The sequence below is a fragment of the Micromonospora sp. NPDC005367 genome (genome assembly GCF_040606825.1).
Lineage (GTDB): Bacteria > Actinomycetota > Actinomycetes > Mycobacteriales > Micromonosporaceae > Micromonospora.
Map to the genome: position 1 here is coordinate 57672 of NZ_JBEXFP010000017.1, position 53798 is coordinate 111469.

At 70.1% G+C, this 53798-nt stretch carries 62 protein-coding genes and 1 pseudogene; 36 read left to right on the forward strand and 27 right to left on the reverse strand.

The window, feature by feature from the left end; translation table 11 throughout:
- The first annotated feature begins 50 nt into the window (after window positions 1-50).
- The 12 genes from ABZS42_RS14605 to ABZS42_RS14660 all read left to right on the forward strand — a co-directional run bounded on the left by ABZS42_RS14605 (window position 51) and on the right by ABZS42_RS14660 (window position 9373).
- Window positions 51-1112, forward strand: a complete 1062-nt coding sequence (locus ABZS42_RS14605) for an RHS repeat-associated core domain-containing protein (protein WP_355145451.1) — start codon at window positions 51-53, stop codon at window positions 1110-1112.
- An 11-nt stretch (window positions 1113-1123) separates the two neighbouring features.
- Window positions 1124-1456, forward strand: coding sequence for a hypothetical protein (locus ABZS42_RS14610; RefSeq protein ID WP_355145307.1), 333 nt, complete (start codon window positions 1124-1126; stop codon window positions 1454-1456).
- A 187-nt stretch (window positions 1457-1643) separates the two neighbouring features.
- A complete protein-coding gene (locus tag ABZS42_RS14615) occupies window positions 1644-1898 on the forward strand; it encodes an RHS repeat-associated core domain-containing protein (protein ID WP_355145453.1) in 255 nt (84 codons plus the stop codon).
- Window positions 1899-2188: 290 nt separating this feature from the next.
- A complete protein-coding gene (locus tag ABZS42_RS14620) occupies window positions 2189-2527 on the forward strand; it encodes a hypothetical protein (RefSeq protein ID WP_355145309.1) in 339 nt (112 codons plus the stop codon).
- Window positions 2528-2618: 91 nt separating this feature from the next.
- Window positions 2619-2864, forward strand: a complete 246-nt coding sequence (locus ABZS42_RS14625; protein WP_355145311.1) for a hypothetical protein — start codon at window positions 2619-2621, stop codon at window positions 2862-2864.
- Window positions 2861-5038, forward strand: a complete 2178-nt coding sequence (locus ABZS42_RS14630) for a hypothetical protein (protein ID WP_355145313.1) — start codon at window positions 2861-2863, stop codon at window positions 5036-5038. Before ABZS42_RS14625 ends, ABZS42_RS14630 begins: the two co-directional genes overlap by 4 nt.
- Window positions 5035-6642, forward strand: coding sequence for an RHS repeat-associated core domain-containing protein (locus ABZS42_RS14635; protein ID WP_355145315.1), 1608 nt, complete (start codon window positions 5035-5037; stop codon window positions 6640-6642). The genes ABZS42_RS14630 and ABZS42_RS14635 overlap by 4 nt, the downstream gene beginning before the upstream one ends.
- Before the next feature lie 386 nt (window positions 6643-7028).
- Window positions 7029-7439, forward strand: a complete 411-nt coding sequence (locus ABZS42_RS14640; protein WP_355145317.1) for a hypothetical protein — start codon at window positions 7029-7031, stop codon at window positions 7437-7439.
- An 82-nt stretch (window positions 7440-7521) separates the two neighbouring features.
- Window positions 7522-7677 carry an Imm1 family immunity protein gene (locus ABZS42_RS14645; protein WP_355145319.1) on the forward strand — a complete coding sequence of 52 codons (156 nt, stop codon included), beginning with the start codon at window positions 7522-7524 and terminating at the stop codon, window positions 7675-7677.
- Window positions 7670-8167 (forward strand): SMI1/KNR4 family protein, encoded by a 498-nt coding sequence (locus ABZS42_RS14650; RefSeq protein ID WP_355145321.1) that lies wholly within the window; start codon window positions 7670-7672, stop codon window positions 8165-8167. Before ABZS42_RS14645 ends, ABZS42_RS14650 begins: the two co-directional genes overlap by 8 nt.
- A 47-nt stretch (window positions 8168-8214) precedes the next feature.
- Entirely contained in the window at window positions 8215-8649 is a 435-nt protein-coding gene (locus tag ABZS42_RS14655; RefSeq protein ID WP_355145323.1) for an Imm1 family immunity protein, read from the forward strand.
- Between the two features lie 130 nt (window positions 8650-8779).
- Window positions 8780-9373: a hypothetical protein gene (locus ABZS42_RS14660; RefSeq protein WP_355145325.1), complete on the forward strand. Its 594-nt coding sequence runs from the start codon at window positions 8780-8782 to the stop codon at window positions 9371-9373.
- Window positions 9374-9387: 14 nt separating this feature from the next.
- Here the strand turns inward: ABZS42_RS14660 and ABZS42_RS14665 are convergent, their stop codons facing one another.
- Window positions 9388-9726, reverse strand: coding sequence for a hypothetical protein (locus tag ABZS42_RS14665; RefSeq protein WP_355145327.1), 339 nt, complete (start codon window positions 9724-9726; stop codon window positions 9388-9390).
- Window positions 9727-10245: 519 nt separating this feature from the next.
- On the opposite strand from ABZS42_RS14665, the gene ABZS42_RS14670 reads away from it, so the two are divergent.
- On the forward strand, window positions 10246-12075 hold the full coding sequence (locus ABZS42_RS14670; protein WP_355145329.1) for a BTAD domain-containing putative transcriptional regulator: 1830 nt from the start codon (window positions 10246-10248) through the stop codon (window positions 12073-12075).
- A 22-nt stretch (window positions 12076-12097) separates the two neighbouring features.
- On the opposite strand, the gene ABZS42_RS14675 is transcribed toward ABZS42_RS14670, so the two are convergent.
- From ABZS42_RS14675 to ABZS42_RS14690, 4 genes are all read right to left on the reverse strand, one after another.
- Window positions 12098-12373 (reverse strand): hypothetical protein, encoded by a 276-nt coding sequence (locus ABZS42_RS14675; protein ID WP_355145331.1) that lies wholly within the window; start codon window positions 12371-12373, stop codon window positions 12098-12100.
- Window positions 12374-12420: 47 nt separating this feature from the next.
- The gene (locus tag ABZS42_RS14680) at window positions 12421-12852 is read right to left on the reverse strand and encodes a hypothetical protein (RefSeq protein WP_076473618.1); all 432 of its coding nucleotides are present in this window, start codon (window positions 12850-12852) and stop codon (window positions 12421-12423) included.
- Between the two features lie 193 nt (window positions 12853-13045).
- A complete protein-coding gene (locus ABZS42_RS14685; protein ID WP_355145333.1) occupies window positions 13046-13750 on the reverse strand; it encodes a VOC family protein in 705 nt (234 codons plus the stop codon).
- A 100-nt stretch (window positions 13751-13850) separates the two neighbouring features.
- Window positions 13851-14279: an ester cyclase gene (locus tag ABZS42_RS14690; RefSeq protein WP_355145335.1), complete on the reverse strand. Its 429-nt coding sequence runs from the start codon at window positions 14277-14279 to the stop codon at window positions 13851-13853.
- Between the two features lie 151 nt (window positions 14280-14430).
- Between ABZS42_RS14690 and ABZS42_RS14695 the strand changes: the two genes are divergently transcribed.
- Entirely contained in the window at window positions 14431-15396 is a 966-nt protein-coding gene (locus ABZS42_RS14695; protein WP_355145337.1) for a phosphotransferase, read from the forward strand.
- A gap of 166 nt (window positions 15397-15562) precedes the next feature.
- Here the strand turns inward: ABZS42_RS14695 and ABZS42_RS14700 are convergent, their stop codons facing one another.
- Window positions 15563-16240, reverse strand: a complete 678-nt coding sequence (locus ABZS42_RS14700; protein ID WP_355145339.1) for a DUF1028 domain-containing protein — start codon at window positions 16238-16240, stop codon at window positions 15563-15565.
- 269 nt (window positions 16241-16509) lie between these two features.
- On the opposite strand from ABZS42_RS14700, the gene ABZS42_RS14705 reads away from it, so the two are divergent.
- From ABZS42_RS14705 to ugpC, 4 genes are read left to right on the forward strand one after another with little or no spacing between them, the layout of a single operon-like run.
- Window positions 16510-17796: an ABC transporter substrate-binding protein gene (locus tag ABZS42_RS14705; RefSeq protein ID WP_355145341.1), complete on the forward strand. Its 1287-nt coding sequence runs from the start codon at window positions 16510-16512 to the stop codon at window positions 17794-17796.
- Entirely contained in the window at window positions 17793-18755 is a 963-nt protein-coding gene (locus ABZS42_RS14710) for a sugar ABC transporter permease (protein ID WP_355145343.1), read from the forward strand. The genes ABZS42_RS14705 and ABZS42_RS14710 overlap by 4 nt, the downstream gene beginning before the upstream one ends.
- A gap of 1 nt (window position 18756) precedes the next feature.
- On the forward strand, window positions 18757-19593 hold the full coding sequence (locus ABZS42_RS14715) for a carbohydrate ABC transporter permease (protein ID WP_355145345.1): 837 nt from the start codon (window positions 18757-18759) through the stop codon (window positions 19591-19593).
- Window positions 19594-19602: 9 nt separating this feature from the next.
- On the forward strand, window positions 19603-20811 hold the full coding sequence (gene ugpC / locus ABZS42_RS14720) for a sn-glycerol-3-phosphate ABC transporter ATP-binding protein UgpC (RefSeq protein ID WP_355145347.1): 1209 nt from the start codon (window positions 19603-19605) through the stop codon (window positions 20809-20811).
- A gap of 89 nt (window positions 20812-20900) precedes the next feature.
- Here the strand turns inward: ugpC and ABZS42_RS14725 are convergent, their stop codons facing one another.
- Together ABZS42_RS14725 and ABZS42_RS14730 are read right to left on the reverse strand one after the other, a co-directional pair.
- The gene (locus ABZS42_RS14725) at window positions 20901-21164 is read right to left on the reverse strand and encodes a crosslink repair DNA glycosylase YcaQ family protein (protein ID WP_355145349.1); all 264 of its coding nucleotides are present in this window, start codon (window positions 21162-21164) and stop codon (window positions 20901-20903) included.
- Window positions 21165-21174: 10 nt separating this feature from the next.
- The gene (locus tag ABZS42_RS14730) at window positions 21175-21879 is read right to left on the reverse strand and encodes a winged helix DNA-binding domain-containing protein (protein ID WP_355145351.1); all 705 of its coding nucleotides are present in this window, start codon (window positions 21877-21879) and stop codon (window positions 21175-21177) included.
- A 140-nt stretch (window positions 21880-22019) separates the two neighbouring features.
- On the opposite strand from ABZS42_RS14730, the gene ABZS42_RS14735 reads away from it, so the two are divergent.
- Window positions 22020-22403, forward strand: a complete 384-nt coding sequence (locus tag ABZS42_RS14735) for a hypothetical protein (protein ID WP_350787836.1) — start codon at window positions 22020-22022, stop codon at window positions 22401-22403.
- 207 nt (window positions 22404-22610) lie between these two features.
- Window positions 22611-23228, forward strand: coding sequence for an NAD(P)H:quinone oxidoreductase (gene wrbA / locus ABZS42_RS14740; RefSeq protein ID WP_355145353.1), 618 nt, complete (start codon window positions 22611-22613; stop codon window positions 23226-23228).
- A gap of 120 nt (window positions 23229-23348) precedes the next feature.
- Here wrbA and ABZS42_RS14745 read toward each other — a convergent pair whose 3' ends face one another.
- Window positions 23349-25256, reverse strand: coding sequence for an anthranilate synthase family protein (locus tag ABZS42_RS14745; RefSeq protein WP_355145355.1), 1908 nt, complete (start codon window positions 25254-25256; stop codon window positions 23349-23351).
- 304 nt (window positions 25257-25560) lie between these two features.
- On the opposite strand from ABZS42_RS14745, the gene ABZS42_RS14750 reads away from it, so the two are divergent.
- The 3 genes from ABZS42_RS14750 to ABZS42_RS14760 all read left to right on the forward strand — a co-directional run bounded on the left by ABZS42_RS14750 (window position 25561) and on the right by ABZS42_RS14760 (window position 29982).
- The gene (locus ABZS42_RS14750; RefSeq protein WP_355145357.1) at window positions 25561-26973 is read left to right on the forward strand and encodes an FGGY family carbohydrate kinase; all 1413 of its coding nucleotides are present in this window, start codon (window positions 25561-25563) and stop codon (window positions 26971-26973) included.
- 97 nt (window positions 26974-27070) lie between these two features.
- A complete protein-coding gene (locus ABZS42_RS14755) occupies window positions 27071-29563 on the forward strand; it encodes a nitrate- and nitrite sensing domain-containing protein (protein WP_355145359.1) in 2493 nt (830 codons plus the stop codon).
- Window positions 29564-29568: 5 nt separating this feature from the next.
- Window positions 29569-29982: a roadblock/LC7 domain-containing protein gene (locus ABZS42_RS14760; RefSeq protein WP_355145455.1), complete on the forward strand. Its 414-nt coding sequence runs from the start codon at window positions 29569-29571 to the stop codon at window positions 29980-29982.
- Window positions 29983-30077: 95 nt separating this feature from the next.
- On the opposite strand, the gene ABZS42_RS14765 is transcribed toward ABZS42_RS14760, so the two are convergent.
- Both ABZS42_RS14765 and ABZS42_RS14770 read right to left on the reverse strand, forming a co-directional pair.
- Window positions 30078-31406 (reverse strand): GH1 family beta-glucosidase, encoded by a 1329-nt coding sequence (locus ABZS42_RS14765; RefSeq protein WP_355145361.1) that lies wholly within the window; start codon window positions 31404-31406, stop codon window positions 30078-30080.
- Between the two features lie 171 nt (window positions 31407-31577).
- Window positions 31578-32336, reverse strand: coding sequence for a DUF3159 domain-containing protein (locus ABZS42_RS14770; RefSeq protein ID WP_355145363.1), 759 nt, complete (start codon window positions 32334-32336; stop codon window positions 31578-31580).
- Between the two features lie 89 nt (window positions 32337-32425).
- On the opposite strand from ABZS42_RS14770, the gene ABZS42_RS14775 reads away from it, so the two are divergent.
- The gene (locus ABZS42_RS14775; protein WP_355145365.1) at window positions 32426-33307 is read left to right on the forward strand and encodes a phosphatase PAP2 family protein; all 882 of its coding nucleotides are present in this window, start codon (window positions 32426-32428) and stop codon (window positions 33305-33307) included.
- A 7-nt stretch (window positions 33308-33314) separates the two neighbouring features.
- Here ABZS42_RS14775 and ABZS42_RS14780 read toward each other — a convergent pair whose 3' ends face one another.
- Window positions 33315-33767, reverse strand: a complete 453-nt coding sequence (locus tag ABZS42_RS14780; protein ID WP_355145367.1) for a YbhB/YbcL family Raf kinase inhibitor-like protein — start codon at window positions 33765-33767, stop codon at window positions 33315-33317.
- Between the two features lie 125 nt (window positions 33768-33892).
- Between ABZS42_RS14780 and ABZS42_RS14785 the strand changes: the two genes are divergently transcribed.
- Window positions 33893-34561, forward strand: coding sequence for a maleylpyruvate isomerase N-terminal domain-containing protein (locus ABZS42_RS14785; protein ID WP_355145369.1), 669 nt, complete (start codon window positions 33893-33895; stop codon window positions 34559-34561).
- 45 nt (window positions 34562-34606) lie between these two features.
- On the opposite strand, the gene ABZS42_RS14790 is transcribed toward ABZS42_RS14785, so the two are convergent.
- Window positions 34607-35023: a nuclear transport factor 2 family protein gene (locus ABZS42_RS14790; protein ID WP_355145371.1), complete on the reverse strand. Its 417-nt coding sequence runs from the start codon at window positions 35021-35023 to the stop codon at window positions 34607-34609.
- Window positions 35024-35337: 314 nt separating this feature from the next.
- Window positions 35338-36093, reverse strand: coding sequence for an SDR family oxidoreductase (locus tag ABZS42_RS14795; protein ID WP_355145373.1), 756 nt, complete (start codon window positions 36091-36093; stop codon window positions 35338-35340).
- Between the two features lie 132 nt (window positions 36094-36225).
- On the opposite strand from ABZS42_RS14795, the gene ABZS42_RS14800 reads away from it, so the two are divergent.
- On the forward strand, window positions 36226-36660 hold the full coding sequence (locus tag ABZS42_RS14800) for an Rrf2 family transcriptional regulator (RefSeq protein WP_355145375.1): 435 nt from the start codon (window positions 36226-36228) through the stop codon (window positions 36658-36660).
- A gap of 9 nt (window positions 36661-36669) precedes the next feature.
- Here the strand turns inward: ABZS42_RS14800 and ABZS42_RS14805 are convergent, their stop codons facing one another.
- On the reverse strand, window positions 36670-37467 hold the full coding sequence (locus ABZS42_RS14805) for an isocitrate lyase/phosphoenolpyruvate mutase family protein (protein WP_355145377.1): 798 nt from the start codon (window positions 37465-37467) through the stop codon (window positions 36670-36672).
- An 82-nt stretch (window positions 37468-37549) separates the two neighbouring features.
- Between ABZS42_RS14805 and ABZS42_RS14810 the strand changes: the two are divergent.
- The 6 genes and pseudogenes from ABZS42_RS14810 to ABZS42_RS14835 form a co-directional block, all read left to right on the forward strand.
- Window positions 37550-37843: pseudogene (locus tag ABZS42_RS14810) on the forward strand (winged helix-turn-helix domain-containing protein); the annotation flags it as partial.
- A gap of 316 nt (window positions 37844-38159) precedes the next feature.
- Window positions 38160-38585, forward strand: a complete 426-nt coding sequence (locus tag ABZS42_RS14815; protein ID WP_355145379.1) for a TOBE domain-containing protein — start codon at window positions 38160-38162, stop codon at window positions 38583-38585.
- Window positions 38582-39379: a molybdate ABC transporter substrate-binding protein gene (modA, locus tag ABZS42_RS14820; RefSeq protein ID WP_355145381.1), complete on the forward strand. Its 798-nt coding sequence runs from the start codon at window positions 38582-38584 to the stop codon at window positions 39377-39379. The genes ABZS42_RS14815 and modA overlap by 4 nt, the downstream gene beginning before the upstream one ends.
- 3 nt (window positions 39380-39382) lie before the next feature.
- Window positions 39383-40228 (forward strand): ABC transporter permease, encoded by an 846-nt coding sequence (locus ABZS42_RS14825; RefSeq protein ID WP_355145383.1) that lies wholly within the window; start codon window positions 39383-39385, stop codon window positions 40226-40228.
- Window positions 40225-41334, forward strand: coding sequence for an ABC transporter ATP-binding protein (locus ABZS42_RS14830; protein WP_355145385.1), 1110 nt, complete (start codon window positions 40225-40227; stop codon window positions 41332-41334). The genes ABZS42_RS14825 and ABZS42_RS14830 overlap by 4 nt, the downstream gene beginning before the upstream one ends.
- Before the next feature lie 142 nt (window positions 41335-41476).
- On the forward strand, window positions 41477-41917 hold the full coding sequence (locus ABZS42_RS14835; RefSeq protein ID WP_076473637.1) for an OsmC family protein: 441 nt from the start codon (window positions 41477-41479) through the stop codon (window positions 41915-41917).
- Between the two features lie 96 nt (window positions 41918-42013).
- On the opposite strand, the gene ABZS42_RS14840 is transcribed toward ABZS42_RS14835, so the two are convergent.
- The 3 genes from ABZS42_RS14840 to ABZS42_RS14850 form a co-directional block, all read right to left on the reverse strand.
- Window positions 42014-42919 (reverse strand): hypothetical protein, encoded by a 906-nt coding sequence (locus ABZS42_RS14840; protein WP_355145387.1) that lies wholly within the window; start codon window positions 42917-42919, stop codon window positions 42014-42016.
- A gap of 78 nt (window positions 42920-42997) precedes the next feature.
- Complete coding sequence (locus ABZS42_RS14845) at window positions 42998-43135, reverse strand: hypothetical protein (RefSeq protein WP_355145389.1); 138 nt, start codon at window positions 43133-43135, stop codon at window positions 42998-43000.
- On the reverse strand, window positions 43122-43616 hold the full coding sequence (locus tag ABZS42_RS14850) for a GNAT family N-acetyltransferase (protein WP_355145391.1): 495 nt from the start codon (window positions 43614-43616) through the stop codon (window positions 43122-43124). The genes ABZS42_RS14845 and ABZS42_RS14850 overlap by 14 nt, the downstream gene beginning before the upstream one ends.
- Before the next feature lie 137 nt (window positions 43617-43753).
- Here ABZS42_RS14850 and ABZS42_RS14855 point away from each other — a divergent pair, with 137 nt between their 5' ends.
- Window positions 43754-44104 (forward strand): antibiotic biosynthesis monooxygenase, encoded by a 351-nt coding sequence (locus ABZS42_RS14855; RefSeq protein ID WP_355145393.1) that lies wholly within the window; start codon window positions 43754-43756, stop codon window positions 44102-44104.
- 30 nt (window positions 44105-44134) lie between these two features.
- On the opposite strand, the gene ABZS42_RS14860 is transcribed toward ABZS42_RS14855, so the two are convergent.
- From ABZS42_RS14860 to ABZS42_RS14875, 4 genes are all read right to left on the reverse strand, one after another.
- A complete protein-coding gene (locus tag ABZS42_RS14860) occupies window positions 44135-44674 on the reverse strand; it encodes a DUF4240 domain-containing protein (protein ID WP_355145395.1) in 540 nt (179 codons plus the stop codon).
- A gap of 80 nt (window positions 44675-44754) precedes the next feature.
- Window positions 44755-45069, reverse strand: coding sequence for a hypothetical protein (locus ABZS42_RS14865; protein ID WP_355145397.1), 315 nt, complete (start codon window positions 45067-45069; stop codon window positions 44755-44757).
- 115 nt (window positions 45070-45184) lie between these two features.
- Window positions 45185-45739: a DUF1062 domain-containing protein gene (locus ABZS42_RS14870; RefSeq protein ID WP_355145399.1), complete on the reverse strand. Its 555-nt coding sequence runs from the start codon at window positions 45737-45739 to the stop codon at window positions 45185-45187.
- A gap of 204 nt (window positions 45740-45943) precedes the next feature.
- The gene (locus tag ABZS42_RS14875) at window positions 45944-46912 is read right to left on the reverse strand and encodes a LysR family transcriptional regulator (RefSeq protein ID WP_355145401.1); all 969 of its coding nucleotides are present in this window, start codon (window positions 46910-46912) and stop codon (window positions 45944-45946) included.
- 122 nt (window positions 46913-47034) lie between these two features.
- Here ABZS42_RS14875 and ABZS42_RS14880 point away from each other — a divergent pair, with 122 nt between their 5' ends.
- Window positions 47035-48282: an MFS transporter gene (locus ABZS42_RS14880; RefSeq protein ID WP_355145403.1), complete on the forward strand. Its 1248-nt coding sequence runs from the start codon at window positions 47035-47037 to the stop codon at window positions 48280-48282.
- 18 nt (window positions 48283-48300) lie between these two features.
- On the opposite strand, the gene ABZS42_RS14885 is transcribed toward ABZS42_RS14880, so the two are convergent.
- On the reverse strand, window positions 48301-48597 hold the full coding sequence (locus tag ABZS42_RS14885) for a hypothetical protein (RefSeq protein WP_355145405.1): 297 nt from the start codon (window positions 48595-48597) through the stop codon (window positions 48301-48303).
- A gap of 149 nt (window positions 48598-48746) precedes the next feature.
- Between ABZS42_RS14885 and ABZS42_RS14890 the strand changes: the two genes are divergently transcribed.
- On the forward strand, window positions 48747-49115 hold the full coding sequence (locus tag ABZS42_RS14890; protein ID WP_355145407.1) for a cyclic-phosphate processing receiver domain-containing protein: 369 nt from the start codon (window positions 48747-48749) through the stop codon (window positions 49113-49115).
- Window positions 49116-49299: 184 nt separating this feature from the next.
- Here ABZS42_RS14890 and ABZS42_RS14895 read toward each other — a convergent pair whose 3' ends face one another.
- The 4 genes from ABZS42_RS14895 to ABZS42_RS14910 form a co-directional block, all read right to left on the reverse strand.
- Complete coding sequence (locus ABZS42_RS14895) at window positions 49300-51039, reverse strand: multicopper oxidase family protein (protein ID WP_355145409.1); 1740 nt, start codon at window positions 51037-51039, stop codon at window positions 49300-49302.
- Window positions 51036-51488 carry a DUF6220 domain-containing protein gene (locus ABZS42_RS14900; RefSeq protein ID WP_355145411.1) on the reverse strand — a complete coding sequence of 151 codons (453 nt, stop codon included), beginning with the start codon at window positions 51486-51488 and terminating at the stop codon, window positions 51036-51038. The genes ABZS42_RS14895 and ABZS42_RS14900 overlap by 4 nt, the downstream gene beginning before the upstream one ends.
- Before the next feature lie 11 nt (window positions 51489-51499).
- Window positions 51500-51676 (reverse strand): hypothetical protein, encoded by a 177-nt coding sequence (locus tag ABZS42_RS14905; RefSeq protein ID WP_355145413.1) that lies wholly within the window; start codon window positions 51674-51676, stop codon window positions 51500-51502.
- 75 nt (window positions 51677-51751) lie between these two features.
- Entirely contained in the window at window positions 51752-52489 is a 738-nt protein-coding gene (locus tag ABZS42_RS14910) for a carboxymuconolactone decarboxylase family protein (RefSeq protein WP_355145414.1), read from the reverse strand.
- A 143-nt stretch (window positions 52490-52632) separates the two neighbouring features.
- Between ABZS42_RS14910 and ABZS42_RS14915 the strand changes: the two genes are divergently transcribed.
- On the forward strand, window positions 52633-53763 hold the full coding sequence (locus tag ABZS42_RS14915) for a sensor histidine kinase (protein ID WP_355145416.1): 1131 nt from the start codon (window positions 52633-52635) through the stop codon (window positions 53761-53763).
- Window positions 53764-53798: the final 35 nt, after the last annotated feature.

Below are 53798 nucleotides of genomic sequence, written 5' to 3' on the forward strand. Positions count from 1 at the left end.
ACTCAGCCGCCGCACTGAGGTTCCCGCGGCCGCACACCGACGTCGAGACGCTGACTGACAAGAGCGGGGACACCAAGGCCACGTACGGGTACACCGCGTACGGCAATAACGACGACGCCCAGTTCACGGGCATCGACAAGCCGGACACGGCGGACCCGACGAAGGAGCCGTACAACGCCTACCGGTTCAACGCCAAGCGCTGGGACCAGTCCTCCGGCAACTACGACATGGGCTTCCGCGACTACAGCCCAGGTCTGAACAGGTTCCTGTCCCGAGACAACTACAACGGCGCACTCGCCGACATGCACCTCGGCCTCAACCCGTGGACCGGCAACCGATACGCCTTCGGCGGCGGCAACCCGATCAGTGCCATCGAGCTTGATGGCCACGAGTGCTGGAGTTGGGCGCAGGGTATCTGCGATGCCGCAAACACGGCTGCGGACTGGGTGAACCATAACGCAGACACGCTGCAAGATCTCGCTGTTGATGCCGCAGAGGTGGCTCTGGGCGCGGTAGCGACCGATATCGGCGTGGGCATGATGGCGACGGGAGCGGTGGCATGCGGCGTGACGGTGCCGCTCGCCGTGACCGGTGTGGGAGCCGTCATTACTGCTGCAGGTTGCGGAGCCGGTGCCGTCCTTGCAGGTGGCGGTGTCCTGGTTGCTGGTGTGGGCATCTTCGCAATGGCAGACGGGGCGTCCAACTTCGCCAAGGACGTGGGGGCACTTGAGAACCCTCCGAAAGCCGGTAATGAGACCGTCAGTGGTCCTAAGGTAAAGCAGTCTACGGGCGACCCTGCCGGCGAGAAATACACCCGCCAGTGGGAGCCCAATGGCACGACGTATAAGATCAATACTGGCCACGGCTTCAATCGAGTGCATGATTTGAGTGGCACTGACCTCCGGAATACCTCTTTAACTCCGGATCAGGTTGAGGAAGCGATCATTAAAGACATCGAGGGTTACAAATCGGGAGGGGGCGTATTGCCGGTGGGTGGACGAGGTGCTCAGGCTGCGACACGCACGGTAGATGTAGGCGGGAGCTCTATCGGCTATCGAGTCGCGCAGACGGGACCAAATTCGGTGAATGTCGGCACCTACTGGCTGAACTAGTTAGGACGGCTGTGAAAAACCTATTGGAACTGGGGCGGCTGCTCTCTCCGATCAACTGGGGTAAGGATCGGGCGGACCTCGGGAAAGTCGAACTGGAGTTTCTCGAAGCGGTAACGTTCGCTCCAGCGGATGACATCATCCGTATGCTCGAAACGGTCCTCGACGAGGACTACGCTGGCCTTCCAATTTGGGCCCGCAACCTTGCCTATCGCTTGGCCTGCCTGCAGCGACCCAATGACTCGTCTCTGCTGCGGGAAGCGGCGGCTGACCTCTTCAACCACGGCCCAGACTGGGACCGCATAGCGGCGGAGTTGCGAAAGCGGGCTGACGCTGCGGAGGAATAGGATCGAGTTGGTGGTGCCTGTCGTCGTACTGGCGGCAGGCACCGCTCCGCTTAAGGCCAGTGAAGGAGCGGCAGCTACGGCTACAACCCGCACACCGATGTTGAGACGCTGATCGACAAGGCCGGGGACACCAAGGCCACCTACGGCTACACCGCGTACGGCAATAACGACGACACCCAGTTCGGGCATCGACAAGCCGGACACGGCCGACCCGACGAAGGAGCCGTACAACGCCTACCGGTTCAACGCCAAGCGGCGGGACCAGGGCTCCGGCAACTACGACATGGGCTTCCGCGACTACAGCCCAGGCCTCAACCGGTTCCTGTCCCGCGACAGATCAGCAATGATTGCCTCTTCGACCTGGTCAGAGGTCAGGTTTGTGCTCCGCAGGTCGGTGCCAGTGCGATGGGGACGGTTGAACCCGTGCCCCGTGTTGATCTGATAAGTCGTGCCGTCGGACTCCCAATTCCTACGCAGGTTTCTACCGCCCGGGTCGAGTCCGTTGGTCTTGGAGACCTTCGGCCCGCCGCCGGTCTCGGCTCCCCCGCCGTTACTGCATCGAGAAGTTCAGGTCAGGTGGCGGTGTGCTTCCCAGGTTGGGCGAAATGTGGGAACCGCGGATCGCGCGATCGATGTGGATGGGAAATCGATCACCTACAACGCAGTCCAGATCGGTCTCGATAGGATCGGCGTCAGCACATACTAGCTCAACTGACGGGATGTGGAGGCCGAATGGAAACGTTGCTTGACCTGGCTCGGACGCTGGCGTCGGGTCAGTTCGGCGAGCTAGGTCTGGTCGAGGTCAGGAACATCGAGCAGGAGTTCGTCGAGGTCGTCACCTTCGCACCGGCGGATGAGATCGTTGCCATGCTCCATACCGTGCTCGACGAGGATTGGATGGGCTTACCGGTGTGGGCTCGGAATCTCGCGTACCGAATGGCGTGTCTGCAGAGGCCGGACGACGTGGCTCTGTTGAGAGAGGCGGCGACGGATCTGAGAAATTTCGGTCCCGACTGGAATGAGATCGCCGCAGCGTTGAACGAGCGAGCGGAGATGCTGGAAGGGAATTAGGGTTGAAGCGACGACGATGCTCACCGGATGAAATTCGGTGGGCATCGTCCCGTAATAGGGTCCCTGTCTGCTCTTATGGAAAGGGCCGGTCTTGATCCGTCGTTCGGCCAGGGCCCCGGCCAGGCCCCGGCAAAGTCGTGAGGGTGTCCGGCTTGATCCGCTTACGTACGACGACCGGGGCAACACCCTGGAGGTCAAGAACGGCAAGAACGCCAAGGTCACCCAGGCGTACGACACGTTCGGGCGGCCGAAGGAGAAGGTCGAGCCGCTCGACGCGGCGAACAACCGCTTCATCACGACCAAGGCACCGGAGTACGACGCCAACGACAAATCGTGACGGCGTACGCGGCCAACGGGGCGGTGTCGACCTCCGTCTACGACGAGACCGACCAGGTCATCGAGGCGTACGCCCCGAAGGACGACCCGAACGACCCGGCGCGCAAGACCACCACGACGTACGACAAGGTCGGCAACGTCCTGACCGTCACGGAGCCGCAGGGCCACCTGACGGAGAAGGTCGGCGACTACACGACGACCACGAAGTACGACGCGATCTACCAGCCGATCGAGGTCACCAACGGCCTCGGCCAGAAGGTGGTCTCGGAGTACGACAACGTCGGCAACGTCACGGTCCTGTACGACGCGAAGAAGACCGCCAGCGCGGCGGACGACTTCACGACCAAGTACGAGTACGACTGGAACCACCGGGTCGTCAAGACCACCGACGCGCTGGGCAAGTTCACCACCGCCCGGTACGACAAGGACGGTCTGACCCTCGGGACGACCGACGCGGAGGGCAACGAGTCGCTGGCGACGTACGACGCCCGCGGCGCGCTGATCGAGTCGAAGGTGCCGCACAAGAAGGGCTCCTCCGGCAACATCACCTACCGCACCACTAAGTACGAGTACGACCAGGTCGGCAACCAGACGAAGGCGATCACGCCGCGCGGCGTGGACACCGCGACCGACGCCGACGACTTCGCTGTGGTGACCGTCTACGACGAGCTCAACCGCAAGAAGGAGGAGTGGTCGTCCTACGACAAGGACGACAGCCGCTACAACACGCCGGACAAGACCTTCTACACCTACGACGAGATCGGCAACCTGGCCAAGGTCAGCGCGCCCCCGTCCGACGGGCAGACGGTCCGCAACGACACCGAGTACACCTACTACGACAACGGGTGGACGAAGACGTCCAAGGACCCGTGGGACATCGTCAACTCGTACGACTACAACGACCTGGGCCAGCAGATCAAGAACACGCTGACCTCGGCCGGCGGGTCGGTCACCCGGACGATGACGTGGGAGTACTTCCAGTCCGGTAACGAGAAGCGGCGGTTCGAGGACGGTGTGCCGGTCGGCAAGGACGTGGTCCTGGTCGACAACACCGACTCGAACAACACCGCCTCCCAGGGCAGTTGGACCAATGGCGCCGCCACCGGGCAGTGGGGCTACGACGTCTCCACCGCTCCGGCGGGCACCGGCTCGGCCCAGTTCAACTGGCAGCTGACCATCCCGCGCGACGGCACCTACGAGGTGTTCGTTCGGCACCCGCAGGTCAGCGGTGCCGCGACGGATGCGAAGTTCACCATCACCTACGACGGCGGCAGCGCCGTCAAGACGGTGAACCAAACCCAGAACGCCGGCACCTGGATCAGCCTGGGCAGCTACTCCTTCAAGGAGGACGGCGTCCAGAAGATCACCGTCACCGACCAGGCGACGGGCAAGGTGCTCGCCGACGCGGTCAAGCTGGTGCGGGACAACGCCAGTGACGTGGACAACGAGCGCAAGGAGTTCACCTACCGGTACAACCCGAACGGGATGCTGGTCGAGGTCAAGGACCTCAGCCCGGGCGCGAAGGCCAGCCGGTACGACATCGGCTACGACGAGCTCAACCAGATCTCGACGGTGAAGGAGTTCGCCGGGGTCGACGACCAGACCCCGAAGAACACCACGTCGCTGACCTACGACGACAACGGCAACCCGCTCACCTCGACCCACGACCTCACCTGGTCGAAGATCGATTACGACGAGCGGGACATGGTCGCCAAGGTGACCAACGCCGACTCGCCGTCGGCGGGCAACCAGCAGATCTCGAGCTTCACGTACACCGCTCGCGGGCAGATGCTCAAGCAGACCAAGCCCAACGGCAACACCGTGGAGTTCGAGTACTACCTCGACGGCGCCACGAAGCACCAGCTGGAGAAGACCTCCGGTGGGGCGACCGTCGCGGAGCACACGCTGGAGTACCAGGCCAACGGCCACCCGTCGCGGGACGTGCTCAAGTTGATGAACGCCGACAACTCGTCGGACTACATCGACAACACGTACGTCTTCAGCTACGACCGCAGGACCGGATCGCCCGGCTCGACAAGACCGGTGACAGTTCGTCGACGGAGTCGTACGTCTACGACGCCAACGGCAACACGGTCGAGCAGACGATCGACAGCGTCGTCAGCAAGAGCAAGTACGACCGGAACCGGTTGCACTCGACCACGACGGCGGGTGTGACGTCGACGTACAACTACGACCCGTTGGGTCGGCTCGACACGGTGTCGGTCGGTGGTCAGCGGGCGCAGAAGTACTACTACGACGGTTTCGACCGGACGGCGAAGACCACCGCAGGTATCGGTGCCACCGCCAAGTCGACGACCTACGTGTACGACCCGTTCGACCGGACGGTGTCGCAGACGTCGGACGGTAAGACCACCTTGTTCACGTACCTGGGGATGGACAACCAGGTGCTGCGTGAGGAGGTCGCCGGCAAGGCGACCAAGTCGTACCAGTACGCGCCGTGGGGTCAGCAGCTGACCCAGATCAAGCACAAGGATGACGGCAGCCGGGAGTACTCGCAGTTCATCTACCGGCCGCGTGGTGACGTCATCGGCATCACGAAGGAGGACGGCAACACCCGGGCGACGTACGGCTACACGGCGTACGGCAAGGACGACGAGTCGCAGTTCACCGGTGTCGACAAGCCGGGTCAGACTGCGGAGGGTGAGGAGCCGTACAACGCGTTCCGGTTCAACGCCTCCCGCTGGGATGCGGGCTCGGGTACGTACGACATGGGGTTCCGTAACTACGACCCGGGGTTGAACCGGTTCTTGACGCGGGACACCTATGGCGGCGCGCTGGCGGACATGGGTCTGTCCATGGATCCGTTCACCGGCAACCGGTACTCGTTCGCTGGTGGTAACCCGGTCAGCTTTGTGGAGTTGGACGGGCACCTGTTCGGGATGTCGTGGTCGGACATCGGTCACGCCGCCCTGGACGTGGCGGGGATGGTGCCGGTGATCGGTGAGGTCGCCGATGTCGCGAACGGTATCTGGTACGCGGCTGAGGGCAACTACGTCGACGCCGCCTTGTCGATGGCTTCGGCGATTCCGCTGGCTGGTAACGCGGTGGCTGCGGCGAAGTTGGCGAAGACGGGTAAGAAGATCGCCGACGGCATCGACACCGTCAAGGACGTCGAGAAGGGCGTCGAGGCGACCGTCGACGCCAACAAGGCGTTGCCCACCAACACGCCCAAGCCCAAGACGGAGACCCCGACGCAGCCGAAGTGCAACAGCTTCGTGCCGGGTACGAAGGTGCTCCTCGCCGATGGGAGTAGTAAGCCCATCGAGGAGGTAAAGGTCGGGGATCGGGTTCTGGCCGCCGATGTGGAGTCGGGGGACCGGCAGAGCCGTCCCGTCACCCAGCTGATCAAGGGTGATGGGGTCAAGAAGCTGGTCACCATTGTGGTCGACACCGACGGTAAGGCTGGTGGCAAGACCAGCACGATCGTCGCGACCGACGGCCACCGGTTCTACCTGCCGGACTCCGGGGTCTGGGTGACCGCGGGTCAGCTCAAGGTCGGCGCCTGGCTCCAGACGTCGTCGGGCACCTGGGTGCAGATCTCTGCCATCCGGCACGAGACCCGCGTCCAGCGTGTACACAACTTCACCGTCGACGGCGTTGCGTTTTGGGGACAACGATGGGGGATTGCCGTATCTCACCTCGGAGGTTGCTGCAGATCCCACGGCCGTTGGCGATGCGGTGATCGCGGCGTATTGGATCTGGTCCCAGATTGGCCCCGACACGACGTACGAGCTGCGTCGGACGCTCTCCGCTGCTGATCGAGCAGCGCTCACGGGGTTGGCACAGGGCCGTCACTGCTGGACCGCGGCTGCTCGGATCGCTCTCGATGTCCTAGCTGGAGGCAGCCTTGAGGACGCCTACACCCGTTACCACCGGCAGTCACAGTAGCGGCGGATAGCGGCGGCCTCTGTGCGGCATGGAGACGCACGGGAGCGGGGCTGGGTTTCCTCCTATCGCTCGTGTCCGACGTTTGTCGTCCGGGGCCGGCGGCTCTTGCGGGCAACCCTGCGGCAGCTCTTCGTCGCGCCGAACGACTCGGCCGGGGTGGCGGTGAAGAACGTCACGCTGGGGTTCAGCGTACGATCATGGCGCGGTGCTACGACGTGATCGGACCGCGCGAAGTTCCCGAGCAGGAGATGTGCCAGTGTCGGCCGGAGACCACGAAGAGGACGGCTTCCTCGGGTTATTTCGTGCGTTTGTCGGCAACGGCCTGCTCATCCTCAGGGACGCCAACTCGGTGGAGACGCATGCCGAATGGGCCGGGGACAGCGAGATCCATGCCACGGCGGACTCGATCTATTTGTGCGTTCAGCATCCTGTCGACGGCCCGGTGACCGTGGATCTGTTCGAGGGTGATTCGCCGGACCTTGCCCTAGCTGGCGCCGCACTGTTCGACGGGACCATCTCATCCCTGCACGGCGAGTTCGTCCTTCATGACCCAGCCGAAGGGATCAAGTTGCAGGCGATCACCGACCGTCCGGGCCCCGCCCGTCTGCGAATCTCTGGCGACGACGTGTCGCGGCCTGCCATCGTCCGCTTCCAGATCTGGTACTGATCCGGCCGACGCGTAATTCTCCACCTCCCGACCGATGCCTGGTAGCACTACGCCGAGACGGTGGCCGGGCATACGCGACCTCATGTGCGACAACCGTCGCAGCGTCCTCCCTCTCGCGCAGGTTCGAGCAGCTGTGGAAGAGTTCTGTCGCACCGGTACCGGTGACCGGCCCGAGTGCATCCGGTGGGTCCGCGGCGAGATCAACGGAGAGCGTTGGGCAGCTGGTGGGGATGAGTGAGAGCCTTCCGTTCGAAGAGGGTCCCTCGTCCTGGACGGGGCCGACGCTGACCGCGGACATGGTGCGTCGGGCCGAGGCGACCCTCGGGGTCCGCATGCCGCGTGCGTACGTCGAGCTGATGTATCAGCAGAACGGCGGTGTGCTGAAGGACGGCTGTTTTCCGACGAGCTTCCGGACGTCCTGGGCGGCTGACCACTTCCAGGTTGACGTGATCATGGGTGTCGGGTTTCCCGAGGGGCTCGACGTCCTGTCCGCTTACCTGATCGCCGAGTGGGGCTACCCCGAGGTCGGGGTCGTGCTGGGTGTGACACCTTCGGCCGGTCCCGACACCGTCATGCTGGACTACTCCACGTCCGGTCCGGATGGCGAGCCGGCGGTCGCCTACGTCGGCGAGGACAGGGTCCCCCGGCGGGTTGCCAACTCGTTCGAAGAGTTCATGAACGGCCTGGTCTCGTGTCAGGCGTATGCCGACGACGATCAGGACCAGTAGGTTCTTCACTCCTGCTGCGAAGGGCTTCTCTACCGGGAGGGCGGTTCATGCAGTTCCGTGTGGAGGCGTACTACCGACCACAGCATGGCGACGAGCGTGAGTTGCTAACCACGCCAGAGGACGTGGACCTGCTGATCGATGCACTGTTGGCGGGGCCGACCCACCAGAATCTGGCTGAGCTGCATTCCCTGGAACGGTCACCCCTACCTTCCGGAACTCCCGACCATGAGCTGCTGGTGGGCGCCGATCGCACGCTCCAGGTCGGTGTTCTCGAGTTCATGGATGCCAGCGGTAACTGGACGACGGTCGGGTCGCACAAGGGTCGTGCCGAGGTTCGTTACTCCTGCGTGAACCAGATGACCGAGTTCCCTGCGCGTTCGGAGATTCCCATAACCCTATTGAGTCGGGCGGTGAAGGAGTTCTGCCTGTCCGGCGGGCAGCGGCCCACGTGCGTCCAGTGGGAGAAGCCGGAGTTCTGGTGATTCTTGGAGAGACAGCCCGGCCCTGGCGGCACCGGGCCGGAGGCCGGCACCAGGGTGCGTCGTCGCGTTGCCCGGACCGTTGTAACGAAGGAGCCCCATTGGCCGCTGTACGAGCGTGCAAGCCCGATTGATGAAGAAAACGACAGGCACACGTCTCCACGTTGCGGCTCTGACCGTCACTGGGCTCACCCTCCTCGCCGGCTGCGCCGAGCCGGGAGCGGCCGAGTGGGTGGCCCCGGACAGCAAGGCCGCCGCTGCGGCCAGCCCCACAGGCCCGGCCCGCCCGAAGGCCGTCACCTCCGCCTGCAAGATACTGACGGCCGACGCCGTCATCGACCTGCTGGGCGGCACCTCGAGCACCAAGCTCAAGGCGCGCGAGGCCGGCGTCGAGGACCTCGGCGACGGAGCGAAGCGCTACACCTGCGGTTACGGGCGCGACGGCGCCGAGCCGTTCGCGTTGTCGGTCACGGAGCGTCCCGATCCGGACGGCACGGTCGTCGAGTCGATCGACCAGATCGCCGACTACGCCGACGGCCAGGTCAAGCGGATCACGGGGCTCGGGGACGGCATCGACGGCCTGACGTACGTCAAGGACAACCTGCGGGGGGCCGCCGTCGCCGTCCCGTACCAGAAGCAGCTGCGGATCGCGGTCTTCATCGGCCCCCAGCAGCTCCCGCACGACAAGATGGTCGAGGTGGTGCAGCACCTCGTCGCACGGCTCTGAGCGTCACCGCGACGTCACGAGACGGTCCTTGACGTCCGTCGGAGGCGGACGGCACCGATCGCAAGCGCGGCTTGGCCGGACTGTCGGCCCGGCTGCTGCTCCCGCCACATGAAGTCGGTCAGGAGGCGTGGCACGTCGGCGGCGAGCCGCAGCGCGGCCGGCCCGGTCTCCGGTCGCACCGGCGCACCGGCCGGTACCCACGCCTCCTGGCCGCACCGCAGGATCTCCACCAGATCCGTGGCCGGTGACTCTGCCAGCCGGCGCCAGCTGCCGTGGAGCAGTGAGCCGGTGCTGAACTCGTCGTGCAGGGACACGATCAGCACGTCTTCGTCGCCGGTGGCAGGCAGATTCAAGCGGGGTACCCTTTCGTGCTCGCGAAGGCCCCGGGCCCCTGGCGACTCACCGATGTGGGGTCGGTGACTGGAAACGGATGAAGTGGAAGGGTCCCGCAGGTCGGCGGTTGAGGCGGGGTGTGGCACCGCCAGGTGGAGTGCCGCCGACCCGAACGGGCAGCCGGCCGGACCGGATCGGTGATCACCTTGCGGCCGTGTGAGGGCTTGGCGGCGGGGCGTTGGCAGTGTGTGCTGGTCGTGCGTCCGTCGCCGCTTGTTAGTCGTCCCGTCGAGGCGGGTTTGCCGGCGATCCGGACGGGGTAGGGGTTGTCGCTGATCAGGCCTGACTGTGATATGTGTCGATGGATCCTGTCCACATCGGGCACAGTGGGAGCGTTTTCCGACCGCTGCCCGTTACGTCGACACGCCGTTCCTTCGCATTGACACTCATCACACTCTCCGAGTCGCCGATCGGCTTGTTGCCCGACTCGCCGCCCGTCTAGCCTGAGCCAGCTCAAGGCGTAACGGGGGGCTCACGACATGCGACTGCAGATCCGGCTACTGGGGACTGTGGAGCTGACCGTCAACGGGCGGATCACCACACCGACTCCGCCGAAGCGACGGGCTGTGCTCGCCGGGCTCGCCATGGACGCCAACAGCTCCGTCTCGCTGGACCGGCTGTCCGGCATGGTGTGGCAGGACGAGGCCCCGGCCTCCGCCGTGGCCAACCTGCGCTCGCACGCGGCGAACCTGCGCCGAGTGCTCGGCGACCGCCTGATCGCCCGCCCGAACGCGTACGAGCTGACCCTGGCAGCGCACGAGCTGGACGTCACCGAGTTCCAGCAGCTGGCGGGAAAGGGGCGGACCCGACTCGCCGGCGGTGACCCGGTGGGCGCGGTGGAGTCGCTGCGCGCGGCCCTGGACTGCTGGCGGGGCGCGGCCGGAGAGGGGCTGCCGCGCGGCACCGCCCTGGACAACCGCTGGGCGAGCCTTGACGAGCAGCGACTCCAGGTCTTCGAGGAGCTGATCGAAGCCCGCCTTGCCTTCGGTGAACACCTCGTCCTGCTCCCGGAGATCCGGCGGCACATCGCCGCCCATCCGCTGCGCGAGCGGGGCTGGGGACAGCTGATGCTGGCCCTCTACCGGGTCGGGGACGTGCCTGCCGCGCTGACCGCCTACCGCGAGGCGCACACCGCCCTGAAGGAACAGCTCGGTATCGACCCGGGCGAGGAACTGGCCCGCTTGCACCGGGCTGTGCTCGACCGGTCTCCCGGGCTCGCGTACGTCCCTCCGGACACCCCGATCGCCGTCCTCGCGCCGGCTCCGGCAGCGGCTCCGCCGGTCACCGTTCCTCGCGAGCTCCCCGCCGACCTGGTCACCTTCGTCGGTCGTACGACGGAGGCGGCGGAGGTGGTCGCGGCCGTGACCGGCGCCGCTCCGGCCGCCGCGGTGATCAGCGGACCGGCCGGCAGCGGCAAGACGGCCCTGGCGGTACGGGCGGCGCACACGGTGGCCGCCGCCTTTCCGGACGGGCAGGTCTTCGTCGACCTCGGCTACCGGCCGTCGGTGACCCCCGCCGAGGTGCTGGCCCGGGTGCTGCGTGCGCTCGGCGTGCCGGCCGACGAGGTGCCGTACGGGATCGACGAGCTGGCCGGCTGGGTGCGGTCCCGGGTCGCCGGACGGCGGCTCCTGCTCGTGGTGGACGGGGTCACCGGCGCCGAGCAGGTACGGCCGTTGATTCCGGCCGGCCCCGGGCCCGCCCTGATCGTCGCCGGGCAGCGGCATCTGCGCAGCCTCGACGGCGTCCGCCGGATCGACCTTGACCCGCTCAGTGTTGCGGAGGCGAGGTCGCTGCTCGCCACGCTCGCCTTCGCCGACCGGCTGAACGCCGACCCGGCCGCGACGGCCGAGCTGGTGCGGCTCTGCGCCGGCTCGGTGCTGGCGCTACGGATCGCCGGGTCACGGCTGGCGAGCCGTCCGGACCTGTCAGTGGCCGGCCTGGTCGCGCAGCTGCGTGACGGCCGCGACCGGTTGGACCTGCTGGCGTACGAGGACCTCTCGGTGCGCGCCCGTCTCGCCACCGGGGTCGCCGCCGTGCGGTTCAGTGACGAGGTGGCGGGCCGGCTGCTGGAGCAGCTCGGCGAGGCGCCGGACGCCCCGGTCCTGCCGGAGCGAAGCGCCGCCCGGTTGGGGGTCAGCGTGCACCGGGTGTGGCAGGCGCTGGAGGAACTGGCCGACGCGCACCTGGTGCGCCGCGACGAGCCGGCCGGCTACCGGCTGCCCGCCCTGGTGCGCGACTACGCGGCGGAGTTGGCGAAGGCTCCCGCGCCGGCGCTGACCGGCTGGCGGATCGACCCGGTCGCCGCCTGAGCGCCTCCGTGCCCGGCAGTGCTCAGACGACGGTGCCCCGCACGATCGCCACGGCGACGCGGCAGAACTCGTCCATGTCCGGGTTGAAGCCCGCCGCGATGTCGGGATGCAGGCCGGCCCGGGTCTCGTCGAGCAGCCGCTGACAGACCTGCTCGATGGGCTCGCCCCCGTAGCCGGCGCGAACCCGTTCGGTGGCTGCCTGGAGCGCCGAGGTCAGCTGATCCTCCAGCGGGCCGCGCAGCTTCCGCTGCACCGGGTCCAACCCGCGCGGGTCGAGCGTGACATGTGGCTCCGACATCGGCGCTCCCTTCGTCGGCGTCCGCGGTACCCCACCGCGGACGTCGGTCAAACCACGTTCGGTACGGCGGCCACCCGCACCTGGTACGAGAATTCCTCCGCCGGTTGCTCGACGTACGACAGCCGGCGGATCTGCCGGTCGTCGGAGTAGAGCGCGACGTCCACGAGGACGCCGAGGTGGGCCAGGCCGATGTTGGCCACCCGCTTCTTGTCCTGGAGCACCGCGCACACCCCGCCGAGCAGAGTGCTCGCGTCGGAGGTGCGATGCCCCGGCGGGCAGCGCAACACGAGGTCCACCTCGATCGGCCCGGTGAGCGGGGTCCAGCCGGTGTGCTGGGCCGCCGCCAGGGCTGCCTGGAGCAGGGCGCGGACCCTCGTCGCCTGCCGGTGCCCGGCGGCGAAGATGGACAGCGCCTCGGTCTTGACCGGTGGCAGGCCGCTCACCTCGAACGTCAGGGCGAGAGCGCGGGTGTCCTGCACGACGGCACCTCCTCGTTGCGGACGATCCTGCCCAACCGGTTGACCGGCGGTGGGGGTTCCGGGGAGAACCAACCGATCGGGCGGGGTGGGGTCGGCCGGAGGCGTATCGACATCGGCGGCGTACGCGCTGGCGGTGGAGCTAGGAGCTAGAGAAAAGCTAATGCACCGGGCCGGAGCTGGGTAGCGTCGACGTTCACTGGGTGGGACGCGGTGCGAACGCGCAGAACTCGTTCCCCTCCGGGTCGGCCAGGATCCACCAGTCGATCTCGTCGTCCCGCTCGCGCAGCAGCGTGGCACCGGCCTCGAACAGGGCGGTCGGGGCCGGATCGGCCAACCCCACGTCCCAGTGCATCCGGTTCTTGACCGCCTTGCGCTCCGGCACCGGCATGAAGATCCAGTAGTCCCACGGGAAGCCGCTCGCGTCGACCAGGCGGGCGTACCCGTCGTCGCTGGTCTCCACGGTGCCGCCCACCACCCGGGACCACCAGGTCGCCTGCGCGACCGGGTCGGCCGCGTCGACGACGAGTGCCAGCGGCCGGGGCCGCGACCCCGGCTCGGACGGGAAGGCGCAGAACTCGTTGCCGTCCGGGTCGGCCAGCACCCACCAGTCGATCTCGGTGTCCGGCTCGCGGACCAGCCGCGCCCCGGCCGCCAGCAGCGCCGCCGGATCGGGATCGGCTAGCCGCAGGTCGAGGTGGACGCGGGTCTTGACGGTACGCGGCTCGGGCACCGTGTTCACCCAGATCGACTCGGCGTCCGAGCTTGCGGCGCGGGGGTGGACGCGGGTGTCGCCGTCGCCGGTGTCCACCAGCTTGCCGTCGAGGATGCCGGCCCAGAAGGCGCCGAGCCGATGCGCGTCGGCCGCGTCCAGGCACAGGTCCTTGAAGTGCGCGATCACGGCACCATCATCCGCGATGAATGTGACAGGCCGGTAAGCGAATTCCGGGCGCGTGCGCGGGTGTCACCGCACAGGCGGGTGGCGCTGTCTCCAGCTCACGTCAGGAATCGCCCCTGAGCTGGGCCAGCAGACCGGCTCGGTCAATCTGCATCCAGTACTCCGTGATCAGCCCGTCCTCGACGTGATAGACGACCGAGTTGATCTGACGGACGGTCCGACCGGTCGGCGCAATGCCGTCCACCGGCTCGAGGTGGCGCCCCACCTGGCTCAGCCGGACATACGCCCGTGCGCCGTCGACCAGGAATTCCTCGATCGTGAGGTCGAACGCGCCCCAGGTGGCGGTCATCTCCCGGACGTGCTCGGCGTAGTCGTCCGGGGTCCGTTCAACGGTGGTCAGGTCCTGGGACTGCACCTGGTGGGCGCGCACCGTCGACGCCATGAACTCCGCCGCCCGCTGCGGCTCTCGGCCGGAGCGGACGTACCGGAGGAAGTCACCGACGACGCGCCGCGTCACCTCACTGCTGATCATGACGTCACCCTGGCAGCCGCGAACCGGGACGGGAAGCCCGCCGGCAGGTGGGGCCCCTCACTCTCCGGGCTGACGCTGACGAGACCGTACGAGACTCCATGGTGGACGAAGCCGCCTTGCCGGCCGGAGTGCCGGCTGCCACGCTCTGACGGTGATCGACAAACCTGGCGTCGGCGAGCGGTTGCTGGCGGCTGAAGTGGCCGCGGCCTGGGCCGTGGACGTCGTCGATCTCGTGTTCATGCCGGTCGGGCTCGACGGGCACGCGTGGGCGTACCAGGTGGACACGTCCGACGGCCGACGGCACTTCCTGAAGATGCGCCGCGGCGAGTTCATCGAAGCGGCCGTCCGGCTTCCCGGCTTCCTCCGAGCGCACGGCGTCAGCCAGGTCGTGGCGCCGATCGACCTGAGAGACGGCAGAGCCGATCACAGGTTCGGGGACTATCGGCTGCTGCTCTACCCGTTCCACGACGGTGGCAGTCTGTGGAGCCGCGGCCTCACCGACCGCCAGTGGATCGAGTACGGCGAGTTCCTGGGTCGGCTGCACGCGGTCACGCCGAGCGCCGACCTCGCGGCGGTCCTGCCGGTCGAGACCTACCGATCGAGAGCGGGCGAGCGGCTGCGAACCCTCGCCGGGCGGGCCGCGGCGACCGAGGCCCTCGGTGCCTTCTGGAACCGGTACGGCGCCGCACTGCACCGGTTGTCGGAGACGGTCGACGACCTTGCCTCCCGCGTGACGCGAGGTCAGCACGTCATCTGCCATGCCGACATCCACCCGGGCAACCTGATCGCTGACGGCGACGGTCCGCTGCACGTCGTGGACTGGGATGCGCCGATCCTCGCGCCGCGCGAGCGGGACCTGATGTTCGTCCACAGCCAGGACTTCGGCGACCATCCGATCAACGCGCACCGCGCCGAACTCTTCCGTCGAGGCTACGGACCGCTGGAACCGGACCAGACCCTGCTGCGCTACTACCGCGGCGAACGGCACCTCGACGACGTCGGCGCGTTTCTAGCGAGCATCCTCAACTGCGAGGCCAGTGTGGAATCCCGGGCCAACGACCTGTACTGGCTGACCCGGATCGCCGAGACGGTCGCCGCCCCCGGCTACTTGGCCTGATCCTCTCCCGACCGCCGACCGCCGACCGCCGACCGCCGACCGCCGACCGCCGACCGCCGACCGCCGACCGCCGACCGCCGACCGACGACGGCGTCTGGCGACGGCGTGTGGCGACGGCGTCTGCCGCGTCCAGACGCGGCGTCGGCCCAGGCCGTTGGCGCGCGAGCTACCCGAGCGCGTGCCGGGCGGCCTCGCCCATGGGGTCGTCGCGGGTGGGTAGCCGCCGGATGGTCGGCAGCACTTCCTCCCGGAACACGCCGTGCAGCCGGCGTAGCTCCCGCGCCGGACGTACGGCGTCGTCGACCCGCACGTCCCAGAGCGGGTACGGCTGATCGGCGGCCACCGTGATGGTTGCCGACCGTGCGCCGTGCCGGTCACCGCCGGTCTCCTCGCCGGCCTCGATGGCCAGTACGAGCCGCTCCGCGAGGTCGAGTTCAACACTGTCCTCGAACACCCGGACGATCTCCGCGAGGGTCTCCGGGCCGACCAGGCGGTTGCCCTGCACCGCGTAGCCCGGCCCGGTGTGGTGCCCCGCCCAGTCCTTGGCGCGGGAGCCGGTGAAGGCGTGCGAGCGGCCCTGGCGATCGACCATGCCGACCTGCCGTACCTCCCGACCCGGGTCCCGGGCCAGCAGTTCGGTCAGGACGTCCCGCGGCGAGCGGCCGTCGCCGAGCAGCGGCAGACCGTCGTAGGCCAGGAACGGGTTGGGGGTGGCCTGGGTCGCCACCGCACCGGCGCCGGCCTGGACGTGCGCGACGAGCTTGCCTACCGCGGGTCTGGCCGTCAGGGCGCCCACCCCGAGCTGGCCGGTACGCGGACACCGTGCGGCGATCGAGAAGGTCACATCGGCGGGTACCCGGACGAATGTCCGGCATGCCCGAGCGGCGCGGCTGCTGCCAGCGGCGCTGTCGCCAATGCTGGGTGATTTGTGCTGATCAGGCCCTCGTTGATCGTGTCGTGGCTTCGTGATGTTTCGCGACTTCGCAGGTCGGGCAGTGTTGGGGCCACGAAACGTCCGGGGTCGATCATCCGCTGGTCGTGGCCCCGACCGTCTCGCCGTGCGCCGGGCACGGTGGCCTTCCCCGGCAGGTGGCCGAGCAGAGGGGAGGGGTGATGAACGACCCTGACGAGGCCGTACGTCGACGCCGACCACGGGTGCGTGTGGTGGCGGCGGCCGCCGCGGTGGCGCTGGCGGCACCGCTGGCGGGCTGCGCTTCCGGTGGGGACGGCGGCACACCCACGATCAACCTGTACTACCCGCCGGAGCAGAACCTGCAGAAGGTGGTCGACACCTGCAACACCCAGGCAGGCGGCCGCTACGAGATCGTGTACCGGGTGTTGCCGCGGCAGGCCGACGACCAGCGGGTGCAACTTGTCCGCCGGCTCGCCGCCGAGGACAGCGGCATGGACGTGCTGGGCCTCGACGTCACCTGGACGCAGGAGTTCGCCAGCGCCCACTGGATCCGCGAATGGACCGGGCAGGACAAGGCCGAGGTGGAGCAGGGGACGCTCGCCGGTCCGCTGGAGACTGCGCAGTACGAGGGCAAACTCTTCGGGGCGCCGAAGAACACCAACGTCCAGCTGCTCTGGTACCGCAAGGACCTGGTCCCGGAGCCGCCGAAGACCTGGGATCAGATGATCTCGATGGCGCAGGAGCTCAAGCGGCAGGGCAAGCCGTACCAGGTGCTCACCATGGGTGCCCAGTACGAGGGGCTCGTCGTGCTCTACAACAGTCTGGCCGAGAGCGCCGGCGGCCGGATCCTCAGCGAGGACGGCAGCAAGGCCGTGATGGACGAGGGTACCGTGCGGGCGCTGGAGCAGTTGCGGAACTTCGCCACCTCCGGCGTGACGTCGCCGTCGTTCAGCAACGCCACCGAGGACCCGGTCCGGCTGGAGTTCCAGGCCGGTGGCGGCGCCTTCCAGGTCAACTGGCCGTTCGTCTACCCGGCGATGCAGGAGGCCGCCCCGGACCTGGCCCGACAGGTTGCCTGGGCCCGAGTGCCGGGCATCGACGAGAACACCCCGAGCAAGGTCACCATCGGTGGGGTCAACCTGGCGGTCAGCGCGTACTCGAAGCATCCGGAGCTGTCCTTCGACGCGGCCAAGTGCCTGCGTGACGAGCAGAACCAGAAGTTCTCCGCGATCAACGACGGTGTGCCGCCGACGATTGAGAAGGTCTACGACGATCCGGAGATGACCGAGGCGTACCCGATGAAGGACACCATCGTCGAGGAGCTGAAGGAGCCGGCGGTGCGTCCGCTGACCCCGGCGTACCAGAGCATCTCGACGGTGATGTCGGCGGTGCTCTCCCCGCCCGCGCAGATTCGGCCACAGCAGACCGCCGACGAGCTGCGCGACGCCATCGCGGACGCGCTCCAGTCGAAGGGGGTGCTCCCATGAGTCAGCAGACCGCGACCCGCGGCACGGGTCGCCACGCGACCGTCCCGGCCCAACGGTCGCGGCGGGGCCGGGCGCCGCTGAGTGAGAACAAGAGGGCCGAGCGCCGGCTCGGCTGGCTGCTCTGCGCGCCGGCCGCGCTGGTCATGCTCGCGGTGACGGCGTACCCGATCATCTATTCGCTCTGGCTCTCCTTGCAGCGCTACGACCTGCGCTTTCCCGACCAGCGTGCGTTCGTGGGGCTGGAGAACTACGTCACCGTGCTGAGCAACCAGTTCTGGTGGACGGCGTTCGGGGTGACCGCCCTGATCACCGTGGTCACCGTGGCGGTCGAGCTGGTGCTCGGTATGGGACTCGCGCTGATCATGCACCGGACGTTGGTCGGCCGGGGCATCGTGCGGACCGCTGCGCTGATTCCGTACGGCATCGTCACGGTCGTGGCCGCCTTCTCCTGGCGGTACGCGTGGACGCCTGGCACCGGGTACCTGGCGAACCTGTTAGGTGACGGGGCGCCGCTCACCGAGCGGGCCAGCTCGCTGGCGATCATCATGCTGGCCGAGATCTGGAAGACCACGCCGTTCATGGCGCTGCTGTTGATGGCGGGGCTGGCGCTGGTGCCCGAGGACCTGCTGAAGGCGGCGTCCACCGACGGGGCGACCTCCTGGCAGCGGTTCACGAAGGTGATGCTGCCGGTGATGAAGCCGGCGATCCTGGTCGCGCTGCTGTTCCGCACGCTTGACGCGTTCCGGGTGTTCGACAACATCTTCGTGCTCACGGCCGGCGGCAACGAGACCTCGTCGGTGTCGATGCTCGCCTACAACAACCTGATCCGGGGTTTGAACCTCGGCATCGGTTCGACGATGTCCGTGCTGATCTTTATCACCGTGGCGATCATCGCGTTCGTCTTCGTGAAGCTCTTCGGCACCGCTGCCCCCGGCAGCTCGGACGACGAGAGGCGTTGAGATGGTTACCGAAACCACCACGCGCGCCAGGCTGCGGTGGGGTCTGCTGGACGTCATCGTGGTCGTCTTCGCGCTGATCCCGGTGCTCTGGATCGCCTCGCTGTCGTTCAAGACCCCGGCCACGCTCACCGACGGGAAGTTCGTTCCCCGCGAGTGGACGCTGCACAACTACCGGACGATCTTCGAGACCGACCAGTTCGTCCGCGCCCTGGTGAACTCGATAGGCATCGCGCTGGTCGCCACCGCCGTCGCGGTGGTGCTCGGCGCGATGGCCGCGTACGCGGTCGCCCGGCTGGACTTCCCCGGCAAGCGGCTGCTGGTCGGGGTGTCCCTGCTGATCGCGATGTTCCCGCAGGTGTCGCTGGTCTCCCCGCTGTTCGAGATCGAACGGCAGCTCGGCCTCTTCGACACCTGGCCGGGGCTGATCCTGCCGTACATCACGTTCGCTCTGCCGCTGGCCATCTACACGCTGTCGGCGTTCTTCAAGCAGATCCCGTGGGATCTGGAGAAGGCGGCGAAGATGGACGGCGCCACCCAGGGCCAGGCGTTCCGGCGGGTGATCGCCCCGCTGGCCGCGCCCGGGCTGTTCACCACCGCGATCCTGGTGTTCATCTTCTGCTGGAACGACTTCCTCTTCGCCATCTCGCTGACCTCCACCGAGCGGTCCCGCACGGTGCCGGCCGCGCTGTCCTTCTTCACCGGCGCGTCGCAGTTCGAGGACCCCACCGGGGCGATCTGCGCCGCCGCCGTGGTGATCACCATTCCGATCATCCTGTTCGTGCTCTTCTTCCAGCGCCGCATCGTCTCCGGCCTGACCTCCGGCGCAGTCAAGGGATAGGTGATAGTCGTGGCTGACATCGTGCTCGACAAGGTGAGCAAGCGGTTCCCGGACGGGACCGTCGCGGTGCGGGACGTCGACCTGGAGATCAGCGACGGCGAGTTCGTGATCCTGGTCGGCCCCTCGGGCTGCGGCAAGTCCACCACCCTGAACATGATCGCCGGGTTGGAGGACATCAGCTCCGGCGAGCTGCGCATCGGTGGTGAGCGGGTCAACGACAAGGCACCCCGGGACCGGGACATCGCCATGGTCTTCCAGTCGTACGCGCTGTACCCGAACATGACGGTCCGGGAGAACATGGCTTTCCCGCTGCGCCTGCAGAAGCTCGACAGGGAGACGATCAACCAGAAGGTCGAGGAGGCGGCGAAGGTCCTGGAGCTGACCGCGCTGCTGGACCGCAAGCCGGCCAACCTCTCCGGCGGCCAGCGGCAGCGGGTGGCGATGGGCCGGGCGATCGTACGCCAGCCCAAGGCGTTCCTGATGGACGAGCCGCTGTCGAATCTGGACGCGAAGTTGCGGGTGCAGATGCGAACGGTGGTGTCCCGGTTGCAGAAGCAGCTCGGTACCACCACCGTCTACGTCACCCACGACCAGACCGAGGCGATGACCCTCGGTGACCGTGTGGTGATCATGCGGGGCGGTGAGGTGCAGCAGGTCGGCCCGCCGCAGGAGCTGTACGACCACCCCCGCAACCTCTTCGTGGCCGGCTTCATCGGCTCGCCGTCGATGAACTTCCTGCACGCCGCGGTGCAGGACGGGAAGCTGCGTACCGCGCTCGGTGAGGTGCCGATCGGTGACCGGGTCCGCCGCGAGTTGGAAGCCGGCGATGCGCCCCGGGAGTTGATCCTCGGTGTCCGGCCGGAGCACTTCGAGGATGCCGAACTGGTCGACGAGGAGACCCGCCGCCGGGGGATGGAGTTCGAGGCGCCGGTGGAGATCGTCGAGTCGATGGGCTCGGACAAGTACGTCTACTTCACGGTGGAGGGGGAGCGGGCCAGCGCCGCCGAACTGGAGGAGTTGGCCGCCGACGCGGGCGCGGCCGACTTCACCGGGGCCGGTTCGAACCTGGTGACCCGGTTGTCGGCGGAGTCGCCGGTGGCCGAGGGCGAAACCCGTCCGGTGTGGTTCAACCTGGAGAAGATTCACCTCTTCGACCCGGCCGACGGCCGGAACCTGACCCTGCACGAGGGCCGGGCCGCAGGAGCCCTGGCGAACTGAGCCTGACCCGATGACCTGGGCCGGCGGGGACCCCCACCTCGCCGGCCCGCCAGTGCCGCCCGGCCCGGCGGCCCGCCGCACCGCAGGAGTCAGCGGGCCCAGTCGACCCGGGACGGCAGGCCGAGGAACTCGGCGTAGCGGGCGAGGGCCCGTTCCGTGCCGGGCTGGTCCAGTGCCGCCAGCGGCGTCACCTTGATCGTCACCCGGCTCTTGCCGATGGTGCGTCGCCAGGTGCCCACCACCCGCCCGCCGTGCGCGATCGTGGGCTGGAAGACGCCGTTGTTGCCGGGGATGATCGCGTCGCGGTGCGCCGGGTCGAGCAAGCAAGCATCAGCGACCGGTCCTTTTGACATCCTCTCCGCCCTAAAGGACGGAGATTCCCTCCACGCTGCGCGTGGAACAGCCGGCGAACTCCCGGGCGGTCACCGGGCCGTGCGACCGCACGTAGCGGCGGGTGAGGATCGCGAGTGCCTCGTCCCGTTCGGGACGCAGCGGGTCGGGCGCCCACTCGTCGAGCAGCGCGAAGGTCTGCTCGGTGCCGACGTTCGGCGCGAGACAGGTCACGCCGCGCACACTCGCGTACCAGAGCAGGTGGTAGCCGCGCTGCCCGTCGGTGCCGATGCCGGCGGCGTTGAGCTCGGCCAGGCATTGGGCCCGGGTGAGCCGCCCGCCGCCGGCCAGCGCGCCGCCGAGCACCTCCACGGCGCGGTCCGCGTCGGTTGGGTCGAGACCGAGGGTCGCCCGGCGGCTCGCCGCGCCCGGCAGTGCGCGTATGCCGGTGAGCTCCAGCATCCAGCGGGCGTCACGGGCGGGGACGAGGTGCACGGTGCCGCGCATCGGCCAGGTGCGTAGTGCCTCCCGGCGCTCCAGTGCGGCCTGCACGTCGAGCAGCGTGCGGGCGGGCAGCCGGGCGCCGAGCGACCAGAGTCCGCTGGACAGATCCTGGGCCTGCATCGCGCCGAACCACTCGACCACCTCGGCCACCGTGCTCGGCCGGGTGCCGGGGTGCGGGCGCAGCAGCAGACTGATCATCCGAAGGGCGAGCGCCGCACTCGTGGTCAACCGCATCGGCCTCCCTCCACCGGTCGGGCGTCAGCTTAGGCCGGGCCACCGACAGGCTGCGGTGCGCCCGTCGGCATGCATAAGGGTCCTGCGAGTGGGGATGCGACGGCGCATGTACGCGCGCCGCGCGTGCGGAAGGGAGAGCCATGACTGCGTCCAGCGAGCCGATGCGGGGCGGCGCGCCGGCCCGGTCCCGGGCCGATCGCACCCCGGCCAAGACCAGCACTGCCGCGACCTTTTCGCTGGTGTTCGGCGTTTCCGCCCTGGTGTGCACCTTGACGGCGATCCTTGCCTGGGCCGGGATCATCCTGGGCATTATCGGGATCATCGTCGGCATCTTCGGGCTCCAGATGGCCAAGCGTCCCGGTGTCACCGGCCGTGGCGTGACCATCGGTGGCCTCACGCTCAGCATCATCGCGCTGGTACTCGGCCTGGTGTTCATCGCCGGAGTCGCCACGTTCCTCAACAACGAGGGAGCGGTGAACCGGCTGCAGCAGCAGGTCGACGACCTGCGGGGCCGGGTCACGTGATCCGGGAGGGGCACGTACCGCTCGGCGTCGCCGTACGGTGACGCCGAGCGCGCCCCTGATCGCGCTGCGTCAGCTCATCGCCGGCGGAGCGCGATCGCGGGTTCGTCTCGTCCGGTGCGGGGCGGCGGATCGGCGCCGGCCCGGGGACGTTTGCCGCAGAAGGCGACGGGTAGTCGCCGGAGCTGACATAGGGAAGGGGACGCTCCGATGGCTGACCGGGTAAAGGTAGCGGTGATCTACTACAGCGCCACCGGCACCACCTATCAGATGGCGCAGGCCGCCTGCGAGGCTGCCGGCGACGCGGGCGCCGACGTACGTCTGCGGAAGGTGCGCGAGCTCGCTCCTGACGAGGCGATCCGTTCGAACTCCGGCTGGCACGCCCACCACCTCGAAACCCAGGACGTCCCCGAGGCGATGCTCGACGACCTCTCCTGGTCCGACGTGGTGATCTTCGGGTCGCCGACCCGGTACGGCGTGGTCGCCGCCCAGCTCAAACAGTTCATCGACACCACCGGACCGCTCTGGTCCCAGGGTGCCCTGGCCAACAAGGTCTACTCGGCGTTCTGCACGACGGGGACCAGCCACGGCGGCCAGGAGACCACCCTGACATCGCTCTTCTCGGTCTTCTACCACTGGGGCGGGATCGTGGTGACCCCCGGTTACACCGAAGCCAGCCAGTTCATCGCCGGGAACCCCTACGGCGCCTCGCACACCAGTAACAACGGTGAGGTCGCACCGGACGACATCGCCCTGACCGCCACCGCGCTGACCGCCCGGCGCGCGGTGCAGATCGGCGCCGCCGTGAAGAAGGGCCTCGCCGGCTGAGTGGCTGAGCCAGGGGTGACCCGGCGGTCGGATGGCTGCTCTTGCCCCGCCCGGCCGCCGATCAGTCGCTTGACTGACTGCTTGCGCAGTGCAGCTAGGCCGGCTCGGCAGCGGATCCGGTCACGCCGTCGGCTCGAACCGGTCGGCGGTCGACAGCACCCCCGGCAGCAGGTCGGCCAGCACCGCGATGCCGTCCGGGCTGAGCACCGACTCCGGGTGGAACTGCACCCCGGCGAAGGCCGGCCCGCGCAGCGCGTGCACCGCGCCGTCCGCGGTGTCGCGGGCCAGCTCCACCCGCCCGTACGGGGTGTCCAGACCATCGGTTGCGGCAACGGCGGTGAAGGTGGCGTAGAAGCCCACCCGGCGTGGCGTGCCGAAGACGTCGATCTCCCGTTGCAACCCCTGGTAAGGGGCGTCGCGTTGGTGCAGTGGCAGCCCGAGCAGCCCGGCCAGCACCTGGTGTCCCAGACAGACCGCGAGAGTCGGCCGGCCGGCGGCCAGCAGCCCGGCGAGCAGCCCGCGCAGTGCGCGCATTTTCGGCTCGGTGGTGCTGCCCGGGTCGCCCGGGCCCGGGCCGACCACCACCAGGTCGTATCCGTCCAATGGTCCGGGCGCGTCCCACGGTCGTACGGTCACGGCCAGGCCGAGCGCCCGCAGCTGGTGGGTGAGCATGCCGGTGAAGGTGTCCTCGGCGTCGACGACCAGCGCCGAGCGCCCGGCCAGCGCCGGCAGGGCGCCGACGCCCGGTGCCCGCTGGTCCAGCCAGAACCGGGCCAGCGGCGCGTTACGTGCGGCGAGCGCGGCGCGTACCTCCGGATCGGCGGCCAGCCGTGGCGTCGGCCCCCGCCCGGCCCGGGCCGCCTGCGGGCCGAGCCCGAGCGCGGCCAGCACGCCGGCGGCCTTCGCGTGCGTCTCCGCCACCTCGCCGGCCGCGGTCGAGTGCCTGACCAGGGTGGCGCCGACCGACACGCGCAGCGTCCCGTCGGGGGAGATCTCCGCGGTGCGGATCAGGATCGGCGCGTCCAGGGTCTGCCGGCCGGCGTCGTCGTGGCCGAGCAGGGCCAGCACGCCGGCGTAGTAGCGTCGCCCGGTGCGCTCGTGCCGGGCGATCACCCGGCAGGCGTTCTCCATCGGGCTGCCGGTGACCGTCGGCGCGAACATCGTCTCCCGCAGCACGTCCCGGACGTCCCGGGTGCCCCGGCCGGCGAGCAGATACTCGGTGTGCGCCAGGTGGGACATCTCCTTCAGGTACGGGCCGACCACCTGCCCGCCGTCCTCGGCGACGGTGGCCATCATCTTCAGCTCCTCGTCGAGCACCATGTAGAGCTCCTCGACCTCCTTCTGGTCGGCGAGGAAGCGCAGCAGCGCGGTCCGGTCCGGTTCGGCGCCGGCGTGCCGGAACGTGCCGCTGATCGGGTTCATCATCACCAGGCCGTCGTCGACGCTCACGTGCCGTTCCGGGCTCGCGCCCACCAGCACCCGATCGCCGGTGTACACCACGAAGGTCCAGTACGCGCCCCGCTCGCCGAGCAGCAGCCGGCGCAGCGCCGCCAGCGCGGCCACCAGGGGCGGATCCTGCACGGTGGCGGTCAGTGTGCGGTGGATGACGAAGTTGGCGCCCTCGCCCCGGCCGATCTCCTCGGCGAGCACCCGGTCGACCGCGGCGGCGTACTCCTCGTCGGTGACGTCGAACGCGGCGTCGCTGGTACGTACCGGTTGGTCCGGCAGCGCCGCGAGCGTCTCGGCCAGACCGATCCGCTCGTACCGTGTCACCAGCAGGCACTCCAGCGGCATCCCGTCGTCGACGCAGGCGAAGCCGCGTTCGGTGATCTGCCGGAAGGGCACCAGCGCCAGCGTGCGCGGCCCGGACGCGCCCTCCGGCAGCGGGATGTCGGCGAGCCGGTCGACCGTGCGGACCGGGCCCGTGAACAGCTCCAACTGGTCGGCGTCGGCGCGGCGGACCAGCGCGAACGGGCCCGGGTCGGCGCCCGCGGACACGGCGGTGAGCAGGTCGTTCAGGTGGATCATCGGGTTCTCCTGGTGCCGGGCGGCGCCGGTGTGGGCGGCCCGGGTTCCGGAGATCCGGCGACCGCCTCGACAGGCGGCCGCGTGGATGGTTACGCGCGGGGGATGGCCGCCAGGTCGGCGGGCCACCAGCAGGTCGGTTGCGCGAACATGCGCCCACCATACGCGCACGCGCACCGGTGCGGAAGCCGATCGGGCGTACGCCCCGGCCGACCGCGCCCCGATCCGGACTCAGCGGGTGTTTGAGCAGGCCCGCCCGCAGCGAGCATCCTCGAACACCCTCCTGGAGCGGGTAATTTGACCGGCGATGAACATTCTCGCGCTCGACCTGGGCACCTCCTCGGTTCGCGGGCTGGTCCTCGACGAGGACACGCAGCCCGTGCCGGGTGCCCTCGCGCGGCGGAAGGTCAGCCTCGCCGTCGGCGATGACGGCACCGGCACGCTGGAAGCACCGGCCTACCTGGCCGGCCTCGTCGAGTGCCTGGACGAGCTCTCCGAGTCCGGGCACCTGCACGACGTCGAGCTGGTCGCGGTCTCCGGGCAGTGGCACTCCGTGGTACCGCTGGACGCCGCCGGCGAACCGCTCGGGCCGGCGCTCACCTGGCTCGACACCCGGCCGGTGCTGCCGGCGTCGGCCGCCGGGCCGGCCGACCCCGACGACTACCACCAGCGCACCGGCACCTGGTGGCACCGCGGCTACTGGTCCGTACGACTGCCGTGGTTGCGGGAGCAGACCGGCGGCCGGGTGGCGAGGTTCGCCGGCGTGGTCGAGTACGTGCTGGCCCAGCTTCTCGACGAGGCGCCGATGTCCATCTCCCAGGCGTCCGGCACCGGCCTGCTCGACCTGCGTTCGCTGACCTGGGACGAGGAGGCGCTCGCGCTCGCCGGTGTGCGGCCCGGTGATCTGCCGGAGCTCGCTCCGCTGCAGTGGCGCGGACGACTCCGGCCCGACCCGGCGAAGAGGTGGCCGGCGCTGGCCGGCGTGGGCTGGACCGCCGTGGTGGGTGACGGCGGGGCGTCGAACGTCGGTTCCGGCTGCGCCGATCCGAGCCGGGCGGCGGTGACCGTCGGCACCTCGGCGGCGGTACGGCTGATGCAACGGGTGCCGGCCGGGCAGGAGATGCCCCGCCTGCCCGAGCGGTTGTGGCGGTACCGCGTCGATCACGACCACGTGGTGACCGGGGCCGCGTACTCCTGCGGAGGGAACCTCTTCTCCTGGGCCAGCCGGGAGCTGCGGCTGCCCACCGGCGCCGAACTAGACGCGGCGTTGGCGCTGGTGCCGCCCGGCGGCGGACGCCCGGCCGATCCCCGCTACGGCGGCGATCGGCCGCCGGGCCTGGCGCCGGCCGGCACCGGCGAGCTGCGCGGGCTGAGCTTCGGCACCACGGCGGTGGACATCCTGGCCGGGCTCATGCAGGGCCTGTGTGAAATGGTGGCACGGGATCTCGAGGTGCTGGAGTCCACCGTCGATCGGCAGGTGTCCGTGGTGCTGGGCGGCGGGGCGATGGCCGCATCGTTGTGGTGGCGGCAGGCGTTCGCGGCGGCGCTCGCCCCGCGCGCGGTGTCGCACCAGCGGAACCCGGAGATCGGCGCGACCGGCGCGGCGTTGGTCGCATTGGGACGGTTCGAGGTGGCCGTCGAGTTGGCCGGCATCGGCCGGACGGATGAGTTGATCTCACCGACCACGACAGGTCGACCCCGTCCACAGTATCCTTCCTAGACTTCGACTGCGCTCGAGCCGTTGACACCGCTCCCGCGCCTGGTTGGATGGACTCCGCTCCCCGGTCGCGGTGGACGCGAGGGGAGAAGGAGGCAGCGTGGGCGTAGGTGCGGGCCCGGCGCTCGGGGCGGTGCCCAACCATCGCCGTCGTCACTTCGACGAACGGGTCGTGCCGCACCGGCGCCGCTCGCCGCTGCGACTGCGCGACTGGCGCATGGGCACGAAGCTCGCCACCGTCCTGGTCGTCCCGTCGGTGGCGTTCCTGGTGCTGGCGGGCGTGCAGACCAGCACCCTGGTCGGGCAGACCACGGTGCTCGGTGACTTCGCCGAACAGGTCGGCATCGGCCGGCAGATCACCGCGGCCGTGCACAGCGTGCAGCAGGAACGGGACCGCACGGCCGGTGAGCTCGCCGAGCTGCGCCGCGCGGCGGGCTCGGCCGACCGTACCGCTGCCATCGAGGCGTTGGAGCCGTTGCAGGCGGCCACCGACCGGGCCGTCGCGGACCTGCGCCGTGCGGCGGAGCCGCTGGCGGACGCGGACGCGTCGTGGCGGGTGGCGTACTCCGAGGTGCTCGAGGCGTACGACCGGATCGTCTACATCCGTCCCGCGGTGCCACCCGCGGTGCTCAGCAGCGACACGATCCTGAGCAACTACCACCGTGCCGTCAACACCTTGCTCGACCTGCTCGCCGAACCGGATCCGGGCCAGGGCCGTACGGCGCTCAGTGACGCGGTGCTGCGCTACGTGCAGTTCGCCCGCGTCAAGGAGCTCTCCTCCCGGATCCGCGCCGAGCTCTACGCGGCCGCCCGGGCCGGCCGGTACGGCTCGGAGGACCAGATCGTCCTCTCCGACCTTCGTGCCCAGCAGCTCACCGCGCTCGGCGCGTTCCGGGTCGCCGCGACCAGCGAGCAGATCCGCCGGTACGACCGGATGTCGGTCGATCCGACGTTCGCCGCGGCCGCCCAGTTGGAGGAGCGCAGCCTGCCCACCGGCGGGGCGGCGCCCGAGGTACTGCCCGCCTCGCAGTGGTGGCCGGCCAGCGAGGCGCGGCAGGAGCTGCTGCGGCAGGCCGAGGGGAGTGTGCTGGCCGACGCGGTCCGGCAGGCTGACGACGCGGCGACGGGTCAGCTGCGTACGACGCTGCTGGTGGCCGGTGGGATCGTCGCGGTGCTGCTGGTCGCCGTGCTCATCTCGCTGCTCATCGGTAGGTCGATCGCCCGGTCCATGCGTCTGCTGCGCAGCCAGGCCCTGCGGATCGCCCAGGTCGAGCTGCCGGACGCCCTGGACCGTTTGCGAACCGTCACCGGTGGGGTGCCGCATATCGAGGTCGCCCCGGCGGTGGTCCGGTCGCTGGACGAGATCGGGGAGCTGGCGGAGGCGTTCGTGGCGGTGCACCGCAGCGCGGTCAGCGTCGCGGTCGAGCAGGCGGCGATGCGGCGCAACGTCAACGCCATGTTCGTGAACCTGGCCCGACGCAGCCAGGTGCTGGTGGAGCGGCAACTCGAACTGCTCGACGACCTGGAGCGCGAGGAGAACGACCCGGACCAGCTGGAGAACCTGTTCAAGTTGGACCATCTGGCCGCCCGCATGCGGCGCAACGACGAGAGCCTGCTGGTGCTCGCCGGCACGGAGTCCACCCGGCGGTGGCAGCGGCCGGTCGCGCTCGGCGCCGTCCTGCTCGCCGCCGCCGCCGAGATCGAGCAGTACCGGCGGGTCCGCCACGAGTCGGTGCCCGACCTGCACCTGGTCGGTCACGCGGTCGGGGAACTGGTGCACCTGCTCGCCGAGCTGTTGGAGAACGCGACCGCCTTCTCCCGGCCCGACACCGTGGTCTCGGTGAACGCCCATGCCGACGGCGTGGACGCCGTCATCGAGATCACCGACCGGGGGCTGGGTATGAGCCCGGCCGCGCTGGTCGAGGCGAACGGCGTTCTCGCCACGCCGCCGGCCGCCGACGTCGCGACCGTCGAACGGATGGGCCTGTTCGTGGTCAGTCACCTCGCGGCCCGCCTCGGCGTCCGGGTACGGCTGCACGGCGGTGAGCAGGGGCTCGTCGCGGTGCTCCAGCTGCCGGGCTCGTTGCTGGCTCCGGCGCCGGCGGAACAGGTGGCGGGGACGGTCCCGGCCCGGATGTTGACCACCGGAGAAGCCTCGCCCGCGACGCGCGGACCGGACGACCAGCCGGTGGCGGGCCGCCCGCCGGTCGCGGCGCCCCGGCAGGGACGACCAGTGCCGGTCCGCGCCGAGGACGTGCTCACCCCCACCGCCGGCGGGGCGGGTGGCGGCTGGTGGTCCCGGAAGGCGCCGTCGGCACCCGCTCGGCCCGGGCCGGTCATGTCGTCCGTGACTCCGGTGACGGGGGGCGTGAACGCACGCGGCCTGCCGGCGCGCGTGCCGATGGCCCAGCTCGCGGCGATGAGCGGGTCGATCAGGCCGCAGCCGGGGCCGCCGACGCACGACCCGGACCCGGACGCGGTCGGCGGAATGCTCTCCCGCCTCTACAGCGGAGTACGGCGGGCAGAGGCGGAGGACACCACCGAGATACCTGTGCCGCCTACCGGTGGGCGCAGCGAAGGAGGACGACAGTGACGACCTTGAGTCAGGAGGCGCAGGACCTGAGCTGGCTGGTCAGTGGCTTCGCCGAGCGGGTGCCAGGGGTTGCCCACGCGGCGGTGGTCTCCTCGGACGGGCTGCTGGTGGCGATCTCCGATCACCTGCCCAGGGACAATGCGGACAAGCTCGCCGCGGTGACCTCCGGGCTGATGAGCATCACCTCTGGCGCGGCGCAGATCTTCGACGGGGATGTGGTCAAGCAGACGGTCGTCGAGATGGGCCGGGGCTACTTCCTGGTCATGCAGGTGCGGGACGGGTCGATCCTCGCCACCCTGGCGGCCGGCGACGCCGACATCGGCGTGGTGGGCTACGAGATGGCCCGGCTGGCCAAGCAGGCGGGGGAGATGCTCACTCCGGCGCTGCGAGCCGAGTTGCAGCAGGCGTTGCCGCGCTGACCGGCGGGTTTCTTCCCGGTGACCCGCGGGCCCACGGGTCCGCCGGCCCGTGGCCCCGGGCTCGGCGTGCCGAGCCCGGGGTGGCGAGTCGCCGCTCAGAAGCCGTTGTCGGCGATGACGGCGCGGTACCAGTGGGCGCTGCGCTTGAGGATGCGCCGCTGGGTCGGGTAGTCCACGTACACCAGGCCCCAGCGCTGGTCGTATCCCTCATCCCACTCGAAGTTGTCGAGCAGCGACCAGACGTGGAAGCTCTCCAGCGGAACCCCGGCCGTCACTGCCCGGTGTGCGGCGGCCAGGTGGTCCCGGAGGAAGGCGACGCGTCCCGCGTCGTCGACGGTGCCGTCGGCGTCCAGGGTGTCCGCTGTGGGCAGTCCGTTCTCCGTCACGGTGAGCGGGATCGGCCCGTAGTCGCGGGTGACCCGGGTCAGGATGTCGTACATCCCCTGCGGGTAGATCTGCTGCCAGTCGGCCTCCGAGGTCGGCCAGCGTCGTGCGGTGCCACCGCCGGCCGTCACGTAGATCGGCGTGTAGTACTGCACCGCGAGGATGTCGATCGGTGACGAGATGATTTCCAGGTCCCCGTCGGCGATGCCCTGCACCATCCGGCTCTGCGGCCCGAGATCCGCGAGTACGTCCTGCGGATAGCGGCCGGCGAAGACGGAGTCGAGGTAGAGGCGGTTCTCGTAGCCGTCGTAGAGCCGGGCGGCGGCCGCCGCCTCGGGCGAGTCGTCGGCGGGGTAGCAGGGGTGCAGGTTCAGCGCCGGTCCGATGCGACCGGGACCGGTGGCGCGCAGCGCCCGTACCGCCAGGCCGTGCGCGAGTTGGAGGTGGTGGGCGACCAGGTAGGCGGCCTCCGGGTCCTGCCGGCCGGGTGCGTGGTGTCCGGAGAGGTACCCGTTCTGCACGACCGTCTTCGGCTCGTTGATGGTGAGCCAGACCGGTACCCGGTCGCCGAGGGCGCGGAACAGCGTCTCGGCGTAGTCGGCGAAGCGGTAGGCGGTGTCCCGTGACTCCCAGCCGCCCGCGTCCTGCAGGGCCTGCGGCAGGTCCCAGTGGAACAGGGTGGCCATCGGGGTGATGCCGCGTTCGTGCAGGCCGTCGACGAGCCGGCGGTAGAAGTCGAGGCCGCGCTGGTTGGGGGCGCCGGTGCCGTCGGCCTGGATCCGCGGCCAGGCGATGGAGAACCGGTAGCTGCCCAGCCCGAGGTCGCGCATGAGGTCGAGGTCCTCGCGGTACCGGCGGTAGTGGTCGGCGGCCACGTCGCCGGTGTCGCCGTTGCGGGTACGCCCGGGGGTCCGGCTGAAGGTGTCCCAGACCGACTCGCCCCGGCCGTCCTCCTTCACCGCTCCCTCGATCTGGTAGGCGGACGTGGACGCTCCCCAGACGAAGCCGGGTGGGAAACGCAGCGGGGTGGGCATCGACATGTGTTCTCCTTGTGCGCCGGGCACCCGCCGAGGGCGGGAGCGCTCCCATGATTATGGCAGCACGGCCCGGTCGCGCTCCGCGTCAACCATCCCGCCATCCGCTCGGAAAAACGGACGCGAAAAAGTGGCTGACGTGGGATCACGCGCCGGACCTCGACGGAGTAACGTACGTCACTGGAGAGGCCGCTCCCCCCGTGGCGGCCTCTCTTTCTGCCGTACGGCGTCAGTGCGCGCCGGATCGACCGGATGCCGCAACCCGGGGTGCCCGGCCGGCAGCGACCGGCGTACCACCACCCAGCTCACCGCCAACGCCGCAGCCACCAGCGGCCAGGTGAGCGCGACCCGGGACACCACCAGCGCCACCACCTGTCCGCCGAGATAGAGCGGGACGAAGACCGCGACGCGCAGCAGGTAGGTGGCGGTCCAGATCCAGCTGCCCCGCCCGTACGCCCGCACCAGCGCCGCGTCCCGCCGCCACCGGGTGCGTTGGCCGAGCGCGGCGCCGACCACCACGCCGAGCAGCGGCCAGCGCAGCACGATGCTGACCGCCCAGGCCAGCGCGCTGGCCGCGTTGGAGAGCAGTTGCAGCAGGAAGAAATCGGCCGCCCGACCGGTACGCAACGCGATCAACGCCGCCACGCAGACCGCCAGCAGCCCGATCAGCACGGAACGAGGTCGGTCGCCTCGACGTAGCCGCCAGACCGCCACCCCGGCCCCGGCGACCACCGCGGCACCGACCCCGGCCCAGAGCGACTCGCCGCCCAGCAGCCAGCCCACCGCGAACGCGACCGGCGGCAGGGTCGCGTCGACGGCCCCGCGGCGACCGCCGAGCAGGTCGGCGAGCGACTCCGACCGGCCCCGATCGGCAGTGGCCGAGCGTTCGGAGGCGTCGGCCGGGGAGGGGGTGTCGTGCTGCCGTGCGCCGGTCATCGTCACCTCCTCGCCTTACTTCCAACCTAACCGCACGAAGCGGGCGGGCCACCCGTTGCCCACGCGGCAGCGGTCGCTAACGTTGGCCCGTGCGGGCGACGGCGAGGGGTTGGACGGCGGTCTGGCTGGTCGTGTTCGTTCTGGTGCAGGTGGCCGCGTTCCTCGTGACCTGGCAGGTGGCGCTGCACACCGGACTCGGCCAGTGGGTCGACACCGTGGCGCTGACAGGCAACCGGATCGGGCAGGACCGCATCGACGAACCGGTGGACCGGATCCTGAACGCCATGTCGGTGGTCTCGCTGCTGGCCGCGACCGCCGTGATCGGGTTCATCGCCCTGATGCGTGGCCGGATCGCGCTGGCGATCACCGCGACCCTGCTGATCGCCGGCGCCAACGTGTCCACCCAACTGCTCAAGCACGGGCTGTCCCGCCCCGACCTCGGCATCGACCTCGCACGCATCTACGCGGGCAACAGCCTGCCGAGCGGGCACGCCGCCGTGGCGGCCTCCGTGGCGGTGGCGCTGGTGCTCGTCCTGCCGGCCAAGGTGCGCGCGTTCGGCGCGTTCGTCGGCGCCGGCTACGCGGCCGCCGCCGGAGTGGCGACCCTCTCCGCCGGCTGGCACCGCCCCAGCGACGCGCTGGCCGCGTTCCTGGTCGTGGGCGTCTGGGCGGCACTGGCCGGGCTGGTCCTGCTGTTCACCCAACGGGAACAGGCGCAGTTCTCCACCGCCGACGCCCACCGGGTCGCCTCGACGGTGCTCGGCGTCGGCGGAGTGATCGCCCTGGTGATCGCCGGGCTGTCCCTGGGCTGGTTGACGGACCTGCGCGCCGTCGAGCCGGAGGAACTCACCCGGCGGGCGCTCTTCGTCGCCTACGCCGGCAGCGCGGCCGGCATCGCCGGAACGATGGCGGTGGTGATGGCGCTGGTCCTCGCCGTGGTGCACCGGCTGGTCCCGCGCTACCAGGGCTGAGGCACGCTCAACGGAAGTACGTGCCGACCATGGTGCCGCTGGCGAACTCGTGACCGGCCACCGCCTCGTGCACGTCGGTCGCCTGCGGCGCGTCCGGCAGCTCCAACGGGCTGTTCAGCGCGTACAGGCGGAAGAAGTAGCGGTGTGGATCGTCGCCGCGCGGCGGCTGCGGACCGGCCCAGCCGACCTCGCCGAAGCTGTTTGGCCACTCCCGTGCGCCCTTGGGCACCGCTCCCTCCGGCAGCCCCGCGGAGGCCGGCCGGATGCCGGTGACCAGCCAGTGCAGGAGCGGCGTACGGCCGGCGTCCAGGTCCTCGACGAGCAGGAGCAGCTCGCCGGCCGACTCTGGTACCTGTGACCACTCCAGCGGCGGCGAGATGTTGCCGCCCTCGCGGGAGAAGCGAGCCGGCAGCAGATCGTGGTCGTTGAACGCGCTACTACGCATCATGATCCCGGCCATCGGTGCCGCCTCCCTCAGTCGAGTCCGCTGCGCGCGTACCCGCCGGGCCTGCGCCGAAACGGCCGGCGATCACCGGGACGGCAGGGCCGTGAGAGGGTACGGGGCAGCCGGTGAGGGGAGCAGCAGTGGACACCGTAGAGGTGGCGTTCCGGAACGAGTGCACCCGACTGGGCGAGGCCCTGCGGGGCCTCTCCGAGGCGGAGCTGGACCGGCCCACCGACTGCCGGCCGTGGACCGTACGGGAACTGCTCGCCCACGTCCGCAGTGGCGCCGGTCGGCTCGCCGACATGCTCGCCGCGCCCGCCCCGCCCCGGGCGGAGGTGGACGCGGCCACGTACTTCGGTGCGCCGAAGTTCACCCCGGAGGTCGACGCCGCCCGCATCGACAGCGGCCGGCGGGAGGCCCGTGAACTCGACGGCGCGGCGCTGGTGGCGGACTTCGAACGGGCCTGGCGGGCGACCGAGGTCGCGGTCGCGGCCGCACCCGCCGACCGGGTGGTGCTCACCCGGCACGGCGACGCGATGAGCGTCACCGAGTTCCTGCGCACCCGGGTCGTGGAGGTGGGGGTGCACGGCCTGGACCTGGCCGCCGCGCTCGCCCGCGAGCCGTGGCTCACTCCGGCGGCCGCGCAGGTGATCGGCGAGCTGCTCACCGGCGGACGGCCGGTCCCGCCCGAGCTGGGCTGGGACCGGCTCACGCTGATCCGCAAGACCACCGGCCGGGCGCGGCTCAGCGAACGGGAGCAGGCCGTCGTCGACGGGGCCGGCTTCCGCTGGCTCTCCTTCGGCGGCTGATCCGCCGGTTCACTGAAAGCGCGCAGCGGCGGCGGGGTGTGTGGCTCAGCGTCGAAAGGCGTCGCTCACGGTGAGCGTGTCCTCGTACAGGTGCATACGCTCGATCCGGCCGTCGTCGGAGATGGTGAAGTGCATCGCGACCGGCGTCTCGAACCGCTTGCCGGTCGCAGCGACGGTGTGTGAGAACCGCGAGAACACGACTGCGTCGCGGCCGTCGATGACGGTCCTGCCGAGGTCCGCAGTGCTCTCGCCCGCGACGAAAGCCGGCCACATCGTGAGGAAATACTGGGCGACGTGCTCGCGCCTGGAACGTCGCCCGGTCCACGGCAGCTCCTCGCCGCCCGGGACGTACCAATCGATCTCCTCAGCGAACAGTTCGCCAAGGCCCTCCGCGTCCTGGCTGGCCAGGCGCTCCAGGAACTGGTTGATGAGGGACTCGGTGATTTGGGTTCGGCTGGTCATGACTGCGTTCCTTCCTGCTTGTCGTGCGTGGCCGGGAAAACTCCGTCCTGCTCGGGGACTTGCAGCAGGTTGGGATGAATCGTCGAGTGGTGCCGTCCACGGTGCGCCTCAGCTGCTTAGTCTTCTGCGGTCTTGGGCGACGAGGCTGGTGAACGCGAGGATGACGGTCAGTGCCGCGTAGCAGACGACTGCAGCCGCTGACCGATCACGCCGGACGCACCGGCGAGGAATACCCTCATGCTCTCTCCTGTGTAGTAGTTGGCCGTACGTCGACGCGTGCAGAGCCACGTCCCTCGGGAGGCGGTGGGGGTCGGTCAGGCGTTGTAGCCGCCGTGGGCGTCCAGCACCGCGCCCGTGACGTACGAGGCGGCGGGGCTCGCCAGGAAGGCGATCGCCGCGGCGATTTCGTCGGGGTGGCCCATGCGCTGCAGGGACAGCGAGCTGACCAGCGCCTTGAGAGTCTCGGGGTTCGGCGGTTCCATCCCGCTCTCCATCAGTCCGGCCTGCACGACGTTGGCCGTGATGCCCCGCGATCCGAGGTCCCGCGCGACGCCCATGGTGTACCTCTCGATCCCCGACTTGGTCGCCGCGTAGTCGGCAACGCCGGGGACGCCGACCCGGGTGCCTAGTCCGGAGCTCACGGTGATGATTCGGCCGTGCGCGCGTAGTACTCGCGAGGCGGCCCGGATGATGGCGATCACGCCGAGGTAGTTGGTGGCGTGCATCCGGTCCAGTGCGGCGGTGTCGACATCGGGGTCGTCCACCGTGCGGCCCTGCTCGGGCGAGATGGCCGCGTTGTTGACGAGGATGTCCAGGCCGCCGAAGTAGGCGAGCACGTCGTCTATGAGCGCTGGCGCGCTGCTCATGTCGGCCTGGTCGGACTTGAAGGCGACGGCTTTCGCTCCCTTGGCGCGTGCTTCGTCGACGACGTCCTGCGCCCGCTTTTCGGAGCTGACGTAGGTGAACGCGACGTCGGCGCCCTGCTCGGCCAGCAGCCGTACGGTGGCGGCTCCCAGCCCGCGGGATCCGCCGGTGACCAGGGCGACCTTGCCGGTGAGTGGCTTGTTCATTCTTCAACACCTCGTTGTTTGATCGATCCGTGGTCGTAACCGTAATCGTTACGACGAGGTGGTCGCAACAATTACTGTTACGACGTGGCGGTTGTAACATTGAGTGTTACGGCCGAGGGGAAGGGAGGGGCATTGAGCGCCAACAGCAGGTTGACCATCGCCGCCCACGCGCTTGCCTGGATCGGGCTCTACCAGCGTCGTGGCCATGAGGTCGCGACGTCCGAGCAGATCGCGACCAGCGCGAGCACCAATCCCGTGGTGATCAGGCGGCTGCTCGGCGAGCTCCGTAGGGCGGGGCTCGTGGAGTCCCGGCGGGGCGGAGGCGCGGGCTGGTCGCTGGCGCGCGAGCTGGAATCGATCACCCTGCTCGACGTGTACGAGGCTGTGGAACCCGGGCCGCTGTTCGGGATGCACCGCGCGACCCCGGACCAGGAGTGCGTGGTGGGTCACGGTATCCAGCCGGCGATGCAGGGCATCTACGAGGGCATCGAGGAGGGTCTGAGACGCGAGCTGGCCCGCGTCACGCTGGAGGACGTGCTCCGCGACGTCCTCGCGGCATCGCGCTAGACGGTGCCGCTAACGCGGTGACGCGCGCACCGAGGTGCCGGGTCGACCCCAGGGCCGGGTTGTTCCCGGCCCCGTGTCCGCACGTGCAGGGCTTCCGGCGAGCAGCTGTACCGCGAGTGTGCCGGTCGCCTCCATCGCGTACCGCTGCATCCTCGGACCGAAGGTGATGCGCGTCGCGCCCAGCCGTGCCAGCTCGGCCACGGACTCCCCGTCCGGTGCGGCGGCCATGTTCAGTGGCCCCTCAATGCTCTCCCGCAACACCGGCAACACCTCGGGCGGCGCCATGAGTGGGTATACGCACTCGGCGCCGGCAGCCACGTACAGGCGGGCGCGTGCCACGGCGTCGACCGGGTCGCCCGTCCCGAACAGGAAGGTGTCGACGCGCGCGTTGATGAAGAGAGCGTCACCCGCCTCCGCCCGCACCTCGGCCAGCCAATCCGCGTGCCGCTGAGGGTCCTTGAGCGCGTGCCCCTCGGAGTCCTCCAGGTTGCAGCCGACGGCACCCGTTTCGAGGAGCCGCCCGACCAACTCCCCGGGGGCGAGGCCGTAACCGCCCTCGATGTCGGCGGACACGGGCACGGCGACGGCCCGGACGATCCGCGCCACCGCGGCGAACATCTCCTGAGGCGGAGTCGAGCCGTCGTCGTAGCCGAGCGAAGCAGCGATCCCGGCGCTCGGAGTGGCGAGCGCGGAGAAGCCGGCGTCGGCGAAGACCCGCGCGCTGGCGACGTCCCACGGCCCCGGCAGGACGAGCGGGTCGCCGACGGCGCGGCCCTGGTGCAGGGCGCGGAAAGTGGAGGCAGTCACCTCTGACCCCTCTCGAGGGGATGCTTCGGATTCATGCGCACCACGCTACGCGCGCATTGGCCCTGGGATATGGTCCACTTCGATGGCAAGTTCTCGGGCCAATTCGCCGGCCGACCCTCCCTCCGGGTTCGGCGCCGACCTGCATCTGGAACTCGGCGGACCCGGCCTGCGCGCGGGGCTCGCCGACGCCCTGCGGGAGGCCGTGCGCACCGGGCGGCTGGCGCCCGGCACCCGGCTGCCGTCGTCCCGTTCGCTCGCCGCCGATCTCGGCATCGCCCGCAACACCGTGGCCGGGTCCTACGCCGAACTGATCGCCGAGGGCTGGCTCACGGCCCAGCAAGGCTCCGGGACCCGGGTGGCCAGGCGGGTCGAGCCAGGCAGCGCCGTGCGCGCCGTTCGCCGTACGGAACCGATCCCGCGCCGTCCCACGCACGGACTGCTCCCGGTGGAAGCTGAGACCTCGGCTCGGTTTGGCCGACCCGAACAGCGCTGACCTGATCCACTCGGGCTCCTGGAAGTTGGGGTGTCAACCCGCGCGGATACCCCGACTTCGGGGAAGCCGAGTCGATCAAGGCAGTCGTCGAAACCGACTCCTCTTGTGCAGATGCGACCCAGACAAACTAAACCGTGCTGCGAGTGCGAGCTGAGCGGCGTCTTCCGGGCCGCAAACTCCATGGGCTAAGGTGACCGCCGTGACGGTGTTTCGGATGAGTGAGGCAGCCGAGTTGCTCGGTGTCAGCGTGGACACGGTGCGGCGCTGGGTCGATGCCGGACGGCTCACCGCCGGGCGGGACGAGCAGGGCCATCGGGTGATCGACGGGGTCGATCTCGCCGCGTTCGTCCGGACGCAGGCCGGTGATCCGGAGAGTCGCGTGGAGGAGTCGTCGGCGCGCAACCGGTTGCGCGGCATCGTCACCGCCGTAATCAAGGACGCGGTGATGGCGCAGGTGGACATTCAGGCCGGCCCGTTCCGGGTGGTGTCGCTGATGAGCCGGGAAGCCGTCGACGAGCTGGACCTCAAGGTCGGGTCGGTGGCGGTCGCCGTCATCAAGTCGACCACCGTCGTCGTGGAGAAGCCCACGGCGAACGCGGGCAGCAGGGGGAGGACCGGCTCGTGACGACACGACGGTTGCGTACCGCACTGACGGCCGTCATCGCGCTGGCGGTGTTGGGCCTGGCCGGCTGCGGTGATGGGAAGTCCGCCGGCCGGGAGCCGGGCAGCGCGAGTTCCGAAGCGACGGGCAGCGTCACCGTGTTCGCCGCCGCGTCGCTGACCGAATCGTTCACGCAGCTCGGCAGGGACTTCGAGGCGGCCAACCCGGGCACGAAGGTCACCTTCAGTTTCGCCGGTAGCTCCGCCCTGGCGACGCAGATCAACCAGGGTGCCCCGGCCGACGTGTTCGCCTCCGCGGCCCCGGCGAACATGAATTCCGTCGTCGACGCGGGCAACGGCGACGGTACCCCGACGACCTTCGTGCGGAACCAGCTCGTCATCGCCGTACCCGAGGGAAACCCCCACCGGATCGGCGGCCTGGCCGACCTGACCAGGCCGGACGCCAAGGTCGCGCTCTGCGCCGAGCAGGTCCCGTGCGGTGCGGCGGCGAGGAAGGCGCTCGACGCGGCAGGGGTGAAGCTCACGCCGGTCACCCTCGAACGGGACGTCAGGGCCGCACTGTCCAAGGTGAAGTTGGGCGAGGTCGATGCCGCGTTGGTCTACCGCACCGACGCGAGGACGGCCGCCGCGGACGTCGACGGTGTCGAGTTCCGCGAGTCGGCCGGGGCGGTCAACGACTACCCGATCGTCGTGCTGAAGGACGCGGCCGACAAGCCGGCGGCAGAGGCATTCGTCAAGTACGTGCTGTCCGAACCGGGCCGTGCCGTGCTCACCGCAGCCGGATTCCAGGCCCCGTAACCGATGTCCCGGCTCGACACCACCGTGGCGCGCCCCGGCCGGACCGCGCCACGGCCACGGTCCCGGCACACGACCCGCATACCGCTGGCGCTGCTCCTGCCCGCCTCACTCGGACTGCTCTTCCTGGTCCTGCCACTCGCCGGTCTGCTCGCCCGCACCCCCTGGACCTCGCTGCCGCAACGGCTCACCGAGCCGGGCGTCCTCACCGCCCTGCGGCTGTCCCTCCAGACCGCCACCCTCGCGACGCTGCTCTGCCTGGTCCTCGGGGTGCCCCTGGCCTGGCTTCTCGCCCGGATCGAGTTTCCCGGCCGGCGGATCGTGCGCGCACTGGTCACCGTGCCCCTCGTCCTGCCACCGGTGGTCGGCGGCGTCGCCCTGCTGCTCGTCTTCGGCCGGCGCGGGCTGCTCGGGTCCTGGCTCGACTCGACGTTCGGCGTCACCCTGCCGTTCACCACCACGGGCGTGGTGCTCGCCGAGGCCTTCGTCGCCATGCCTTTCCTCATCATCGCGGTCGAAGGGGCGCTACGCGGCGCCGACAGCCGCTACGAAGAAGCCGCTGCCACTCTGGGCGCGAACCGGTGGACCACCTTCACACACGTCACCCTTCCGCTGGTTGCGCCCGGTGTCGCCGCGGGAGCCGTGCTGTGCTGGGCGCGCGCACTGGGGGAGTTCGGCGCCACCATCACCTTCGCCGGCAACTTCCCGGGGCGTACGCAGACGATGCCGATCGCCGTCTACCTCGCCCTGGAAACCGACCTGGAGGCCGCCATCGTGCTCAGCCTCATCCTGCTCACCGTCTCCGTGGCGATCCTGGCCAGCCTCCGCGACCGTTGGATCAGCGCACCATGACCACCGACGTCACGGTCCACCCGGCGGAACGGCACGTCAGCGGGCCGCTGCTCGACGCCCGGCTCGTCGTGGAGCGCGGGACCTTCCGGCTCGACCTGCCACTGACGATCAACCCGGGTGAGGTCGTCGCGCTGCTCGGCCCCAACGGAGCCGGAAAGAGCACCGCACTGCGGGCCCTCGCCGGGTTGCTGTCCCTGTCGGCAGGGCACCTCACCCTTGCCGGGCGCGAACTCGACAATCCGAGCCGCCGGACGTGGACGCCCACCGAGCAACGCCGGATCGGGGTGGTCTTCCAGGACTACCTTCTCTTCCCCCACCTCAGCGCGCTGGACAACATCGCGTTCGGCCCCCGCCGGCGCGGCGTGAATCGGCAGCAGGCACGGCGCCAGGCGGCCGACTGGCTGGAACGGATGGGGCTCGCCGAACACGCCCGCCGCAAACCCCGGCAACTCTCCGGCGGGCAGGCCCAGCGGATCGCCCTCGCCCGGGCCCTCGCGGTCGACCCGGCGCTGCTGCTGCTCGACGAACCGCTCGCCGCGCTCGACGCCCGTACCCGGCTCGACACCCGCGCCCAGCTCCAGCAGCACCTCGCCGCACATCGCGGCGCCACCCTGCTGGTCACGCACGACCCGCTCGACGCTCTCGTGCTCGCCGACCGGCTCGTCATCATCGAACACGGCCAGGTGATCCAGGAGGGCGACGCCGCCACGATCACCGCGCAACCGCGTACCGACTACGTGGCCCGCCTCGTCGGCCTCAACCTGTACCGAGGTCGCGCCAGCGGCCACACCGTCCTGCTCACCGACACATTCCGGCTGACCACCGCCGAACAGCACGACGGCGACGTCTTCGTGGCCTTCCCGCCATCAGCCGTCGCCCTGCACCCGAACCACCCCGACGGCAGCCCCCGCAACAGCTGGCCCGCCACCATCACCGGCATCCAGCCGAACGGCGACAACCTCCGAGTCCAACTGGCCGGCCCGATCGATCTCGCCGCCGACATCACCCCGCTCGCCGCCGCACAACTCCACCTCGTGCCCGGACAGCGCGTCTGGGCAGCGGTGAAAGCGACCGAGACCCGCGCGTACCCCGCCGCGCCGTCATAGCTGGGGTTCCCACGCTGACCGTCGGGCGCGCCAGCGCGCGCCCGACCCTCGGCGCTCGTCGTGATGGCAGCTCCGGGTCCGCCGGCACCGGCCGGCCAGGTCGGTGGCCCGGCGGCACAGAAGCCTGGGTAGCGTGCCTGTCATGAGTGAGGACACCTTCCGCTCGGTCGAGATCGAGCGCACCAGCTTGGGAAAGTACGTCGTCCGGAACGCCCGCGGCGGATCGTTGTCGATGGGCTCGGGCGAGGAGGGCAGCTTCACCCCGGTGGAACTGCTCCTGGCGGCCATCGGCGGCTGCACCTCGATCGACGTGGATCACATCACCAGCCGCCGCGCCGAGCCGACCCGGTTCGCCGTCAAGGTCACCGGCGACAAGATCCGGGACGAGAGCGGAAACCGGATGGAGAACCTCACCGTCGAGTTCACCGTGGCGTTCCCGGAGGGCGCGGACGGCGACAAGGCGCGCGAGGCGCTGCCCCGATCGCTGCAGCAGTCGCACGACCGGCTCTGCACCGTCTCCCGTACCGTCGAACTCGGCACCCCGGTTTCGATCGTCGAGGCGGCCGGCACCAGCAGCGACTGAGGTCTCCGGTCTCAGCCTGCATGCACGGGCCCGATCCGCGACCTCGGTGACGGGGCGGCGCCAGGGCCGCGAAGCGTGAAGCCGTCTCCGCCCTCGTTAGCCCAGACCGAGCCGGTGCAACGCGAGCGCTACGAACCCGCGTACCGATCGGTCCCAGCCGGCCACGTCGGCGTCGAAGTCCGAGCCTCGGGCGTCGGTGAGGACGTCGAGGGCCCGGTCGGGTAGCCGATCGCCGAGCCGGTACGCCAGCCCCACCGCCGCTGTGACCCGGACGACCGGCACGGCCCCGGACAGCAGCTCGCGGAGGCAGGCGTCGATCCGCTGCGAATTGACCGGGCAGTGGCCGAGGGTCAGGTTGGCGCTCGCCCGGGCCGCCGCCCGGAACTCCTCGTCCGAGACGGCGACGAGTCCGGTAAGCGCGGCCTCGTCGGGTGCGAACCAGGCGAGAAGCTCGGCGGCGTACGCGGCCAGCAGCGGGTCCGGGTCGGTGAGCCAGCGGACGTACCGGTCGGTGTGCTGGCCACCGGCCTGGAAGGCGTCGGCCTCCCAGCGAACCACCACGGCGTCGGCCAGTTCCGCGACCTCCTCGTGGTCGAACAGGTCCTCGGCCTCCAGATGCCGTTCCACCAGCACCGACTGCTCGTCCGTGACGCCTTCTGCGGCGGCGAAGGCCCGTTGCGGATCGAACGGCAGCTCGTCGTCGCGTCGGTCCCCGAGCACCACCAAACGCAGCAGGTCGACCACCGCCGCCCGGTCCGGGGTGGCCGGGTCGTCGGCGAGCGCCGCCAGGAACGGCACCACCTGGCAGCTCGCCCCCCACCGCGTGCCCTGGTGGTAGACGTTGCCGAACAGCTCGGACAACGCACCGCGCCGGACCGGCGCCTCCGCAGAGCGCAACGCCCGCAACTGGTCCGGTACGTCGACGGCCGGCCCGTACGCGTGGTGCAGCGACTCCCACGGGACCTCATCCAGCCCGGCCAACGGGTCGATCAACTGATCCATGCGCCGGTTCTACCAGGTGATTGCACTGCCATCGCGGCGGGCACCGTAGGGCGGGGTCGGCGACGACCGCTCCACGCGTCAGGCGGTGGACGCCAGCCCGAACAGTTCCCGGCACGAGTCGAGACCCTCGACGGTGACGGCGGGCCGGTCGCTCGCCGCCCAGTCCGGCCGGCCGAGCCGCAACCGCTGCGAGACCCGCACCTCATCGTGCAGCACGTCCCGGCTGATCCCATCCGGGCTGATAGCCCAGCCTCTTCGAGATCGCCAGCGGGGCGGGGTTGTCGGCGAAGGACTCGGTCACCGCGTACTCGGCGTCGAGCCCCGCGAACGCCAGATGCAGCATCGCCGCCCGCATCTCCCGCCCGATGCCCCGCCCGTGATGTTCCAGGCCGAGCCAGGACGCGCTCTTCACCTCACGGAGCACGGCGAAGTCACGGCCGGACATCTGCTGCACACCCACCGGCCGGTCGTGCTCGAAGACCGCCAGTTGCAGGCTCCAACTCTGTGGCGTCCACTCTCCGCGGGCCCGCCACTGCCACTGCACCACCCTGCGCGCCAACTCCCGTGGCGGCAGGTCCGTCCACGGGGTCAGGAAGGGCCGCTCATCGGGCCGGTGGACGCCGCGCGCGGCCAGTTCGGCCAGCTCGGCGAGCTCGTCGTCGGTCGGGAGCCGCAACTCCAGGCGGTCGGTCCGCACGCGTAGCCCAACCAGGGGCCAATGGTCGATCAGCACAACGCATTCTCGCGCCCGCCGTCCCAGCGTCGCACCCCGGTTACCGGCCGCCGTCCCGACACCGCACCCCGGTTACCGCCCGGCGTGCCATGCTGGCGCCCATGTCGAGCCATCCCTTCGCGCAGACGCCGGAACCGCCGTACGTCGCGGTCATCTTCACGTCGGTCCGCACCCCCGGCGACAACGGGTACGCCGTGATGTCCGCGTCGATGGACGCCCTGGCCCGCGAGCAGCCCGGATTCCTCGGCATCGAGTCGGCCCGTGAGGGCGTCGGGATCACCGTGTCGTACTGGGCGGACCACGCGGCGGCGCAGGGCTGGAAGCAGGTCGCCGCGCACATGGTCGCCCAGCGCCGAGGCCGCGACGTCTGGTACGCGGACTACCGCGTCCGGGTAGCCACAGTGGAGCGGGAATACGGCCCCGAATCCTCCTCGCTTGACGCCGAACACTGACGGGGACGGTCAAGCAGGCGGCGTCAGTGCTCAGTCGGGCCAGCCGGCCTTGTTGCTCACCGACCCGCGGGAGATCCCGGAACCGGTCTCCGGCCAACTGCCGAACCGCTCCTCGTGCAAATGCGCGAAGAGATAGCACAGCGACTCGCATTCGGCCTCCAGCACGGCCACGGCCGGATCGGCCTTGACCGCCTCGTAGAACTGCTCGCCGAGCGCCACGATGAACCCCCGGGCGTGGAGGAACCCGTCGTCCGAGCCGTCGGTCACCTCGTGGATGTCGGCCCGGTCGATGTCGTACAACTTCCGCTCGACCACCCGGTCGAGGTCGGTCAGCTCCGGGCTCGACAGGTCGGCGGCGAGGGCGCGAAGGTTGGCGAGGAACCGGTCGAGCCAGTCGTCGATGGCGTACAGCTCGTCGTCCTCGACGTCCGGGTCGCGGTCGAGCAACGCCCGGCGCAGCGCGGCCGGCTCGGGGCCGAGCAACGCCCACGCCGACTCGATCAGGGCCCAGAGGCGCGCTTCGTCGGCGGCGGTCGGCATCGCGCCGACAGGGTCAACGGTCGTGGTCACGGCGGCAATGTAGCCGTCGGTACCGACAGGAATCACAGGATCGCGTGCCGGTAGGCCGATGAGGCGCCGCCGGCGGCATTTCAGTCTGACTCGGTCAGCCCTCGTTCGAGGTCCTCCACCGTGTCGTAGAACTCGGTGAGCGGCCACGGGGGTGTTTCGGCCCCGCGTTTCCAGGTGAGGTGGACTCGAGCCCAGCGCGTAGGCGGAAGGTGGACGACGATGTGGTCGGAGGCCTCCGACCTGGCGACGACGACGATGGGCTGGCCGTGCAAGGGATGGTCGTCCGTGACCTCGGTGAGAAGTTCGGCGCGTAGCCCCTCACGTTGTTCGCGTTCGACGGAGCCGCCTTGGCGTAGGTCCCACCACGGCTCGGAGAAGGCGGGCTGTTCGTCCACGGGCTCATCGTCGCGTACCTCCTGGCGGTTCGGGTCTCCGACTCGAACCGGCTGCGCTCGGCCGGGGCCTGTCCGGCGGGATCATGCCGGACAGGCCCCGGGTCCCGATCGGGGCCTAGCTGTGGCGCTTGAGCGTGAAGGTGAAGTCGCCGGAGAGCTTGCCGCTCAACCGGACTGTCGAGACGAGTCTCCCCGCCGTGATCAGTCTTTCGACCTCCGTCCGCGAAAGACCGCAACCTTCTGCGATCAGTCGCACCGGCCGGACAGGGATCCGCGCCACGAAGCGGACCGAGACGTCGATCACCTCGCGGTCCAGGTGATCCGATCCGCCGGTGCCGAGGCGCCAGGCGTTGTCCCAGTCGAGGGCGATGCGGTTACGGCGCTGCAGGATCGGATCCTGGAGCAGCTCGGCCGTCAGGCCAGGGTCGTTGTCATGCAGTCGGTCCAGCAGCTCCGGTCGTATGGAGCGCACGTTCATCCGCTCCAGGATCGTGAGCTTCGCGGTTTCCCCGCAGCCGGTACAGAGGACGAGGAGCCAGGCGTCGAGGAGTTTGTGGTTGGCGTTGACGCGAAATTTGCCGCTTGCCCGGAAATGCTCGGACGCGCACGTATGGCAGCGGCGGCGAACGAGCGGCAGGCAGGTGGGTACGACCATCCAGTTGTTGAGCACAGAAGCACACCGGTTTCAGTGAGAAGTCCGCAGCAAGAAGGAGCGCGGCGCAGATGCGCGACGCGCGACAAATCAGCGCTCGGGAGGTCTCACAGGGTGTACAACGGCATGTCCTCGGCTAGACGACTCGATCCGGCAGCACGCTAGCGACGCACGGCGGCGCTGCGCCATCGACTTTTCGAGCCCCGGTGTCGATCTCGACTGTCAGCGTCGGGTGCGGTCGAGGTCTTCGCCGCTGTGTCGTGGTGTCGTCGCCCAGGATGGGCGCCAGGTGGGCGTGGGAGGCGGAGACAGGCGTCCTAAGTGGTCGGTGATCGCCCGGAGCCCCGGGTGCGGATTTTCTCGGCGCAGGATGAGCGAGAGCGGGTACGCGAGCGTCGGGTTCACGATCGGGATGCGGCGCAGGTCGTGGTTCGCCGGCCAGACGTACCGGTCGCGCGAGCCCACGAGGGTTGCCACGTCCGCGGAGTCCGCCAGGATGTCGAGGAGCACCTCGTTGCCGAAGTTCGGGCCCGCGGCGTCGATGCGGAGGTCGAAGTCGGTGGCGAGCTGATCGTAGAACTCCGCCCATTCGCTTCGCGGCGCGATCCCCGGCACCCAGATCCGGTGCCGGCGCAGCTGGGACGGTGTCAGCGTTCGTGCGGAGGCGAGCGGGTGCCGCGGGCCGACCAGAAGCTCCAGCGGGGAATCGAACGCGTGGATCATCTGCACGTCGCGCGGCAGGGTGGCCGGGTCGGTGACCGAGCGGAACGAGGCGTCGACGTCGCCCGCCTGGACGGCGGCGACCGCCACGCGCGGGTCGTTGACCCGGAGAGTCACCACGTCGAGGTCGATCTCCGGATGTGACCGCCAGTAGTCGTGCAGGACGACTGCCTGCGCGGAGCGCAGGCCGAGCACGTCGATCCGAAGGGCCCGTGAGCCCGGCTTGATCGCGGTGATGGCGCGATCGACGCCGGCGATGATGTTCCGGGCGTGCGGCAGGAAGGCTTGCCCGTCGAGGGTCAGTTCGACCCCTCGGGCGGTGCGGGTGAACAGGCGGACGTCGAGTTCGCGTTCGAGGCTCGCGATCCGCTTCGAGACGGCCTGTTGCGTCACGCCGAGTTCGTCGGCCGCGCGTTGCAACTGTCCGAGCTCGGCGGCGCGGACGAACGATCGCACCGCCTCGGTATCCATTGACCCAGCATAAGCACACACAACCGATGGTTGTGACTCGCCCGGAGCCGGTTGTTTGCTCCAGGCGCGGCGCGGCCGGTGTCATGCAGCGTCCCGAACGTCTGTTGTCGCGAGGGGGTCGCATGCGCGTGCGGTTGGGACGCGATTTCGATCGGCTGTGGTCGGCCTACGCCGTCAGTACCTACGGCACCTGGCTCGCCTTCGGCGCGTTCCCGCTGATCGCGGTCGACGTGCTGCACGCGCCGGCATTCGCCGTGTCGCTCCTGGAGGCGGTCGGGCTCGCCGTCGCCGCGGTCGTCGCGTACTCCCTCGGGCCGTGGGTCGAGCACCGGGCGAAGCGGCCGGTGATGATCGCGATGGACCTGGTCCGGTTCGTCGCGATGGCGAGTGTCCCGATCGCGTACGTGCTCGGCCTGCTCTCGTACGGTCAACTGCTGGTTGTGTCGGTCGTCTCCGGGGCCGCGAGCATCGCCTTCAGCGCCGCCTCCGGCGCGTACCTGAAGTATCTCGTCCGTGGCGATCACCTCCTCGTCGCGAGCGGAAGATTCGAGGGCACGAGCTGGGTGGCGACCGCGGCGGGCCCGCCCCTCGGTGGTGCGCTCGTCGGGTTGCTCGGCCCGGTCGCCACCGTCATGGCCGACGCCTTCAGCTACCTGCTCTCCGCGCTCGGGGTCCTCCGCATCCGTGGCGGCGACGTCGCGGCACCGCGCGACCTCGCCCCCGGGTTGCGCCGAGGCGACCTGCTCGGCGGCTGGCGGTTCATCGTCCGCGACCACGCCCTGAGGCGCCTGTTCCTCAACTCGATCCTGGTCGGCGGCCTGATCATGGCCACCGCCCCGCTCCTGGCCGTCCTCCTGCTGGGCCAGTACCACTTTCCGGCCTGGCAGTACGGTCTCGCCTTCGGCATCCCGGCACTCGGCGGGTTCGTGGGCGCCCGCCTCTCCGCGCGTCTCGTGACCCGCTACGGCCGGTACCGGATCATGGCCGTCTTCGGCTGGCTGCGGTCGCTCTTCCCACTCGGTCTCGCGTTCGTCCGTCCCGGCATCTCCGGGCTACTCACCGTGATCGTCGTCGAGGGTCTGCTGATCACCTGCATGGGCGTGTTCAACCCGATCTACGCGACGGAACGCCTGCAACGGACTCCTGCGAATTTCACCGCCCAGGTCCTGAGCACCTGGAGTGCCGCCGGCAAACTCCTGCAGGCCGCCCTGATGGTGGTCTGGGGCATTCTCGCCACGCTCACCAGCCCGCTGGCCGCGATCACCATGTCCGGCGTCCTCCTGCTCGCCACCCCGCTGCTGCTGCCCAACCGGAGACAGTTGTCCGCCCCCGATCCCGTCGGCTCGGCCGAAGTCGTCCGGGTCGCGTGACGCGCCGCAACGTCCCGCTCAGCCCGGCAGGGCGTCCTCGTCGAACGGCTCGTCACTCCACCGCCACCACGCCTCGTTGCCGTCGATGTGAAGGAGGAATTCGGCGACATCGCTACCGTCTGGGCATCGGAGCGTCACGGCGTTCCGGACTGCCTCGTACGCACGCTCCCATGACTCGACGTCCTCATCGATGCGATCAAGTAGCCGCAGTTCTTCCGCGAAGAGCGGCCTGACCTCGGCGAGTTCTTCCCTCGGGTCGACACGAGCGTTCAGCCACGGGAAGTCGCCGTCGATCACGACGAGGTCAGCGAGCACTCGGCCGTCGGTGCGCCGGTGCAACGTCCAGTTGCCGCCGTGATGATCAACCATGGGGGCGACCTTAGCTACTGCGGCAACTTCCGGGGTATCCGTGCTGGGCCGCAATAGTTGTGGCGGCGCTGAGGGGCAGGGCGAAGGATGGGCCCGTGGCCACCGAGAAGAAGCCGCGAATCATCCTGGTTGACGACTTGCGTTCGTTCGCCGATGGACGGAAGGCGCAGGTGGCGCGCACGAGCGCAGCCGGCATTGAGGCGTTGGAGAGCCGTCGCGGACAGCGGCTGGACGAGCTGTGGTTGGACCACGACCTCGGTGGGGACGACACGATCTGGCCGGTTGTCGAGGTGCTGGAGCGGGCCGCGTTCGAGGAGCAACCGTTCGATATCGGCGTGGTGTTCGTCCACTCGGCGAATCCTGCCGGAGCTGCGAGGGTCATGCAGGCGTTGCGCCGTTGGGGGTACCACGTACGTTCCGTGGCGGGATCGGCGCGGGTCGGCTATCGGGCCGGCGCCGGTTAGCGGCCGGTCGTCCATCGGCCCAGCGCGCGGGAGCCTCACGCGTCCCGGTTGTTCAGGACGATCGGCGTCGGCCGCTGCCGGACAGGTCCCCGAGTCTCCGCCCGGCAGCGGTGTTCAGCTCACCGACGTCGGCCTGCTTCCGGACCAGGTCCTGCGCCGCGCACGCCGGGTCCGCGGCAAGGCGTCATTCGTACATCAGGTGCGTCATCATTCCGGCGTCGGCGTGCGGCAGGTTGTGGCAGTGGTTGGCCCACACCCCGGGGTTGTCGGCGCGGAACGCCACCTCCCAGACCTCGCCGGGGCGTACGTCGAACGAGTCGAGCCACAGCGGGCTGCCGCTCGCCGGTTTACCGTCGCGGGAGAGCACCAGGACGTGATGGCCGTGCAGATGCCACGGGTGCACCACCAGTGACCGGTTGACGATGGTGAACTTGACGACGTCGTCGAGGCGTACGACCTGGGGCGGGATGTCGGGGTCGGCCGCGCCGTTGACGGTGTGGGCGTACCGGGGGAGCAGCCCGTGCAGGTCGAGGCCCCGATCGAGGACGAGGTCGAAGCTCTTGTCGAACCGGGAGAACGGGGCCGGGGAGCGGGCGCCGTAGCTGAGCGGATCCAGCACGGGCCATCCGCCGGTCGCCGTCGACACCGGTCCGGTCGAGTAGACCGCCCGGCCGTCGACGAACAGCGCCACCGGGGTGGCGGGCGCGGTGAACACCAGGTCGTAGCGGCCCCCGGCCGGGATCAGCACGGCGGTGTCCACGAGCGGCGTCGGTCCGTGCAGGTCGTACCCGTCGATCGCGGCGACCCGGAACGAGGTGCCGGCCAGGGCGTACCGGTGCGTGGTGCTGTCGGTGTTGATCAGCCGCAGCCGAACCGGCGTGCCCGCCTCGATCGGCTCCGTCGTCGGCACGGGCAGCGGGAGACCCGCCAGCGTGTGCACGGGCACCGTGACGTCGACACCGGTCGCCGGTGCCGGGCGTACCACCAGGACGCCGTAGAGCCCCATCCGCACGCCGACGTCGGACACCGAATGCGTGTGGTACCAGTACGTGCCGACCTGGTCGGCGGTGAACCGGTAGACGAACTCCTGACCGGGCAGCACCGCCTCCTGGGTGATGCCGGGCACCCCGTCCTGGCTGTTCGGCACGTCGTACCCGTGCCAGTGCAGGGTCACACCCCGCTCGATGTCCCGGTTGCGCAGGGTCACCTCAAGGACGTCGCCGACGGTGGCGGTCAGCTCCGGCCCGGGAACCTGCCCGTTGAACGCCCACGCCGCGACGGCACGGCCGCTCACGTTCACCGTGGCGGTCCCGGCCGTCAGGGTGACCCGCCGGGTCGGTTCGCCCACGGTCCGGGTGTCCCGATAGTCGTGATCGTGGGGTACGCCGGAAGCCGGGTTCGGGGCGACGGCGAGCCCGGTCCCGGTCACCAGCGCCGCGACCCCCACCGCGAGGACCGTGCGGGACACCGTGCCCGACGGACGCGGACCCAGAACGCGCCAGGTAACCGCGGTCGCCGCGGCGACTGCGGCGACGGCGAGCAGTCCCGCGCCTGCCGACGCCGGGTAGCCGTGCAGGACCGTCACGAGCAGGGCGCTGCTCTCGGCGTACCCGGCGAAGAGGAGCGGGACCGCGACGGCCCGGATGTCGCTCGGGGCCCGCAGCAGCCGCGGCCCGGCGACGACCACCGCCGCGAGCGACAGCGGGGCGGCGATGAGGACCTTTTCCGCGGCGAACCACCAGCCGGCGCGGGCCAGCGCGACGATGGTGATCGCCCGGGCGAGGCTGGCGACCAGCGCGAAGGTGGCGAGTCCCAGCGCGAGCGGGCGCCGCCGGGCGGCCGCAGTGGCGCCGCCGCCCAGCCACCCGGCGGCGGCGAGGACCGCGATGACCAGGTCGGCCGCGATCAGCGAGCCGCTGGTCATGCCGGCTCCCCTTCCCGGACGGGCACGCTCTCGGGGACGGCCGGGGCCGGGTTGGCCAGCTCGCGCGCTCCCCGGTGGACGCCTACCACCACGTGTACGGCGACGATTCCGTTGACCGCGTGCAGCCCGGCGATGGTCAGGCCGACCGGGGTGCTGGCGCCCGCGGCGTCGGTGAAGGCGTTCGCGAACATGGCGAGCAGCGCCTGCAGGACGACGAGGCCGAGCGGCAGGACCGCCAGTCCGATGAGTCGGCCCGGCGCCTTCGCGAGCACGGCGAGCAGGATGGTGAGCAGGGTGAGCACGGGGATGACCGCCATCCCGTTGAGGCTGTGCAGGCTGTACGCGCCGTCATTCGCAGGTTTCGTGAACGCGCCCACGGCGGCGAAGACGAACTGCAGGGCGAACGCGACGAGCAGCAGCATGCTGACGACGACCAGGGCCTTGCGCATTTGTTGACCTCCTAGAGCTGAGCCGGGGACAGGGTCTGGGCGACGTGGTCGGTGGCCGTGATCGCGCCGTAGGCGACCAGCCGCACGAGGTCGGCGTCGTCCGGATGGGACAGCCGCCAGAGGGCGACGTCGCCCTCACGGATCGCGTTGGGTGCGAACGCGGCCAGCAGGGCGATCCGCGTCCCCACGCGGTCCGTGCCGGGCAGGTCCCGGATCAGGTCGGCGGCCCACTCCGCGGGCCGGGCCGGGTGCCGCCCGTCCTTTCATCGCACGGTGGCCGTGACGGTCCGGCGTGCCAGCTCGCCCAGCAGGTCCCCGCCTCGCGTGGCGGCGTTCCGCAGCGACGCGTACGCGACGCCGACGGGGCCGTCCCCGGCCCAGGCCGGTGCCACCGTCGTAGCGGTGCCGAGCAGCGGGAGGCTGCGGCCGGGCTCCTTCGGCTCCCGCGCCGTCCTGGCGTAGAGCCGGCCCCCGACCGATCGCACCATCGGGGAACGTTGCAGGCCGCCGGGGAGCAGATCCGGGTCGAGCAGCGCCGAGACGATCCGGTTGATGAAGTGGAAGGCGAGCGCCGTGCCGGTGACTTCGGGGCGGTACGGGCTGGCCCAGTCGGCGGCTTCGGGGGTGCGGCTGGCCTCGGCCCAGGCGGCGAGCGCGGCGTGCCTCGGCTCGGGTGGTGTTCCGCCCCGGGCGACGACCTCGGCCAGCTCGTGCTCGCCGAGCGCGTGCAGCAGCATCACGTGGGCGTCGACGCAGAACCGGCAGCGGTTGGCCCGCGACACCACCGACGCGACGAGCTCGCGGTCGACCCGGGACGTGTCCCCGGCGAGCAGGGTCTCGCGCATCAGCGCCCACGTCGCGGCCATCACCTCCGGCACGGCGGACAGCGCCTGGAAGGTGGGCACCGGCCCGAGGAACTCGTCGCGCAGCTGCCGGTAGACCTCCGCGGTGAGACCGGTCGCCGCCTTCGCCGGTACCGGCGTGAAGAAGCGGTATGTCATGGGCTCGATGCTCGTCTCGGCGGGCCGGGAAAACGTCGTGCCGCCGCAGGCACTTGCCCGGCCGCCGGTACCGCGTCCGCAGTACGCCGCAGCTACCACGAACGTGGGATGTTTCCTGGCGGCGGGCGTTCTACAGTGCGCTCATGCGTCGCGACCTGCCGTACATCCTCAGTGGCCTCGCCCTCGGTGTGCTCCTGCTCGGCAACTCCGTGCTCGCGCCGGACGCCGGGCCGGTGCACGCGGTCGACGTCGTCCTGATCCTGGCCATGGCGGCGGCCCTGGCGGTGTGCCGGCGGTACCCGGTGGTGGCGTTGTTCGCGGTGACGGCCGCCATGCTGGCCCTCCACGCCCGGGTGCACCCCGGGGTCTCCGCCGCGTTTCCCGTCCTCGGCGCGGTCTACGTCGCCGCCTGGCAGGGACACCGGCTGACCTCCGCCCTGGCAAGCGTCGTCTTCCTCGTCGGCTTCCTGGCCCGCGACATCTCGGTCGCGCCCGCCGATCGGCCCGCCCAGCTGATCGCCGAGCGGACCTCGCTGCTGTTGGGCTGGTTCGTGGCGGCCAACATCGCCGGGCTCGTGGCGCGCCACCGCCGGGCGTACCTGGAACAGGTCGAGCAGCGGGCGATCGAGGCCGAACGGACCCGTGAGGAGATGGCGTTGCGCCGCGCCGGGGAGGAGCGGCTGCGCATCGCCCGGGACCTGCACGACTCGCTGACCCACAACATCTCCGTGATCAAGGTGCAGGCCGGGATCGCCGTGCACCTGGCCCGCAAACACGGCGAGGAACCGCCGGCCGCGCTGCTGGCGATCCAGGAGGCCAGCGGTGCCGCCATGCGGGAACTGCGCGGGACGTTGGACGTCCTGCGCGCACCCTCCGACGGCAACGGCGTCGGATTGGCCCGGCTGGGTGAACTCGCCGAGCGGACCCGGGCATCCGGGGTACCCGTGCAGTTGACCGTCACCGGTCAGCCCCGGAACCTGCCCGCCGAGGTCGACCAGGCCGGCTACCGCATCGTCCAGGAGGCCCTCACCAATGTGGCCCGCCACGCCGGCACCGCCACCGCCGAGATCCACATCGAGTACGCCTCGGCGCAGCTGACCGTCTCGGTGACCGATGACGGCCAGGCCACACCGGCCCGGCCGGTGTCACCGGGGGTGGGCCTGCGTGGCATGCGGGAACGGGTCATCGACCTGGGCGGCACGCTGCACACGGCCGCCCGCGACGACGGCGGGTTCGCGGTACGGGCCACCATCCCGCTGGACGCCCCGGCATGACCGGGCGTTGGCGTGCGGTCCGTGCGGTCCGGTCG

What these genes read in the sequence shown, in the direction of transcription:
- ABZS42_RS14840 (WP_355145387.1), bottom strand. Translation starts at nt 42,919, where the DNA reads ATGGATCAGTTGATCGACCCGTTGGCCGGGCTGGATGAGGTCCCGTGG.
- ABZS42_RS14670 (WP_355145329.1), top strand. Translation starts at nt 10,246, where the DNA reads ATGCGACTGCAGATCCGGCTACTGGGGACTGTGGAGCTGACCGTCAAC.
- ABZS42_RS14730 (WP_355145351.1), bottom strand. Translation starts at nt 21,879, where the DNA reads ATGCGGTTGACCACGAGTGCGGCGCTCGCCCTTCGGATGATCAGTCTG.
- ABZS42_RS14650 (WP_355145321.1), top strand. Translation starts at nt 7,670, where the DNA reads ATGAGTGAGAGCCTTCCGTTCGAAGAGGGTCCCTCGTCCTGGACGGGG.
- ABZS42_RS14880 (WP_355145403.1), top strand. Translation starts at nt 47,035, where the DNA reads ATGCGCGTGCGGTTGGGACGCGATTTCGATCGGCTGTGGTCGGCCTAC.
- ABZS42_RS14620 (WP_355145309.1), top strand. Translation starts at nt 2,189, where the DNA reads ATGGAAACGTTGCTTGACCTGGCTCGGACGCTGGCGTCGGGTCAGTTC.
- ABZS42_RS14660 (WP_355145325.1), top strand. Translation starts at nt 8,780, where the DNA reads ATGAAGAAAACGACAGGCACACGTCTCCACGTTGCGGCTCTGACCGTC.
- ABZS42_RS14745 (WP_355145355.1), bottom strand. Translation starts at nt 25,256, where the DNA reads ATGATCCACCTGAACGACCTGCTCACCGCCGTGTCCGCGGGCGCCGAC.
- ABZS42_RS14790 (WP_355145371.1), bottom strand. Translation starts at nt 35,023, where the DNA reads ATGACCAGCCGAACCCAAATCACCGAGTCCCTCATCAACCAGTTCCTG.
- ABZS42_RS14715 (WP_355145345.1), top strand. Translation starts at nt 18,757, where the DNA reads ATGGTTACCGAAACCACCACGCGCGCCAGGCTGCGGTGGGGTCTGCTG.
- ABZS42_RS14645 (WP_355145319.1), top strand. Translation starts at nt 7,522, where the DNA reads ATGTGCGACAACCGTCGCAGCGTCCTCCCTCTCGCGCAGGTTCGAGCA.
- ABZS42_RS14675 (WP_355145331.1), bottom strand. Translation starts at nt 12,373, where the DNA reads ATGTCGGAGCCACATGTCACGCTCGACCCGCGCGGGTTGGACCCGGTG.
- ABZS42_RS14855 (WP_355145393.1), top strand. Translation starts at nt 43,754, where the DNA reads ATGTCGAGCCATCCCTTCGCGCAGACGCCGGAACCGCCGTACGTCGCG.
- ABZS42_RS14875 (WP_355145401.1), bottom strand. Translation starts at nt 46,912, where the DNA reads ATGGATACCGAGGCGGTGCGATCGTTCGTCCGCGCCGCCGAGCTCGGA.
- ABZS42_RS14735 (WP_350787836.1), top strand. Translation starts at nt 22,020, where the DNA reads ATGACTGCGTCCAGCGAGCCGATGCGGGGCGGCGCGCCGGCCCGGTCC.
- ABZS42_RS14765 (WP_355145361.1), bottom strand. Translation starts at nt 31,406, where the DNA reads ATGTCGATGCCCACCCCGCTGCGTTTCCCACCCGGCTTCGTCTGGGGA.
- wrbA (WP_355145353.1), top strand. Translation starts at nt 22,611, where the DNA reads ATGGCTGACCGGGTAAAGGTAGCGGTGATCTACTACAGCGCCACCGGC.
- ABZS42_RS14705 (WP_355145341.1), top strand. Translation starts at nt 16,510, where the DNA reads ATGAACGACCCTGACGAGGCCGTACGTCGACGCCGACCACGGGTGCGT.
- ABZS42_RS14825 (WP_355145383.1), top strand. Translation starts at nt 39,383, where the DNA reads ATGTCCCGGCTCGACACCACCGTGGCGCGCCCCGGCCGGACCGCGCCA.
- ABZS42_RS14835 (WP_076473637.1), top strand. Translation starts at nt 41,477, where the DNA reads ATGAGTGAGGACACCTTCCGCTCGGTCGAGATCGAGCGCACCAGCTTG.
- ABZS42_RS14725 (WP_355145349.1), bottom strand. Translation starts at nt 21,164, where the DNA reads ATGTCAAAAGGACCGGTCGCTGATGCTTGCTTGCTCGACCCGGCGCAC.
- ABZS42_RS14895 (WP_355145409.1), bottom strand. Translation starts at nt 51,039, where the DNA reads ATGACCAGCGGCTCGCTGATCGCGGCCGACCTGGTCATCGCGGTCCTC.
- ABZS42_RS14795 (WP_355145373.1), bottom strand. Translation starts at nt 36,093, where the DNA reads ATGAACAAGCCACTCACCGGCAAGGTCGCCCTGGTCACCGGCGGATCC.
- ABZS42_RS14710 (WP_355145343.1), top strand. Translation starts at nt 17,793, where the DNA reads ATGAGTCAGCAGACCGCGACCCGCGGCACGGGTCGCCACGCGACCGTC.
- ABZS42_RS14900 (WP_355145411.1), bottom strand. Translation starts at nt 51,488, where the DNA reads ATGCGCAAGGCCCTGGTCGTCGTCAGCATGCTGCTGCTCGTCGCGTTC.
- ABZS42_RS14830 (WP_355145385.1), top strand. Translation starts at nt 40,225, where the DNA reads ATGACCACCGACGTCACGGTCCACCCGGCGGAACGGCACGTCAGCGGG.
- ABZS42_RS14915 (WP_355145416.1), top strand. Translation starts at nt 52,633, where the DNA reads ATGCGTCGCGACCTGCCGTACATCCTCAGTGGCCTCGCCCTCGGTGTG.
- ABZS42_RS14655 (WP_355145323.1), top strand. Translation starts at nt 8,215, where the DNA reads ATGCAGTTCCGTGTGGAGGCGTACTACCGACCACAGCATGGCGACGAG.
- ABZS42_RS14780 (WP_355145367.1), bottom strand. Translation starts at nt 33,767, where the DNA reads ATGGCCGGGATCATGATGCGTAGTAGCGCGTTCAACGACCACGATCTG.
- ABZS42_RS14690 (WP_355145335.1), bottom strand. Translation starts at nt 14,279, where the DNA reads ATGATCAGCAGTGAGGTGACGCGGCGCGTCGTCGGTGACTTCCTCCGG.
- ABZS42_RS14770 (WP_355145363.1), bottom strand. Translation starts at nt 32,336, where the DNA reads ATGACCGGCGCACGGCAGCACGACACCCCCTCCCCGGCCGACGCCTCC.
- ABZS42_RS14750 (WP_355145357.1), top strand. Translation starts at nt 25,561, where the DNA reads ATGAACATTCTCGCGCTCGACCTGGGCACCTCCTCGGTTCGCGGGCTG.
- ABZS42_RS14910 (WP_355145414.1), bottom strand. Translation starts at nt 52,489, where the DNA reads ATGACATACCGCTTCTTCACGCCGGTACCGGCGAAGGCGGCGACCGGT.